The organism is Paenibacillus sp. MT124, assembly GCF_058792755.1.
Genome location: NZ_CM179500.1, coordinates 4,032,376 through 4,077,500 on the forward strand (window position 1 = coordinate 4,032,376; position 45,125 = coordinate 4,077,500).

Here is a 45,125-nt window from a genome sequence, read left to right on the forward strand (position 1 = left end):
ACAGCTCGCTTTTGGCTTCGGAACACACTTCTGCCTGGGTGCACCTCTGGCTAGGCTGGAAGCCAAAATTGTTCTGACGACATTTTTGAGAACCTTCTCAAGTATTGAACCCGTCAGCGGGTTCATTCTGGAAGACCACCTGATCCCGTCTGCAGCAGGACAATCTCTGACAAGCCTTCCCTTGAGGTTATATAAGTAGTACGCTATAGAGGAATATCAGAAAAAGAGCAGGAAATCTGCTCTTTTTTGCTGCTTCCCTGCTATTTATAGCATGCGCGAGCGCAATATCGTTCAAGAAATTGCCTTCTTTTCAGTTTATACTGACAAGAACTTACGAGAAAGAAGGTGCAGCATGAATCGCGAAGTACGAACCGTTGTATTTGATACCGATCTGCAGCTTGAAGCTTATCAATTCCAGGGCATCATGCAGAAATTCCCCAATCACTTTCATGACTATTACGTCATTGGTTTTATTGAGCAGGGCAAGCGACATCTGGTCTGCAATAATCAGGAGTATGTGCTGAATACCGACGACATGATTATATTTAACCCTCATGACCCCCACGCCTGTGAAGGGATTGATGGAAGAACACTCGATTATCGCTGTATTAATATCCAACCAGAGGTCATGAGAGAATACACCCGCGAAATTACCGGACAAGACTATCTGCCGAACTTCACAGCACCCGTACTCTATCAACACGAATTGGTCGGCTCTTTGCATGACCTGCATTTGATGATTTTGGAGGAGCAATCCGATTTTGGCAAAGAAGAGCTGCTGCTCCTGCTGCTGGAACAGCTGCTTCGGGATTATGCAGAAGCTGAATCCTCCGTCTCTTCTCAAGATGTCACGATCGAAGTCAAGTGTATCTGCGAATACATAGAGTCTCATTACATGGAAAGTATATCGCTGGGTGAGTTAGCTGAACGAAGTGGAATGAGCAAGTATCATCTGGTACGTCTATTTACTCGCCAAAAAGGCATCTCACCATATCGGTATCTGGAAACGATTCGTATTAATCAGGCCAAACGCTTATTGGAACAAGGAACGCTGCCGCTTGAGGTATCCGCCCAGACGGGATTCAGCGATCAGAGCCATTTTACGAACTTTTTCAAAAAACTAATCGGCTTGACGCCCAAACAATATTACCGAATCTTTAACCATGAAGACGAGTCCCAACGACTGCAGGACCGTGTTTCGCGATGAGTGAAAATAAACATACGGCTGGTCACCTGCTCGCCTTGCTTACAATTTTGATCTGGGGGACCACCTTTATCTCCACTAAAATTCTGCTCATCGACTTCACACCTGTGGAAATCCTGTTGTTTCGTTTTCTGATTGGATATGTGGTGTTGTTTCTGATCTACCCTCGTGTGATGCGGATATCAACGGTCCGGGATGAGATGCTTTTTATGGCGGCCGGACTGTGTGGAGTCACATTGTATTTTTTGATCGAAAATATCGCGCTTGTATTCACACTGGCTTCAAACGCAGGTGTCATTGTGTCCATTGCGCCCTTCTTCACCGCTGTGCTTGCGCATTTCTTCCTGAAGGATGAGCCGTTATCTCGGCATTTTGTCGCCGGTTTTGCTATTGCTTTGACAGGCATTGTGATCATTGCGTTCAATGGGCGTTACAGCCTGCAGCTGAATCCGCTGGGCGATCTGCTTGCTTTTGTGGCTCCTGCTGTCTGGGCAATCTATTCCGTCCTTATGCGTAAAATAGGCGATCTTCACTATCACACCATTGGTGCAACACGCAAAGTGTTCTTTTACGGGCTTTTGTTCATGCTCCCTGCCTTATTCCTGTTCGAATTCCATTTTGACATGGAGCGGTTTGCCGATCTGACCAACCTTTCCAATCTTCTTTTTCTCGGGGTAGGCGCTTCTGCGTTGTGTTTTGCAACCTGGAATAGGGCGGTAAGCCTTTTGGGAGCAGTGAAAACCAGCGTTTACATTTATTTGGTGCCTGTAATTACATTGTTAGCTTCTGCACTGCTGCTGCATGAACCCATTACTTGGATTACCATGCTGGGTGCGGTGTTAACACTCCTGGGTTCAATCATCTCAGAACGAAAAGTGCGGAAGCACGCCTCCGGATCGAAGTTGTCCGAGATCCATTAGGCTCTGGTCGTTTGGAACGCAAAGAAGGCACCATCCATCCTTTCAGGATTAGTGCCTTCTTTGTGTTTGCGTGGGATGACTCACCTTTTGTACAAATGTTCTTATCCAAGCTAGGAAAAGTTAGCTAGTTCAGCCTGGCAAGCAGCGTACTCAGCTCATGCTTCTCCAGATGCCTCCATTGTCCTCGTTCCAGCTGATCCAGTGTTATATTCATAATACGGATGCGCTCTAGTTTCAGGACTCTGTACCCCAGGGCTTTGCACATTCTGCGAATTTGCAGGTTAAGCCCCTGTGTCAGAATAATCCGAAAAACATTCTCGCTGTGGCGATATACTTTGCACGGCTTGGTTATTACGTCCAGAATTTCGACTCCTTGGGACATCATTCTTAGGAATTCATCTGTAATCGGTTTATCCACGGTCACCACGTATTCTTTCTCATGATTATGCTCTGAGCGCATCATTTTGTTAACAATCTCTCCATCATTCGTAAGCAAAATCAAACCTTCCGAGGCTTTATCCAGCCTGCCAACGGCAAAGATACGTGATGGATAATTTACATACTGTATAATATTCCCCTCGACTTGTTGTGCTGCCGTACAGACGATACCTATTGGTTTGTTGAGAGCCAGGTATACAGGCTCACGATCAACCTGCGGGATTTCCTTGCCGTCGATCAGGACGAGATCTTCTGTTTCAATCTCTGCCCCTTTTACACATACCTTACCATTGATCGTAATGCGCCCAGCTGCAATTAAGCGGTCTGTCTCTCGCCGTGAGCAGAATCCCGTTTCACTTATGTATTTATTAATTCGCATGCTTCACCGCTTCTCATCTGTAATATAGCCATCATCTCATTTATAATGAAAGGAAGCAATGAAGCCTATACGAAGTCTTAGGATAAGCAACTAACTTATGAGGAGATGCTCATGGACAAACAATGCATGAGAGTACTTAAGAAGCTGTATCATCATGCCAATGGCAAGTACGACAGCGAGCGACAGGTGATGGTGTATCAAACGGATACACTAACTGCTGACGAACAAGACATATTACATACGCACGGCTGGGTTCCTAATGATCTGGAGCTAATTTCGCATGACGAGATTATTCAACAATTAATTGATTTGCAGCAAAATGAGCATCTATCCTGGACCACGATCACCAATGCCTTTGTGGCCGGTGTTGGTGGAAGTTATCCCCGAGGCATAACTACACTTGGAAGCTATCATATGATGGTTCACATGCAGCACCATGCTTATGAAGAAGCGGAACAATTCCATTGTTGTAAATGCTGCGGTTTAAGCCGTAACAGCAATGACGCATGGGATAATTTGTCCTTTATTCGCTATGCCGTTCACTTGGGACATGATTACAGCTCGAATAGTTTAGGGACATATGCTGATTTGACAGAGTTAGTTTCCCTGCTTGAACATGAATCCATTACACCGAGTGAAGAGGACATTCACACCTTCAATCAACTGCTTCATAGTTTGGATCAGGCAGAGAGCGATGAATCTCCGGGAAAATATGAGAAACGGCTCACAGCCGAGAAATTGATCAAAGGACAGGCTGGCATCCGCCGAGGCATATTAAAATCATTATCCCGAGTAGGGGTTCTGCCAAACCAGATTCTCCCCCTTCGTCCCGATCATTGGACCAATATCGAAGAGCTGCTGAATGCCGAATTACAGCTCAGCAATACGAAAGGCCGCTCCGACATGGAGATGCCTTGGGCTGGATGGCAAGGTAAACTCGGTGTGGATTGGGACAAGGCCCGTCAGCTTTTTGGAAATATGATCCTCCATCATTCTTAATCGAAAAAACAACCCAAACAGCTTCAATTCGATGAATTGAAACCGTTTGGGTTCGCTTGCTGCAATTGTTTTTGAACATGCATTTCTTAGAAAACGTCTAAACTGAAATATCCAGACTGCTTCCTAGATTCGGATGTGGGGCTGGAACAGATTTTAACATTTCCGTAAGCTGTAGACCTTGTTGTTCTGCCATGTTTTTCGACATTGACATCACCTGCAAACTCGCCGACTGCGCCAGCGACGTTTGACTCAAGGCCATTGATAATGCTGCAATATCCATGTTCTGCACTCCTTTATGTTTCTAGTAAATGAGCGTACCTAATATATATCGGATACTGTACAGGAATTATGTAATCTAACACACGCCATGATCTTACTCTATGTTACAACTCAAGCGGGAGGGATCTGATGAAAGGGAAAAAATTTGTATTTCTTTTTACGCTCCTATGCGGACTGTGCGTGGGAGGTTTCGGCGCTCTCCTCTTATGGATCCTGACCCTTGTCTCTGAGTCTTAACATTGCAAACAGACATCTCCATTACAGGAGCTGCCTGATCGCCCTACTATTTTAATTGGCAAGAACACTAGGACTGGATCAAGCCATACTTCACAAAACTGTGATACAACCCGTCTTCCTCAATGGTTCCGGTAATGTCATCGGCGAGGGCTTTCAGACCGGGCTTCGCATTGCCCATGGCAATGCCTATATTGCAAAATTCCAGCATCTCCGCATCATTCATGCCGTCTCCGATGGCCAGTGTGTCTTCCTGAGACATGCCAAGGTGTTCAAGCAGATCCGCAATCGCAATTGCTTTGTGAATGCCAGGAATCATGAGCTCCCCGCTTCCCTCTCCAAAGATAGGTACGGTGCACTGGATAACCTCGAATTTGCCCTGAAACACCTGTTTGATCCGTTCGAACGGAACCACAGCACTTTCCAGAAAACAAACCTTATTGACATCATCCTTATATAAGTCGGCTTCACCGTAGGTTAGACCCGTAATAAAGGGATGTGGCTTCTGTTCCTTTTTCGCTCTGGCTGCTGGATCATTCTCCACATCACCGTATATGCGACGTTCGAGATGGGTTTGAAGATTGCTACTTGCATAGAGGGCCGAATTGGATTCCAGATAGAAATCAATCTGATGTTCATTGAAAAAATCGACCATATGCCGAACGTCTTCAGCCGTTACCTTTTTATGATAGAGAACTTCATCACCAAACTCCACGTATCCGCCACCTGCACCAATCAGACCGTCGAATCCAACTTCCCAGATGGAATCATAAATTTCCGCCTTCGAACGCCCTGTGCACAAATAAAGCAAATGTCCATTCGCGCGTGCCTGCCTGCAAGCCTTCTGAGCTGAAACAGGTATGTTCCCATCATTATCCACAAGTGTTCCGTCAATATCGATAAAGACTATTTTCTGTGTCCGTGTGTTCATCTGCATCTGCCCCCATTATGTCTCAGCCATGTTGTAACCAACCATTCATTCATTCATTCATTCATTCATGCAAAACATGTATACATTACATATCACTTCTCAGCAGGCTTCTCCATATGCACAATTTGCCACTCATTATGCTCTTCGGTCACAATTGTAAATCCTTGACGCTGCCAGAAACCCACAGCCCCAGGCAAAAAACGGTGGGTATGTAGGTATAAGGTGGTGTATGGCATTTCTTTTACCACCCGCTCCAGCTCTTTCACCAAAAGTGAACCAATACCGTATCTGCGATAGGCAGGATCGACATAACATTTTACAATTTCAGCCGCAGTATGTTCCGGATAGCGACCTTCGATCACCTGAATCCGTCCATCATATGGCACAATGCCGATGGAGCCTACAATGCCCGCTTCCTCCGTTACAGCTACTAGAAAAACAGCACCTGCTGTCTCCATATAATGTTCCCTGAATTGCATCAGATCCGCAGGTATGTGTTCATGATTCATCATTGGAAATACTTCTCTGCGGACACGCATGGCAAAATCAACAGCTTGCTCAATCTGATGGAGCTGAACCTTCATTACCTTGGGTACTGTCTGAAGCTGTTTCACCATATTTTCATTCCTATCCTGTAGATTAGAGCCTGGCTTATAGCAGTTATCCCGAACCCGTATTCTTAGTGAGTTCGCTCTCTTCCATCATCTTACCTAATTAAATTTCTTCTATCAATCTAGCTGTACTCCTATCCAAAATGATAGATAGCCCGCGCGATTTGAGAGACTCTGCATACGATAAGACGTGTTATCAAATCAAACTCACAAGGGGGGAAAAGCGATGTGGCTATGGCTTGGTATCTCTGCTGCATTTCTGCTCATGCTGGGATTTGTATATCGTTACGTAGAAGACATCCTTGAAACGCGAAAGTTTCATCCACATGCTCCCAAGCAGCTCTTGATCAAATTTAAGGAAGGCACCACGGCAGATCAAATGCACACTCTGCATAAAAAAGGAAGATGCAAAGTTGCCGAAACGTATGAGGATCTCGGCTGGTATCGGGTAGAATCAAACAGAATCATGCATCGCATGCTAAAGTATTATAAGGATCATGAACTCATTGAACATGTAGAACCCAATTACCTCGCTCAGGCATCCTATACCCCGAATGACCCCTACTTCCCTTATCAGAATAACCTGCAAAAGATTAACGCACCTGCGGCTTGGGATATTAGCCAGAGCAACAGCTCCATCAAAATTGCCATTATTGATACCGGAGTACAGCTAAACCACCCCGAGCTTGCCAGCAAGCTCCTTCCAGGTTATGACTATGTCAGCTATGACACCATCCCCGAGGACGGGAATGGACACGGCACACATGTGGCCGGAATTGCGGCTTCCGTCACGAATAATGGAGCTGGCATCGCTGGCATTGCTCCGCTGGCGTCCATCGTACCCATTCGTGTGCTGGATGATAGCGGGATGGGAACCATGGGCAATGTCGGCAACGGGCTGGTCTATGCTGCCAATAACGGTATACAAGTGGTTAATTTGAGCTTGGGAGGACCTGTAGGTGATGCCTTCTTGCAAGCTGCGGTACAGTATGCCTGGGACCGCGGGGCAGTCATTATTGCTGCTGCCGGCAATGACAATACTTCTTATCCAATCGTGCCCGCTTCCTACCCCAATGTGATTGCCGTCGCTTCCACCAATCCTTCCGATCTGAAATCCAATTTCTCCAACTATGGTGCATGGGTTGATATGGCTGCTCCGGGTGACAGCATACTGTCGACATATCTCGGCAGCTCGTACGCTTATATGAGCGGTACATCGATGGCTGCACCGCAGGTTGCAGGTGCGGCTGCCTTGCTTGCCGCCCAAGGCAAAACCAACGCCCAGATCCGCGATGCGTTGTGCTTTGCCTCTGATCCTGTATCCGGGTCCGGTGTCTATTGGCAGTATGGCAGGCTAAACGCTCATCGGAGTCTGCAAGTCCCATAATTGGTTCTTCTCTAAGATGACCATATTAAAAGTAAATTTTCCAACGTTCTGTTTAATTGAAGAAAAGAGGAGCAGATCCGTCTGTAACACAGGATTGCTCCTCCCTTTTTAAAATTTCACTTAATGGACAGCACTTAGAAGTATTGTGCCCCATGAGTAGCAATGATGTCTTTGTACCAGTGGAAGCTTTTCTTTTTCACTCTTCTAAGCGAACCCGTACCGTCATTGTTTCGATCTACATAGATGTAACCATAACGTTTCTTCATTTCTCCTGTACCTGCACTGACCAAATCAATCGGGCCCCAGCTCGTATATCCAATGATCTCGACTCCGTCCTGAATGGCTTCTGCCATCTCGGCAAAATGACGATTCAGATAATCAATGCGGTAATCATCCTCCACTGTATCATTATCCAGCAATACATCCGTAGCACCAAGACCATTTTCCACTATGAATAATGGCTTGCCGTAGCGGTCGTGCAGCTGATTGCAGGTAATTCGCAGACCTTTCGGATCAATGGTCCATCCCCATTCCGATGCTTCAAGATAAGGGTTTTTCACGGACCCAAATACATTGCCCGCCGTTGAATCCTTCAAAATCTCCGGATCTGTGCTTGTGCAGCGGCTGGCATAATAGCTGAAGCCGATATAGTCCACCGTATTCTGCTTAAGAAGTTCGGTATCTTCTGGCTGCATCTCAATATGAATTCCGTTTTCTCTGAAGAAACGCTTTGTGTAGCCCGGGTATGCCCCCTTGGACTGAACATCAATGAAGAAAAAAGACTCGCGATCCTGCTCCATTGCCTTCCATACGTCCTCCGGATTGGAAGTGTAGGGATACACCGTACCTGCAGCCAGCATACATCCGATCTGTGCACCGGGAATCATCTCGTGACACGCCTTGACGGCAAGTGAACTGGCTACCAGTTCATGATGCGCCGCCTGATACAGGACCTGCTGCTTGTCCTCCCCCTCTTGCAGGACGATACCTGCACCAATATACGGAAGATGCAGAAGCATGTTGATTTCGTTGAACGTCATCCAGTATTTCACTTTGTCCTTATATCGATGGAATAACGTCTTCGCATAGGTTTCAAAAAATCCAATCATCTTGCGGTTCTTCCAGCCGCCATATGTTTGCACGAGATGTACAGGTACATCAAAATGACAAATGGTAACGACTGGTTCGATATTGTATTTCAACAATTCATCGAAGACATCATCATAGAATTGCAGGCCTGCCTCATTTGGCTCGGCGTCATCCCCGTTCGGGAAGATTCGGGACCAGGCGATCGAAAGTCTGAAACATTTGAACCCCATTTCGGCAAATAAAGCAATGTCTTCCTTGTACCGATGATAGAAATCAATGGCTTCATGAGAAGGGTAGAACTCGCCTTCCTTGGGTTCGAACGAGTCCAGGTTACCCATCGCAATGGGGAAACGCCTAGACCCGGTAGGGATCAGATCGACCGTAGTCAATCCTTTTCCCCCTTCCAGATAGGCACCCTCCAGCTGATTCGCTGCTGTTGCTCCTCCCCAGAGAAAATTCTCCGGGAAGGAAGTTGGCTTGTCAAACATAAAGCACTCCTCCTCTTCATCGTAACTTGATTTAACCAAGCACCGTCAGCAATTTGTCTTTTTCGTTCACCGATGCATTCTCTGTGCCCACAACATCCAGGTAATTTGAAGTATTCGTAATAATAATGGGTGTAACCGTCTCATAACCGGCATCCTTAATGGCCTGCAGATCAAACTCCATAATCAAATCTCCAACGTTGACCCGGTCACCATCTTTCACATGAGCGTTGAAATGTTGACCTTTCAGTTGTACCGTATCTTGTCCAATGTGGATCAGCATCTCTACACCATCATCTGTCACAAGTCCAATGGCATGCTTTGTGCGGTAAACCGTTTGTACAACACCTGTGATTGGAGATACCACTCGTCCACTTGTTGGTCGAATCGCAATGCCTTTACCCATATGCTCACCAGCAAACGTAATGTCGTTAATTTCCTTCAATTGAATAACTTCGCCAGCCATCGGGCTGAAGATTTCGTATTTACTGTTCGGATTGGGATCGAGTGCAGGTGCTGGTGCAGCTGAAGGAGCTGTTACAGGTGCAGCAGCTTCCTTGAAACCAACGACATACGTGAGAACGAAACCAAGTATGAACGCAACGGCTGTTGCAACAAGTGCCATGTAGAATGTTGAATCAACACCTGTTGCCGGGTTAATGAAGGTCGGATAACCGAATACGCCAAGTCCGCCAAACATGTACAATTTCGAGCCGAAGAATCCCAATATGGCGCCGCCAATACCACCTGCAATACAGCTCATGATAAACGGTTTTTTCAGTGGAAGGGTCACACCATAGATTGCCGGCTCGGTAACACCGAAGATGCCTGAGATGAAGGCGGGAATACTCAAAGATTTCAGTTTGGCATTTTTAGTTCTCAACATTACGGCAAGTACCGCACCAATCTGGGCAAAGGAGGCAGCGAACGACATGGCGACCACCGGATCCGCTCCGGACGTACTGAGGTTCAGAAGCATGACTGGAACCAGACCCCAGTGAAGACCGAACAGTACAAACACCTGCCACAGACCGCCAACGATAAGTCCTGTAAGAAGTGGGCTCAGATCATAGATCCCGGTTGCTCCTGCACCGATTAACTGTCCAGCCCAAGTGGATACTGGACCGATCACAAGGAACGTTGCGGGAACGATAACAAGCAGCGTAAAGAATGGAACAAGGAATGTGCTAACCACTTTAGGAATAACATTTTTGAAGAATCTTTCGATTTTCACGGCAAAGAATGTAGCAACAATAATTGGTATAACCGAAGATGAATAGTTCATCAGAATAACAGGAATACCCAGGAAAGTAATATGGATCGGTGATTCAAACAACGTACCCGCGAACAACGTGTACAATGGATCGCCTGCAGTCAAACCGGACAGCGTAGGATAAACCAGTGTAGCCCCGATGGCCATACCGAGGAACGGTGAGCCGCCAAACTTCTTGATCGCCGTATAACCAAGGAATACCGGGAAGAAGTAGAACAGACAGTCACCCGTTGCATTCAGCAAATGGTACGTTCCGGATGTGTCCGTCAACCAGCCGAAGGATAGAAACATGGCTGTAAACCCTTTGATCATCCCTGTTGCAGCAAGCAAGCCGAGAAGTGGAGTGAAGACTCCCGAGATCATATCGATAAATCGGCTGAACAGTCCTACCTTTTTCCCCGAATCTTCCTTCGACTCTTCAACCTGACCTTCTGTCGGCAAGTTGCCCACCTTCACAATCGCTTTATATACATCCGGCACTTCATTGCCGATGACTACCTGATATTGGCCACCACTCTGCATAACCGTAATAACGCCAGGCAGATTTTTAATCTCTTCTGTTTTAGCAACGTTTTCATTTTTTAGTTTAAAACGTAATCTGGTTACACAATGGAAAACGCTGTTCACGTTTCCAGAACCACCTACACGGGATAAGATGTCTTTGGCCAGTTGATCGTAATTCATAGTTATTCTCCCTCTCTAAGTAGACTCCCCATGCTTGAGAAACAAAGAAAACCTGAACTACTGAACATACACAACGTGCCGGATGATCCGGAAACAAGTCGTGTTATTCAGCAATTCAGGTTTTGCCCTTAATGGTTGCAACCCTGTAAGGCTGTACACAGCGATATTCGGTTGTTACTTCAACAACTTCATCTTAAAGTAAGTTGCAACCAGTCTTTACTGACCTGGAGTGATCGGCATTGCCTGATTGAACAGTTACAATCCAATTTTGTATGCGCTTACTTCATGGATTCATAATAGTATAACTTCTGATCTTTTGCAAGCGTTTTTTTAAGAGAATATTTCGGTTCAAGTGAACTACTCTGAAGTAGCGTGCACCACGCGTTCAATATGAATCGACAGATACATCATTTCCTCGTTAGTAAGTTGATACGTGTAGTTATTTTCAATGAATTTTTTAATTTTTTCGGAGCACTTGTGCGCTTCGGGATATTTCTTCTGGATCAGTTCAAACAATTCATCATCATTGTTATTTTTATAGTGCTTTCCTTTGACCAGACGCTGGGCGAAAAATTTCAGATGTGTCACAAATCGGTAATAGTTCAGCGAGTTCTCGTCAAAATCCATTTTGAAATGGTACTTGATGATCGTCAGCACCTCTTGCATCACCTGCGTCATGCTCCGAATATTCGGCATTTCTTCGTTAAGTGCTGCATTTACAAAATGCAATGCCATAAATCCGGCTTCATCTTCTGGTAACAGAACACCAAATTGATCACAAATCATGTTGAGGGCCTCAAGTCCCACTTCGTACTCATCCTTGTACAGCTGTTTCGTTTCCCACAGTAATCCATTTCGTATAGGCAGGTTGTTGCGATATCGCTCAATGGCGAAATGGATATGATCTGTAAGATGGAGATAGATGCTGTCATTCAATTTTTTGCCCAATTTCAGTTTGGCATACGCGATGATCTCTTCGGAAACTTTCATGTATTCCAGCGGTATGCTGGCGATTAATGTTTTGAAGTTTTCCTGGATATCTTCGTTCTGCAAAGTAAAGATCTTGTCAATATGCTCCTCGGAGACCCGATCACCTGCCCGCTTCTGAAAAGCTATTCCTCGGCCAATGACGATGACTTCGCGCCCATCCTGAATGGCAACTACAGCATTATTGTTCAGCACCTTCTCTATTTTCACTTTATCCACCCCAATATACAGAAAAAGACAAGCCATACCTTCAACGAGGTCATAGGTCCTGCCCTTTTCAACTTCAATATCTACGATATGTGCGTTCATGGTATTACAATTATCTACAATGTGCAACAATAAATTTAATTTGGTTCCATCTGTTTTATTTTATTCAGTCTCTCCCGTAAGTGCTTGAAGGATTTGCATTAATTCCTCTTAAAATGATAAAAGACTTCCAAAAATGAAAATCACAACTCATCTAATTGTCGGTCTATTACAGCCAATATTTCATGAAATTCATGGTTAATTAGGGAACGTTAAATGTATTATTTTCCCGCCCGAGGAGATTCATCTACTCTTTGCATTATATAGCAGGGCGAAACGGACGCGCACGCCTATTTTTTCTTATTTCTATTTTCCTTCTCCAGTTCAGCTTCAATCCTCTTGTTAATCACACTCATCTCATCGGAACTAAGTTGATCCACTTGCTTAATCTCTTTATTGAATTCGTACTCTGTTGATTCCTTATTGTTCATTAGCCCCAAATGATTTTTAATCGCACGAACATCTTCCCGAATATATAAGGTATTCCGATAATTATCCACCACAAGACCGAGAATAACACCAATGACGATGACAGTGCCATAAGGAAACATAAGACTAACAATGGCTCCTGCAATCATCAAGATGAATACAAACAAAATGATTCAACTCCTTAGACTTTGCAAATATTAATACAATCGCTTCTCATACGATTCTTGCATAGAACGGACGACATCGTCCTCCGTAACACCTAATTTGCTAGCATGCGCAGCGATAATACGTGATGGTTTGGGTAATTCCTCCTTGGCGAGCCAGTTCTCAGGTTCCCATGTGTGCGAACGTTTAAAAGCTTTGCCACAATGCATATAGCACTCTTCAACCGTTACAGCGATACCTAGTTTGGGCGTTTTGCCCTGCGCCTGCATTTGCATCATCATGTCCATATCCCGAATAATCATCGCTCTGCCATTGATACGCAGTGTCTCTTCAAGTCCAGGAATAACAAAAATCAATCCAATGTGCGGATTGGACAAAATGTTTAACAGAGAGTCAAAACGTCGGTTGCCCGGCCGTTCCGGAATGACCAAATGATGCTGATCCACGACATGTACGAATCCTTCTCCGTCACCACGGGGAGATACATCACAAGAGCCTGATCGATCACTGGTTGACATAAAGAACAGGCCAGAACGGGCAATGAATTGCTGACAATGCTCATCCAGATAGGCAATTGATTTATTCTTCACCAATTCTCCCGGTGTACCGCAGATTTCTCGAAGAACGTCCTCCGATGTTACGATGTCTTTAAATATGTTGTTGGTCAATATGACCACGTCCTTTCTATACTTCTAAATATCTGGTTGACTAGCTGCTTATAGATCAAATCTTTTCTTAATGGCTTCTGCCACCTCTTCAGGACTTTTATGTGTGTTATTGATTCGAATATAGTGCTCATGTGTAAATTCTCCAGGGACTGAATTCAGTTGGTGCTTGTTCATGCTATCCAGCAAATCCTGTTCGGACCATTCTACGTTTCGCTTCGTTGCCTTATGCAGCAGCCGGTGAGGACTCCGGTTACGCTTCAAACGCTCCGGCATATCCGCCTCCAATTCGACATAACACACCTGTCCGCCATGAGCAGTGAACAGCTCACTGATTTTACGTATATATTCTGCATCTTCTTTAGAATCAAACGCCCACACGTATGTAAAGATCAAGCCGGGAAGATTGCTCTTCGCCACTTCCTCAAAAATTTCCTGACGAAACAGACTCACCAGTCGTTTACCTTGAGGTGTACCATAACTGAAATAAGGAGATACCAGTTCAATGGTCATGTGATTATGAAACAACTTCAGATCCGTGATCTTCTCCAGTTCCTGGCCGACGGTCATCTTCCCGACTGCTTGTGGACCAAAAATGATGACAAACTTCATCCCACCACTCCTCATTTGGATATAAATGATTTGAATTTTCTGGACATTCATCCATAATACCTCTTTAAAAGCAAATAAAAAAGAGATTCAAGTTCCCCCTTTTTCATCAGGAGCCTTAGAATCTCTAATTCATATTCTTAAATATAATAATCAAATTTAGCGCCCAATCAGTGCCCAGCCCCATTTCATTCGCCGTAATCCAATCGCGACCACCCATGAGAGCAGCAGGGCCACGACGTATGAAAGTAGTATGCCAAGACTAAAATGCCGAGCCAGTTCCACCGAGAACTCCCGTCTCCAGAATAACAATACTAATGGATGCATTAAGAATACGCCGAAGGCCACTGTACCCAGTGAGTCGAAGAGACGATGAATCCGATGTGCTTGATCCCGCTTTTTTGCCGCTATTCGTTCACATCCCATCAGCAATAACAAACATGCAGAAAGTGTAAACAAATTCCTAAACAAAAACAGCAGAGTATACTGCATGATTGGAATTGCGGTTAAGGATGTTTTTATGTAGACACTGCCATATATAACAATAAAAGCTCCGCTTAAAAAGGCCAAAATTAAGACATAGCGGTATGAACGCAGTTTCTCTAGAGAAACGTTAAAGTTCAGGCCAATCCATGCGCCAAACCCAATAACGATCAGGTAACTCGGCAGTAGACTTCCCATTCGTTCGAAGTGAAACTGAAGATGCAGCACATAAAAGACAGCCTGAGCTGCAATGAAGAATAAGGGCAGATAACGCTTAAATAAACGAAACCGGGTTAGTGATAATAGTAACGGAAATACCGCATAAAACTGAAGAATAATAAGAAAAAAGTATAAGTGCGTATGGGCTGTTCCTGTGAGCAATTGTTTAAGAAAAAACGTAAAATGAGACATTGGATCATGACGTGCCAGCAGCTGTTTGATCCCAAAATAAATGAATGACCACATCACATAAGGCACAAACACATAGAGCAGACGCTTTTTATAAAATCCGAACATCCACCCTGTTTCCTTCACTCTTGCACTATAATTGTAGAACAAGACAAGGGAGGACAAAAACAGAAACGCAGGCACCGCAAATTGCAGTATATTGTTCCAGAAAAAATAAAAATCACGGCCCTGCGAATGAGTGGGATAATGTGTAACTGCTGTGGATGTTGCATGGATGCCAACCACCGCCATGATGGCAATAGCCCGAAACAGATCCAGATATTCAATTCGCCGGGGCCGATTAACCGGTTGATTCATTGATAAAACCTCACTTATGACTGATATGGGATGATAGTTTCCGGCCGCAATCCAGATTCTACACTTCATTGTAATCAGCCTGAGAGGGTTATACAATCGATATCCATATTATTTTCGTCAATTCACACCCATATTCAACATCATTCGACATTATCAATCCAGATCATCATATAAAATGAAGAAGGACCTGCGTTCATGCAGCTCCTTTTTTCACAATTCTCATATTCCTCTATCTATATTACTTTATGATTACGGGCTCCGATTCCTCTACACACTTGTATGTGAACTGGTAACTTCCCGATCCCAAATCAATCTTTACATGAGATTCTCTCGTTTGAACATCCTGAAGATGCGGCACCTTGTGCAAAGGAAGACCACCCTCCATAACTGTCTGAAGGCTTGCACCCGGCAAAACAACGGTACCAGTTACATTTGCGGGAATGGTTACGTGCACTTCCATCTCATTGTGTTCCCGGCGATACCAGTTTGAACCCACACGTCCATACATCGTATTAAGACTTGCTTCCACCCAATCCAGACCCGGACCAGGCTGCGGCTCAATATGCACAACATGGAAACCCGGAGATTGCTCATCGGAACGAATGCCTGCAACATAACGGTATAGCCACTCTCCAATGGCACCGTACGCATAATGGTTGAATGAATTCATATCTGCACTCCATAGGCTTCCATCTTCTTTTATTCCGTCCCAATGTTCCCAGACGGTCGTTGCCCCTTTCGTTACCTGATACAGCCAGGACGGATAGTCTTCCTGAAAGAGCAGCGTGTAAGCCAGATCATGATGACCCGTTTCGCTGAGTACCGGATTCAGGTATGGCGTTCCAACAAAGCCGGTTGTCAGATGATTCCCTGCATCTGTAACCAGTTTTCCCAGTTGGTCGATAGCCCGCTGTCTTGCCTTGGAATCCAGTAATTCAAAATGCAGGGCAAGAACATGGGCTGTTTGTGTAGGAACCGCCAATTTCCCCGCAGGCGTAACAAATTCCTCACGGAAGGCCGTTACAATATGTTCATGCAACTTTGCATAGTATGCTTCATCTTCGCCCTTCCCAAGAACTGCGGCCGCCTTTCTCACGAGTGAGACCGAATAGGCATAAAACGCAGTTGCCACAAAATCCTTGTCCGTGGCACCAATGTAGCTGTCCGGCTTGGAATCAAGTCCAAGCCAGTCCCCAAAGTGAAATCCCGTGTTCCACAAGTATGGATCGTTACCTTGCTCATAAATATAATGAACCCAACGTTTCATGCTATCATATTGCTCGGCAAGCAGTCTGACATCCCCATACATCTCGTAAATGGTCCAGGGACAGATGACCGCTGCATCGCCCCAAGCAGCAGAGGAATGACTGGAATCTCCCCAGCCCTCGGAAGTTGAACTCCTTAGATCCGGAACGAAAAAGGGAATACCACCGTCCTCGCCCTGATCTGCCTGAAGATCCCGCAGCCATTTCGTGAAGAAGGGGCCCGTGTTCATTAGATATGAAGCTGTCCGAATAAACATCTGGGCGTCGCCGGTCCAACCAAGACGTTCATCCCGCTGAGGACAGTCTGTCGGTACGTCAAGAAAATTCCCCTTTTGTCCCCATAGTATGTTGTGATGAAGCTGATTTACAAGCGGGCTGGAGCATTGGAAATCACTTGTTCGCTCCATATCGGAGTGCAGTACCACTCCCCTAAAGTCATCTAGATTTATGGATTCCGCGAAGCCGATGAGTTTAACATAACGGAATCCCTGAAATGTGAAATGGGGTTCATATGATTCAACCCCCTCACCTTTTAAGGTATATCGGATAGACTGCGCTGCCCCGCGCAGATTCTCGGTATAAAAATTACCCTCATGATCCAAAATTTCAGCATGTCTTAACTCAACGGTATGCCCTTGTTTACCCTCTATGTTGAATTTCACCCATCCCACCATATTTTGCCCCATGTCCAGCACGCGGTCTCCCTGTGGGGTTGTGATCAAGGCGATAGGTTTAAGCTCCTGTACCTGGGTAACAGGTACATTCTCCTGAGCAACGATAATATTCTTGGTATATTCCAGAACGTCAACAGGTGACCAACGGGTTGAAGTGTCATCTGTCCAATCTGTCTCCAAGCGTGCATCATATGTCTCCCCCATGTAGATATCCGACATACGTATGGCACTACTCGCCTTCTTCCAATCCCCATTAGACAGAATGCTTTCTACCGTTCCATCCGCGTAGTGAATATGGAGTTCCAGCAGTAAAGCTGCTTGATCTCCGAATATCCTCTTTTCTTTATTCCATCCCAAATAACCTTTATACCAACCGTCACCAAGGTATGCACCCAGAATATTCCCACCTGCTTGCAGAAGATCAGTGACATCATACACCTGGTATTGCAACCGCTTCCCATAACTGGTCCATCCAGGCGTAAAATAATCCTGACCCACTCTCTTGTTATTCAGGTGCAGTTCATAGAGTCCAAGAGCTGTTACATATATTCTTGCACGAGTTACCTCTTGTTTCAGTTCGAAAGTCGTACGTAGGCGAGGACAGGCCGTATCATGCTCATCTTCGGGTCTTGACGTAATCCAATCAGCCTGCCAAGCATTCTTGCTGTCCATCAGTCCCATCTCGAAGAACGCTGCTGCTGACCAGGCAGATTGCTCTTCAGCAGTGTCCCAGACACGAATGCGATAATAATACCGGGTTCGTGCCTGAGGCTCCCAACCAACCAGTTCCACATGAATGGACTGATCGGAGATTACTTTCCCGGAATCCCATACGGTCTCTTCATGGCCATCCGTTAGTGACAATTGAATTTGATAGGCGGATTGAACACAGTTTCGCTGGTCCGACTGCAACTGCCAGCTTAATCTGGGCGACTTCACATCCAGTCCAATCGGATTCACCTTATACTCGCAACGAAGATGATTGATGGTCAACATAGGATCAACATTCCTTTCCATCGTGGTTTCCAACACAGGCTTACGCTATAATTATACTGATCCCGCTCAAGGAAATACCCGGTAATAAGGACTGTTTAACCCGGTAATTCGGCCATGACATTAAGGAGGTGAAGACATGAACTCATCTGTGCACCTGTTAAAAAGTGAACTCTTCTTCAACTCCGAGCTGCAGCTCTTTGTTAATAGATGTACCGAGGACTTCAACCTCCCTTTCCATGCCCATGATTTCTTGGAATACAGTTATGTTGCGGAAGGCGCAGGTTTCCATCACATTGATCAGGACATTGTCCCGGTTCAAAAAGGCATGCTCTTTGTCATCCCGGTCGGTGTTCCCCATGTATTTCGTCCATCATCCTCCAATGTCTCAGAGCATCCGCTTATCATATATAACTGTCTGTTCCATACGGAGCTGATACATAAACTGTCCCTCACCATTCAGGAAGAGGACATTCGAAGCCACCTGATCGATTTGGCCAACAATGAGGTCTCTTATATATCCATTGGTGATCAGAATCGTCAGATTGAAGAGTTGATGGTGAAGCTCTACCGCGAAACCTCCCTTGCGGGAATCGGTTCGTCCAGTATGTTATTCACACTCGTTTGCCAGCTTATCGTAACGACCTACAGACAGCTGCATCAGAAAAGACACGGTGAACAAGGGCCCTCTTCCGATTTTGAATACATTCTTCAATATCTGGATCAGCATCTTAGCATGCGCATTCGCATGAGTGATCTATCTCACCAATCAGGTTGGAGCGAAAAGCAAATTGGCCGCATGTTCTTGAGCTATACAGGCCAGACGTTCAGCTCGTACCTCCAGCACCTGCGCATACAAAAAAGCCGTGAACTCCTAAAGAATTCACAGCATAAAGTTAGCCTCATCGCCGAGCTTGTCGGCTACCGGGATGTAGATACATTCTACGCCGTTTTCAAACGAATTACAGGGGAAACTCCGCTGACATACCGCAAAAAGTCCAAAACCTGAAGTCTGGACCTTCCTTTTGGTACTTTGACTAGCCCCTTGCAGTTTCAAACAAGTCATCTATGTACGCCTTGGCACCTTTCCAACTGGACATCAAGGGAAATGGATATTGTTCACGCTCACTCCCATTCCATGGATGAGGGATACAAATGACTTTCTTTCCCGCTTTCCAAGCCGGAATCAAATTATGTGCTCCGTCATCAATTAACAAGTCAAAGTTAATCAAATTTTTCCGTTTGCATGTGATAAACTGCTCCGGCGTGATAAAGGGCATATGGCGCTGAAGCCAGTTCCACTTTTCCACCACGGTCTTCGGGTCTGCTGCCGTTACAATAATAACATCATAAGCTTCATTCAGCTTCTGCATTTCATCCACAACGTACTCGTCATACAGCTCCAATTCCTCGAATAGTCCCGGCCGACCATAAAAAACATCATGAGTACTCTCCGGATGACGCAAGTGAGACGTATCCCAATGAGTCATATCCTCATAACGCAGCGGATGGGTCGGGAAGTTGATGTTGTTGTGGTAAATGGCTCGCCGGACCAGATGACAGATCGTATCATCCATGTCTACAGCAATAATTGGTTTCTTCATGTTATCCCTCCCCAGTACGAACACAGTATATCACCCCGGGTGTCATGAAGCTATTCTTTTTACCATCTCCTCTATGGGTAAAAAAAAGCGCCCCATGCGCCGCTCATCCGCTGCGCATGGGGCTGCCATTATGAATTAAGCCAAATCTTCTCCGTTGGAAGCAATGACTTTTTGATACCAACCAAAGCTTTTTTTCTTATAACGGTTCAATGTACCTTGTCCGTTATCGTCCTGATCGACATAGATTACGCCATAACGCTTGGACATCTCGGAGGTGGATGCACTGATGATGTCGATCGCTCCCCAGTTTGTGTAACCCATGAGGTCCACACCATCCATAACGGCTTCCTTCATTTGCGTAATATGTTTTCTCAGGTAGTCAATCCGGTAATCATCGTTAATGGAACCGTCAGCCTCAACCGTATCCTTGGCACCTAATCCGTTCTCCACAACGAATAACGGTAATTGATAGCGGTCATACAGCTCCTTGAGCACTACGCGAAGACCGATTGGGTCAAGCTGCCAGCCCCATTCTGTACGTTCCAGATTTGGGTTCTTGATCGTGCTGTACAGATTGCCACCGGTCACTCCATATTCCTCAGGATTTACGGCAGATACAAGAGAAGTGTAATAACTGAATGAGATGAAATCGACTGTGTGCTTTTTCAACAGCTCTTCATCGCCTGGTTCCATGACAATGGAGATTCCATGCTCAGCCCAGTAACGTGCCATGAAGGTTGGGTAACTTCCGCGAACCTGCACATCGGTATGCAGCAGATTCAGTTGGTTATCAATCTGTGCCTGTAACACATCTTCCGGTTTCGAAGTGGCCGGATAGTGAATCATGCGAGCAAGCATGCAGCCAATCCGGAACTCCGGATTAATCTGACGAGCTTTTTCCGTAACCAGACTGCTGGCCACGAATTGGTGATGAAGCGCTTGATACGAAGCCTGCATCACGTTGTCCACACGATCTTCGATAATGCCTCCACCTGTGAACGGCTCGATGATGGTTGTGTTGATTTCATTAAACGTGAGCCAGTATTTCACTTTGTCCTTGTAACGGGTCATTACCGTTTCGGCATATCTGAGAAAATGACCAATGACTTCCCAGCCAGCCCAGCCGTTATATTTCAGTACCAGTGCCATTGGCATTTCATAATGAGAAAGTGTTACGAGTGGTTCAATGTTGTGCTTGCGCAGTTCATCGAATACTTCGTCATAGAAGCGTAGTCCTTCTTCATTAGGTTCCGCATCATAACCGTTCGGGAAAATACGCGGCCAGTTGATTGATAGACGAAATGTCTTGAAGCCAAGCTCAGCGAATAGCGCAATATCCTCTTTGAAGCGGTGATAAAAATCAATGCCGTAGCGTTTCGGATAACCCTCCGCACTATGGTGGGACATCGCTTTCTCAACGGTTGCAGTCGTCACATGCATGAGCTCTCTTAGATTGGTGTAGTCTTTTTTCTCAAAATAAGGAACCATGTCCGCCGTGGACCAGCCTTTGCCACCTGCATCGAATCCACCTTCAGCCTGATTGGCGGCAATGGCGCCGCCCCACAGAAAGCCTTCCGGAAATCCTTGTCGATTAATCATACGTATCTCTCCTCTTCTCGTTGATTAAGATTAAATTTGGGCTTTCAATACTTCTTGCCCCATCGCAATTTCACCCAAGTTCATTGGCTGAATGTCTTTGTAGTCAGCCGTGTTCGTAACAACCATGGCCGTTGTAATGTCATATTCTTTTGCAATTTGATCAAGTTCGAAGGAAAGCAGCTTGTCCCCGGCCTGGACGCGAGTTCCGGCAGCAACATGGGATTCGAAGTATTGTCCGCGCAGTTTGACCGTATTGATCCCTACATGGATCAGAAGTTCCATGCCGTTATCACTGCGAACAACGATCGCATGTTTTGTTTTGAACACATTCATAACCGTTCCTGTAACTGGAGATACAAGCTCACCCACGCTTGGAACAAACGCAACACCTTTACCCATTAATTCATCGCCAAACGTTGGATCATTGACCTCTTTCAGCGGAATTGCTTTTCCTGTCATCGGGGCTACAGCTCTCGCATCACTTGTTGGTGTTGGTGCACCCATATCATCCACGTTCACTGCTGCCTCATTGGAAGGCGCTGCTGCTGGCGTAGAAGAAGCACCAGGGGAGAATTGAGCGAGCGCTTCTGCGTCTCCTTCTTCTTCCTTAATTCCAAATACCGTGGACATAATCGCACCTACCACGAAAGCAAGAATCATACCAATCAGGGAATACCAGAACGTTTGTCCAATCAGGGAAGGCAGTCCAGGAAGTCCGCCGTTACCCGCAAGTACATAAGCTTTGGCTCCAAAGGCCAGTGCGAATCCGCCACCTACAGCACTACCGATCATGGCTGCAGCAAATGGCTTTTTGTATTTCATGTTTACCCCGTACATTGCCGGTTCAGTTACACCCATGAGGGCTGTAAAGCTGGTCGATAATGCAACGGTTTTGAGCTTTTTGTCTTTTGCCCGGAAAAATACGCCGAGAGTTGCACCGGCTTGACCCATATTGGAGATATACGTCAGCGGCAAGAATTTATCAAAGCCCAGTGTAGCAATGTTACTCAGGATAATCGGAACAAGTGCATAGTGCATTCCTGTCATAATAATCAGCGCCATTGCACCGCCAAGTACGATACCTGCAACCAATCCGCCTTCATTCAGCAGCCAGTTAATACCGCCGGACAATCCATTACCTACGAATGTACCCAATGGACCGATCGCGATCAGCGTAACCGGAACCATAACAAGCAAAGTAATCAAAGGAACAAGCAGCAGCTTCAAAGCGGCCGGAATTACGCGGTCAACCCACTTCTCAACATAGGACATGAGCCATACGGCCAACAAGATTGGGATAACCGATGATGCATAGCTTACTGCCGTTACCGGGATGCCGATAAAAGCAACGGATTCGCCGCTGGAGAGCAGTGTGCTCATATCCGGATACATTAACGCCGTACCTAATGCAATCGCAACAAACGGATTACTGCCGAACTTGCGGGCAGCACTGACTGCAATCAGCAGTGGCAGGTAATGGAAGACGCCATCACCGATGGCTGAGAGAATGCGATAGGTGTCCGTACCTGCCGACATCCAGCCGAGAGATACAAACAGGGCAAGCAAACCTTTGAGCATACCTGCAGCGGTGATCGCTGGCAGCATGGGTGCAAATACGCCTGCAATCGTTTCAAATATTTTAAGAATTACATTTTTTTTGTTATCCGACTTGGTCTCTTTCTTTTCCGTGCTCTGCTGCAGTGCTGGATGCTCTTTGACCATCGCATCAAACACTTTTGGTACATCATTACCAATGATAACCTGGAACTGGTCGCCGGAAATGTTGGTCCCCATGACCTTGTCCAGCTTCTTGAGTGTACCGTTATCCACTTTGTCATTGTCTTTCAATTCAAAGCGAAGACGGGTAATACAGTGGTACACCGAGTTGATATTATTGGTGCCCCCAACGGCTTTGATAATTTCCTGTGCCGTTTCCTGATGGTTCATGATGTTTTCCTCCTCATATTTTCCAATAAAAAATACCCGAACGAATACGACACGTCATGTGCGCGTCATTTCATTCGGGTATTGCCTGATTGAACAGTAACAAGCCCATGGGTTATTCAGTTAACATCTAATTTTCTCGCTTGGTTTTCATTAACCGCTCCAGATGGAGCGTGAGATATAACTGTTCCGAGTGTGTCATGTCGTATTGATAATTCTTATGGATAAACGTTTCGATCTTGCCGATACACTTGAAGGTTTCCGGATAGTTTTTCCGAACCACCTCGTATAAATACTCCTCTGCATCATCATGAGTTGAATGCGTGATGACTCTCTGGCAGAAGTACTTCAAATGTGTGATGAAACGGAAATAGTTAACGCTATCTTCATCCAACTCGACATTGAAGTGATATTTGATAATGTTCATGATTTCCTGAAGCAGCTGCATGAGATGAGTCACATCATTCATGGAATCATTGACTTCCGCATTAATGAAATGCAGTGCAATATTACAAATCTCATCTTTGGGAAAATCAATATCCAGTCTTTCCTTGAGCAGCGTGAGCGCTTCTCGGGCGACATCGTACTCCGCCTTGTAAAAGTGCTGCACTTCCCAGGAAAGCGGATTCCTTGTAATCATGCCCTTTTCCATTCGCTGGACAGCAAAATGAATGTGATCCGACAACGAGACATAGATCCCGTCACTGATGGTTTTATTCAGTTGCGTACGTGCCAGCGTTACGATATCATCCGTTGCCTGCAGAATTTCAATCGGCACTTCTGTGACGATGGACTTGAATTTCTCATAGATAGATGCATCCTGAAGTCGGAATACTTTCTCTATCCGTTCCTCATCAATCTCATCACCGACTTTGAACTTAAACCCGATACCCCGGCCGAGGATCAGCAGTTCCTGATTTTTGTCATCCACGGTACTGACAATATTGTTATTAAATATCTGTTTAATAATCATTTTGGACCACCCGTTTTTTTTGAGGATTAAAAAAGGGCAAAACCAAAATAGAAATAATAAAATCATTTCCATAGTGGTTTTGCCCGCATTACCGGTAACAAGCCTCGGATATAATTTATCACAACCTGAAAACGGTGTCAACCAAAAATGCTACCACTGTCTTATTTACATCGGCTAATTACATAGAAAAATCCTTTTTATTAGGGCTTTAATCTTAGCAATTTACTTTCTATCAGCTATTTACCTGTTTACCCCTATAGAGTATTGCCATCGTACAGTGGTGTGAAACCTTAGATGAGAACGAATCGATTTCGTTTTCGGGAATGCCTTTTTGTGTTCAATTGATCATCTCTTTCTTAGAAGTATGTATGTTAATATCCTAGTTTCCGAAATATATAAGCTCTAATTATATAAACACAGGTTAGATGCTTTTGGTTTGCTCAAAGCAGAGACACTTCAATAAAAAAAGACCCTTCCTAGGAAGGGCCTTTTACTATTATTGTTGGAATGTCACATGAATCTGAACAATTTCAGAGCGACTGCTTGTGCGGATTGGCGGTCCCCAGAAGCCATAACCCGAGGTCACAATGGAATGCATCGCACCTTTTTGCAAGTAACCCCAATCGTTCTCGTAGATCGCCTGCGTGATGAATTGAGCTGGTGCAATCTGGCCACGGTGGGTGTGACCGGACACAACCAGATCTACATGATTCTGCTCCGCAATATCCAGATCATACGGCTGATGATCCATCATCAGCACCGGCTTGCTGAGATCGGTATCCTGCATCAACGTTGCCACTTCTGCACGATCGTCTTCCGTTCTGTCTTTCCGTCCAATCAAAGTGATTTTGTCGTCCAATATGATCTTATCATCGTAGAGAACCTGCATATTGCTCTTCTCCAGCGCAGCAATCAGATCTTCAATCGGACCGTCGAACTTGTCATGATTGCCCAATGAAGCGTAGACTCCGTAAGGCGCCTGGATACCACTGATAATATCTGCGATGCCACTACCCAGGTACATGTCCAGATTGTCATCGATAATATCACCGGGATAGAGGACCAAATCAGGCTTCAAAGCGTTAATTTCCTCCACCATGCGCTTGGCATGTGCCGGTCCTGATAGAAGTCCAAAATGCATGTCGGCAGCCATAACAATGTTGAGACTGTCGATTCCTTCCACCTTTTTATCAATCTGAATGCTGTACTCTCTCACGACCGGACTATACGCATTGTAAATCCCGTATGCCATCGTAGAGAGAAGTAACACCAAAGTAACTACACCAGCCCACTTCTGCGTGTGATGTCTGGGAATCCGCGTTAATCGGAGCAACCACAATGTTAAATGAATAACGGGCAAGATCAGCAGCAGCAACGAAAAAATCGCAAGCCAGTAAGAACCAATTACACTTAAGAAGGATATACTTCCAAACAGCCGGGCCAGAATGAATGAAACTGCAAGAAATACAAGGGCCACAATATAGAACCATCGAAATCTGGCTGACACGACAGGCTTCATCCAGCTCCAGCCGCTCCAGCCTATGTAAAACACCAATAAACCGTATACCACCAAAAACAAAATGCCTGCCAATACGAACATGCTCCGGTTAACCTCCACGTCAGTAAGTTGATTGCTGAATTTACATCAAACATACGATAACTAGTAGTCTGTCTGAACCAGTATAACGCAGTTTGCAGGGTCGAGGCATCACCTTCACCAGCATAGATACGTACATTTTATTACAATTTGGGAATGCTTAAATTCCAACCACTCGCAATCGATACTATTGAGTAGTATGGTACCTAGTTAAAATAAAAAAACATGCCTGCATTCGTCTAGAATATAACACTTCTAAACGATGCAAGCATGCTTGCTTGTTCTGTTCAGTACATTGAATCAACAGATTTACTCGTTTGTATCCATCCATTGGAAGTGGAATGATCCTTCTTTGTCCACACGTTTGAAGGTGTGAGCACCGAAGTAGTCACGCTGCGCTTGCAGCAGGTTTGCAGGCAAACGCTCTGTACGGTAGCTGTCGTAGTAGGAAAGCGCGCTGGAGAAGCCAGGTACCGGAATACCTTGTTTTACAGCAGCTGCTACAACTTCACGCCACGCATCCTGGTAGGATTCAACGATATTTTGGAAGTATGGATCCAGAAGCAGGTTTTTGAGTTCTGCATCTTTGTCATAAGCTTCTTTGATGTTTTGCAGGAACTGTGAACGGATAATGCAGCCGCCGCGGAAGATCATGGCGATGTTACCGTATTTCAGATCCCAGCCATACTCGTCGGAAGCCGCACGCATTTGGGCAAAGCCTTGTGCATAGGACACGATTTTACTTGCGAACAATGCTTTGCGTACACTTTCAATGAACGCTTTTTTATCGCCAGAGAACGCTTCGGCTTTCGGTCCATTCAGGATTTTGCTCGCAGCTACACGCTCGTCCTTCATCGCGGACAGGAAACGGGAGAATACGGATTCTGTAATCATGGACAACGGTACGCCGAGATCCAGCGCGCTTTGGCTTGTCCATTTGCCTGTACCTTTTTGTCCGGCCGCATCCAGAATAACGTCAACCATCGGTTTGCCGGTTTCCGGATCGTATTTGGAGAAGATATCCGCCGTAATCTCGATCAGATAGCTGTCCAGTTCGCCTTGATTCCACTCTGTGAAGATTTCGTGCAGCTCCTCAACGGAAACATTCAGAACCGATTTGAGCAGGTGGTAGGCTTCACCAATCAGCTGCATATCTCCGTATTCAATACCGTTGTGCACCATTTTGACGTAGTGTCCGGCACCATCTGGTCCGATGTATGTGCTGCAGGCATCATCGCCAACCTTGGCAGAGATCGCTGTCAGAATCGGTTCAACCAGTTCGTATGCACTTTCTTGACCACCTGGCATGATTGCCGGGCCTTTCAGTGCGCCTTCTTCGCCGCCGGATACACCAGCGCCAATGAAACGGAATCCTTTCTCTTCCAGCTCTTTGCTGCGACGTTGCGTGTCAGGGAAGTAGGCGTTACCTCCATCAATAATGATATCGCCCTCATCCAGATGAGGCAGCAATTGTTCAATCGTCGCGTCAGTCGCTTTACCGGCTTGAACCATGATCAGAATTTTGCGCGGGGATTCCAGGGATGCCACGAACTCTTCAATGGAGAACGCACCAGTCAGGTTTTTTCCCTCAGCTTCTTTCAGAAGATCATTCGTTTTCTCCGGCGAACGGTTGAACACCGATACGGAAAATCCCTTACTTTCGATATTCAGGGCCAAGTTTTTGCCCATTACTGCAAGTCCAATAACACCAATCTGTTGTTTACTCATTATGTCCTCCCCATGCTCTTTGTTTTATAGGAAACGTTAAGTCTGATTGAATTCGCTAATCAGAAGTTACCCTTATTGAACTGTTTTTTTCCAGTCCGCTGCGAATTTATCCATGCCTTGATCCGTCAGTGGGTGTTTGGAAATTTGTTCAATGACAGAGAATGGAACCGTAGCAATATGTGCTCCAGCCATAGCTACACGTGTAACGTGGTCTGGATGTCTTACGGAAGCTGCAATAATTTGCGCATCCAGGTTATGTGTACGGAACAATTCAGCTACTTTGGCAACCAATTGAACACCATCTTCCGAAATATCATCCAGACGTCCGAGGAATGGAGATACATAAGTAGCGCCTGCGCGTGCTGCAAGGAGTGCCTGATTCACAGTGAAGATCAGCGTTACGTTCGTTTTCACACCTTTTTTGGTGAGGTAACGGCAAGCTTCAAGTCCTGCAAGTGTCATTGGCAGCTTAATTGTAATGTTTTTGTCGTTATTGTTGATTTTGATCAGTTCGTTCGCTTGAGCGATCATTTCTTCAGCTGTAAGGGCATCCGGTGTTACTTCTGCAGATACGGATTCAACTTCAGGTACTTCACGCAAGATTTCCTCAATGCGATCTTCAAATTTAATGCCTTCTTTGGCTACCAATGATGGGTTAGTTGTTACACCGGACAGGACGCCGATTTTGTATGCTTTTTTGATGTCTTCCAAGTTTGCTGTATCGATGAAAAATTTCATGTTAAAACCCTCCAGTTAATTTGTTTTTTGAATTACAAGTTTGAATTTACAGCGAGTGGTGCAGCCAGTGCATCTTCAGCGAATTGTTCTGACGGCTCATCGAACCACCAATGATGACCTTCGGCAGCAAGCATCTCGTCTGATTCCACAGGACCATAGCTGCCTGCAGGGTAGAGATGAAGCGGCAGCAGATTTTCCTCAAATGCCTCCAAGATTGGTTGAACCCAAGCCCAGGACAATTCAACTTCATCCCAATGAGCGAAGAACGTTGGATCCCCTTGGAGGGCGTCACGAATCAGGTTCTCATATGCTTCGGCCAGATCTTCCCGATCAGGTGCCAAATCAATGTGAACCGGCTTGAATTCCCCTTTGTTCTGAGGGTCGCTCGCATTGAGCTGAAGTGTCATGCTTTGGTCAGGACTCATTTCAATGACAAGCAGGTTTGGCTTAGAGCCATTACTCTTCGCTGCATTGGATTGACCAGACGGTTCCTTGAATTCGATGACGATACGTGTTGATTTCTCCTTCATTCGTTTACCTGTGCGGATGTAGAATGGAACCCCGCGCCAGAAGAAATCATCAATCTGCAATTTCGCAGCAATAAAGGTATCGTTCATTGTATTTTCGGCAACGCCCGGCTCGGCAGCATACGCGCTTACCGCTTTGCCTTGGATGGATCCTTCAGCATATTGTCCACGAATCACGCTTGCACCCACATTTTGTTTCTGCAGCGGCTCGATCGATTCCATAATATGCTTTTTCTTCTGCCCAACCTTTTCGGTCGTGCTGTTGTATGGAAGCTGGATGGCCATCATCATGAGCAATTGCAGCATGTGATTCTGGAACATATCCCGCACGGCTCCTACATGATCATAATAAGAAGCACGTTCCTCCACGCCAACAGTCTCGTTAGCCGTGATTTGCACGTTGGAGATGTAACGGTTGTTCCACAATGCTTTCATGATCGGATTGCTCTGATGCAAGGTTTCCAAACGCTGTACCATCGGTTTGCCGAGATAATGGTCAATCCGATAGATCTCTTCTTCCGTGAACGCCTCACTCAGTTTGCGATTAAGATCACGGGCCGATTGCAGATCATGACCGAACGGTTTCTCAATTACGAGTCTCTTCCAGCCTTCAGTGGATCCAAGTCCGCTGCTTTGGATATTTTCGGCGATCGGTTCGAAGAATTCTGGGCCGACAGACAGATAGAACAGGCGATTGGACGGAATGCCCAGCTCTGCTTCTCTCTGTTCAACCAATTTTAACAGCTGTATATAATCTTCCTTATGGCTAATATTCAATACATTGTATCGAAAAGCCTGCACGAATGACTTCACACGTTCTGGATCCGGTTTGCGTCTAGAGAATTCATTCAGTGACTTTTCAACTTGTGCCTGAAAAAATTCATCAGACCATTCTCTGCGGCCCAGGCCAATCAGTGAGAAGGTTTCAGGAAGTTTCTGCTCAATATATAAATTGTATAAGGCAGGATATATTTTTCTTTTGGCTAAATCGCCAGTAGCACCAAATAAAATAATGCTCGTTGGTTCCATTTCACCGTTCTCCTTCCAAGTAACTCTGGTTTCTTTTCTGTAGTTACACTATAATACGTTTTATAGCCATACAAGTAATTAATATATTTCACAGGAGCTATAGACAATATCTATGACAACAAATTATGAGTTATATAAAGTCTTTTATTGGGCTGCCAAAACCGGAAGTTTGACTCAAGCTGCCAAGGCACTCTATATCACTCAACCCAGTGTCAGCCATGCCATCAAGCAGTTGGAGGAAAGTTTCGGCCTTACGTTGTTTTATCGGAATTCCAAAGGGGTGGCATTGACGCAGGAAGGCGTTAGCCTATATTCCTATATTGAACAATCCCAGATTCTGATTTCTCTAGCAGAAGAGAAAATGGCTGCATTGAAAAGTCTGGACAGTGGAGAGCTTCGAATCGGCGGCAGTGACTCCTTGTTCAAACATTACATGCTTGCTTACCTGGAAGAATTCCATACACTCTATCCCAACATTAAGCTGCATCTAAGTCATGGAACAACGCCGGAAGTCATTACGTTTCTGAAAGAGGGCAAAATTGATCTCGGTGTTGTACGGATGCCCATTGTTGATCCACAGCTGGAGGTCCGTGAAAGCATACAGCTCAAGGATTGCTTCGTCGCGGGCGAACGTTATGCCCAGTTGAAGGACAAAGTGATGACACTGGATATGCTGCTTGAACATCAGCTTATTCTCTTCTCGCGGAACAGCCGGGTTCGTATGGCCATTACGGAATTGTTTAATAGCTACGGTTACACACTGAAGCCTGAAATTGAGGTCGGAAGTGTGGATCTGCTCATTGAATTTGCACGGCGGGGATTGGGTATTTCCTATGTAACCCGTGAATTTATTTCCAAAGAGCTGGAAGAAGGTTCACTGTTTGAAATTCAGCTCGATGTCCCTCTTCCCCCTTCCCATGTGGGGATTATGACCAAACGGAATATGCCTATTTCCCTGGCGGCCAACCGATTTATGGATCTCATTTTTAAAAGTTAAATAACTCCTTAACACAAACAAGTGCTTCTACTCCTGATTAGGAAAAGAAGCACTTATTATTGATCTTGATCGCGATTATTGCTTTAGTTATTTTTTTTGTTATACTCTTGTAAAACTTTGCGCTGCAGAAAGCTCATAATGTTCCATACATTTGCTCCAGCTCCAGCAGACGGCTCCTGATTCGCTGTGGAATTATCTCAAATAACTCGTCCCATAGGATGAACTTCTCCGGTCCAAGTATGTACTCCTCAAACTGCATTGTCGGCACAAAGGCTTTGGTCTGGAGATATTTCCTTACCCTTGCATCAATGACTTCATTGGTCTCATAATCATTTTGGAACAAGTCGTTTACCAATAGGCCGTCACATCCGGCTTGGATACCTGCAGCTGAATACAAATCGGGAAGCAGCTCAAACACGACAGGAAGCGGGGAGAACGCGTGCTTACCTGGCTGTGAATAGAGACAGACGTGACGATCAACCATATTCACCCGATCCTTCAGCATTCCGCGCAGTACTTTTCCATGAAAACTGGCTTCACAATCCACTACCTCTCCATCATGACCCACATAGATCCATACATGTTCCATTTCATACAGGTGCCCAATCTCATAATCCCACCATATCGCATACTCAATCACAAATTGCACCGCCTCAACCGGGAAAAGGATCTCCCGCCTAAACGAAGGTGAAGGACCCGGTTTCTCGAGCAGTGAAATACCAACCAGATCCGGATAAAACGGTTCGTTCTGATCAAACATCAAAATAGGCGCATAACTCATCGCTTTTTCCAGCAATACCGTATCCATTGTCGTCATCCATGTTCCCCTCCTTTAACCCTATGTATGGTTATAAGCTAATTCTATATTAACCAAGAATCTTGCATGTGTATATTTGTGCAAAACAAAAGCCCGCAACCAGACACGTATACTGGTCGCAGGCTTTGCCATAATCTGCAATGTGACTAAATTCATCCTTTGGTTTTGGATGCTGGGCTCACTTGGTCCGAAATGGTCTCCCCACAACCAATTGGCGGCCCCAGGATCGCATCATTTTGTATGGATGCAACCGATTGGGCATAGGCTTCTTCGTCAATGCAGTAGGCTCTATGCGCCACTTCAGGAGGTGTTGCAGCCAGGAAGTCCGCTCCCAGCACAATATCAGGCGTCGGCTGATCAAAGATGGTCAGCAAGTGAACATCGTCTGTATCTGCCACAAACCAGTGAAACCATCCTTTGGGGAAGATGGAGACTTGGCCGGGTTTCAAATGATAATTAATTCGCCTGCGGGCAAAAGGATCAAACACGGATGTTGTAATCTCTCCACTAATCAGAACAATCATTTCCGTCGTATTGGTATGCCAGTGAGGCTGAACAATAATCCCCTTGCTCATGTGCACATTGAAAAAGCCATTCTGAATGGTTGGCAGTTGTTCCCCGAATAACTGCGTAACATAATTTCGCGGATCTCGCTGATAGTTCAGTACAGCAGTGGAATCACCCGCGAGCTGAATATTCGGGATTTGCAAAATCGGATTGATCATGCTAATTTTTTCCTCCTTATGGGCGAACATCTCATTGTTGTAATGTATGCCCGGAGTACTGAGATCATGCTGTTAAAGGGGGGGCTGTGCATATCTTTCTTCCTTGGTCTGTTTGTATTTTCTTGTGAGTCACGGCGTATATGCGGGTAAGAACATATAAGGACGGAAAGGTGGGATTATCATTTGAAGTGGAATACAATCACATATCTCGCACTCGGGATTATCGTCACTTTAGCTCTGGCAGCCTATAGTTCAGCTCCTGATGAGCGTTCGGAGATTCAAACTACAGATAATATGCAGAAGCAACAGGAAATTCAGATGGACAGCAATCCAGTGGCGGAAATTGAAGCATTATCACAAGGAGTCCGAACTAACAAGAAGTCCAGTGAACCACAGGAGGGTCAACCACTGTCCGTTACTGAAGCATCCACAAGCATTATTAAAGCTCTTCAAGAAAAAGACATGGAGACTGTAGCTTCATGGGTTTCAGAGGATGGAGTCCGATTCTCCCCTTTTGCCAACATAGACCCAGTTAATGATCTGGTGTTCTCACCAGATGAGATTAGCAACCTACTGAGAGATCCGACCAGATATGTATGGCGAACCGTACCTGATCATGATGATGATAAAATCAAAATGACCTATGCCGATTATCATCTTAAATATGTGTATAATAAGGACTTTATTCATGATGGCGAAAACGCCGTGAATGTCCTTCTTGGCCAAGATGCTCATCCTGGCAATTTACACGAGATATATCCTGTGGCCAATCATGATTTTGTTGAATTCCATGTTAAAGGCACAGACGCCGAGGGAAGAGATTGGCATACACTGCGTCTGGTATTTGAAAAGATCGGGCAGGACCATATCCTTGTCGGAATTGTCCATGATCAAGGAAGAACATGATCTCTCCCAGCATTGATTGGCTATGATGGCATTCCGGTCTTCACCCCAGAAGCTTGATATACAAACTGGTCAAATGGCTGAATAATAAAAAAAGCCTGTTTCTACTAAGAGAATCAGGCTCTTCCAATTACATATTATTTAAAAATTCAGATATTTTCTTCCCAGAATCAACAACTATATCAGAAAGGGGAGCTATATTCCCATATTCCTGATGTTCTATATCAACGAAACCAATAAGCTTTTTACTGGGATTCCAGACCAGATGAATATGGGAGTATTGATCTACATCCGCGGATAAACGAAGTAGTTTCTGTCTGCCCAACTTCATCTCTACAGTATCTAACAGACTAAAGAAATCTACATATGTAATCCCTGATTCGTTGTCCGGCAATTCCACTCTCCGCGGCCCTTCGTTAAGAAAACGAACAAGTTCCTTCGGCAGCTTGTAAGGCTTTAACGCATGCAACTTGTTACTTAAGTCATGGAAATCCTTCGGTTCGTGAGCCTTTAAGTAATCGGCCATCTCGTCATTTTTTTGACTAACCGCAATCGTGTATGCCCGTTCCCCGTCCTTTTCCTGAATGGTCACATCTGCCCCCTGTTCCACGAGAAATTGCACCATCTTCATATTGTTGTTGCGAGCAGGGACAGTAAGCGGGGTTGCCCTATAAGGGTACACCATATCCGGTTCATTATAGTTAATGTCTACCCCTTCATCCAGCAAGTACTGTATCGTTCTCATATCATGGCCAGACACTGCTGTGCGCAATGTTTTCCCACCATATTTCCGAATATCCAGTCCAAGCTCGTTCAGTACAGCTATATTCTTTTTGTTGCCGTAATAGGCTTCATCGTACGCACTCGATTTCACCTTGTTTAAACCGGTCAACTTCGCACCCTTCTGATGCAGATACCGGATGACCTCCTCTCCGCCATATCGGGCTGCGGTAAGAATAGCCGGCTTACCTTTCATATTAAGGTTGACGCCGTTCTCTACGAATAGCTCTACGATCTTCTTTTGATTGGTGATCAGAGCAAGCTCTAGCGGTGGCAAAGCTATGTATTTGCTGAGGGCAATAGGTTCTTCCAAGTCCATACCCCCTCTAATCCTTTCTTCTACGGCAGGATTGTCTCCCTTATAGATCGCCATGGCAAAATCAGGCAGCGTTTCAAACGTTCCTTGACTTCCAATTTTGAACAAAGGTGTACCCTCCCAGTGGTTATTATTGATATGAGAACTACTTTAATCATCTACTCTATTATACCTTTGGTCTATATTTTTGCCTAAATGGATCTCATCTCCTTTAGCACATTTGAGCTCTGCACTTTCCTATGCTAATATTATGAACACCTATTTTATAAACAACCTCAGAAAGGAACATTATGAATCCTTCATCCGTACAATCTATTTTTCAACAACAGATTCCATCATTGGATCTGCGAAGCTGTCTCGTAAGCATGCAAGGGGAGAACATATACAAGCACTATCGTAATCAGGAAGCAGCAAGCCAGATCGCCAAAGTCAATTCTTGCACCAAAAGTGTGCTGTCTGCACTTATCTGTATCGCTATGGATCACGGTTGGCTGCCAGATGCATCAACCCCACTGTCCGCCTTTTTTCCGGCGCTGGTTTCAGATCCTGACCCTCGCAAATCGCAAATCACCCTGGAACAGCTGCTCACCATGACAGCCGGCTTCAACTGGGATGAGTTTGGCGGACAGAATTCGTTTCCACGTATGACACGCACAGAGCATTGGGTGAACTTTGCATTGGAACAACGTCTCAGTCATACACCCGGAACCCATATGGAATACAATTCGGGGGTCTCCCAAATTCTTGCGGCCATCCTTATGCAACATACTGGAATGAGTGTAGCTGGATTCGCAGAACGTTATTTATTTGGTCCATTAGGGATTACGGAGTATCATTGGGAGTGTGATCCTCAGGGTGTGCATACAGGAGGCTTCGGGTTAAAGATGCTGCCCGATGATTTGCTGAAATTCGGTCAGCTCTTCTTGCAGGAAGGCATGTGGCATGGTGAGCGTTTGATTTCAAGTGAACTGGTTAACCATTCTACAGAAGCTTTCATTACCGTGACACCACCGAATCATGGGAGCTACGGCTGGCACTGGTGGGTCGATACTTGCAAGAGGGATGAACGATCTGAATTTTGTGAAGAACGTACACCATCGCATTTGTCAGAGTCTACATCCATTAACAGCGCTGACCGAAACATAACTGTACTTGACTATTATTACGCCCGTGGATTCGGCGGTCAGTTTGTATACATTGTTCCTGAGCTGGAGCTTGTTACGGTCCTGACGAACGACAAACGAAAAAAGGAAAAGCCTCCGCTGGATGTTTTCCCTAGATTGATCGCTCCACAGCTACTTAGCCTATTGTAAACCGCATCTATCCGTTTATATGTAACCCCGTATAAACCCCAACCATGACCGGATATTTTCCGATCGGTTGGGGTTGCTCGCGTACATTTTTACTTCGTTACACCTCAAAAAGTGTCTCTTCAATTGCACGTGTTATCGGATATGGACCTGACTCCTTATTGGAGAGAACGACCAGTTGCGCAGCATGTTCAGGATATACCGAAGACATGAACGACACGCCAGGATCAAATCCCATGACATGTATTTTGAATATCCCTTCATTTTTTTGATCAACCCAAACACCACGTCCATAGTAAGTCTCGCCTTCTTCATGTACATGAGGTGTAATCAAATGTTGTGTTGTCGATTCACTCAATAACTGATAAGTTAACAGTCCATCCCAGAAACGAATCATATCAGGTGCTGTTGTATACGCCCCACCATCGGCCCCGCCCTTGATTGGGATTGAGAATATGTTGGTGTTCCAGGTTCCATCCTCGTTGTCGATATATCCAATTGCTGTGTTTCGTGGAAGCTGATCGGTCAAAAAATAACCGGAATTCGTCATTTCGCAACGTTTAAAAATGTGTTCCTGTACATATTCCGTGAAAGGTTGTCCCGATTGTTCTTCCACAATTAAGCCTAACACGATAAATGCCGCATTATTATAGTGGAAACGTTCACCCGGAGCTGCCTTCATCGGCAGATGCTGGAACATCGGTAAAAAGTCGCTCCCATTCCGCATGGAAGAGACGGGCCGCTCTTCCCACAATTCAGCGAAATCCTCCATGACCTCTTCGTCAAAGTAATCCGGTATGCCTGAGGTGTGCGTTAATAGGTGATGAACGGTAATCTCCTTGTTCCACAGAGGAAAATCAATAGTAGTTAATGCATCCACAAGCTTTGTGTTATATGACAGCCTGCCTTGTTCAATCAGTTGACATATGCTCACTGCCGTGAAGATTTTGCACCCTGATGCAATTCCAAACCGGGTATCGATCTGGTTGAAAAGCTCATCGCTGCGATTCGCGTATCCCCGGCTCAGATTCAAGAGTGTCTGTCCGTTTTGTTTTAACAAAACTACACCTGAAAAATCCTTAGAATTCATGAGTTCTTCCACTTTACGTGCTGCATCCATTATATCGGTCATTTATTATTCACCTACTGTATTAATTTTTTCAAAGAAATATACCGTCTTAATCAGCCTTGTTATAAATTTCATATCGGTTATCAGTTACAAATTCAGCACCCTTTTCAGAGCAAGCGCCATACTTTTCGTAATTACTCCTGCCTTCTGACAAGGTCATATGGTTGGGTCCACTATACCTGCTGGGGTCATTGTTACCATCGTCCTCCCAGAAGCAAACTGGACAAATATCATATTCCCCTCGTTGTTCCAAGGTTTTGTAATGACAACAGGGACAGGGTAATAATTTCTCTACGTAGCCTTCAACTTCAATATGGCTTCCTACGATTTCTGAGACGAGTTTAGATAAATATTCGTTAGGGATTCCGTAGAAACTGCCTTCTGTAACCTTCAATAACAATTCATTGTAACGGTTATCCATTACATCATGTGTTGGTACATCTGAACTTAAGAGTTCCTCCTGCAACTCCTTTGAAAAATGATGAAACTCAGGGTCATGTTCATCGATTCCCCAAGAATTCCATAACATGGCCTCACGTTCATCCCTAGTAAGTTTCGTAATATCATTTTCTATGATTATCTTTATAGCCTCTTCCCTTAACACCATATCACCCTCAATATGTAGCTATTCACTATCCTATTATGATTCCGCTATAAGCCCCTTTACTTTTGATTCAAATACATCCCACTTTAAATCAAACCCCTTTTCAAAGCTCCACCCGTTTGAACGGAGTTTCTCGCCTAAATAAATGAAATTAGCACGCTGCTCATCATTTAAGCTCACATCAAAAAGTTCTTCACTACACTTGAACTTATCCAAGTACTCGAGCAATTCCCAGAACGTATCATCTTTATTATTGTCTTCCTCCATTCCGTGATTTAAGAGAATAGAATCAAGGGCATCATCAAGTTTCTCTGTAACAAGGGTTTCATTTTGCCAATTATGATCGATTTGGTACTGTATCGTCTCTTCAAGTTGAGCTAGATCTCTGTAAATGGAAGAATTCAATAATTCATTTTTAATTTCTTGTTTCCTGCCTGCACGTTCATGATTTTGAAAAAACGCCAAATTCCCGAGCAGTGAGAATATTAAAATTACTTTAAACCAGTCTGATTTTTTCATATTTTCCTCTTTTCATCACCACTTAGATATTCCCGATTCTATCTTTCTATGACCTTCCTTTCGAAGACGTAAAATAATAAAAAACCGAATATAAGCCCACATATGGTATGAGGTGTTGTTCCAGAAGTGATCAATAGATAACCCAAGGTTAAATCATAATAAGAAATAGGTAGACTAGACCAATACAACAGCGGAACTAAAGAGACATAGAGTGTAGGTATGCCGAATATACAGAGTTTAATCCAATTTATTTTCCATTCTCCAGGCTTTCGCATTAAATCTAATAATCTTATCAAACCGAGTAATACGCCAATGAACATTGGAAACAGGACAGAAAAAACAATACTAGCTTGAAGTTGATACGTCTTCCGAGCTTCTAACTGTAAATATTGTTGATATTTTAACCCGAATATAAAGACTAAGATCATTATTAGTAAAAATCCCAAATAAACAAACAAGTTATTTAACAATAATTTTTTCATATATTCACCTCATTTAGTTTAATCACCCATACTATACAAGTATAGCTTTATTAAGAAACAATATCATTTAATAAACGCTATTTCTTATGGATTTGTTTGTTTTTTTATCACTAAAATATCCTGCTCTCTGGGTGAATGTTTCCGATAAAATAAAAAAGCCGCTAAATTAGCGACATTAATGAGAGTATATTCTTTTCTCATGACATCTGTAGAAGGCTCCGGCAGTTAATTATCACTTTTTATATGTAGAATTTGCATTAATGAGATAATACAGCGTCACGTAGATAGCGAGAATAAATACGCCAAAAAACAGGCAAAACGCAAGCGATGGACGACTGATACTTTCTATCATTAAGTTAAACAGTGTATCACGGTTAGTTAGTACATCCCAGCTATTAAGTCGGTAGACCCTGCCGAGCAAGACACCGTAACTTCCCAATGCACAACCTGCCAATACAAAGACCCATGATGCCACATTTCCCATTTTTCGATGTATGACCTCTTGGAGCTGATACATGGACAAAAAACCAAGCAGCAGCCCTGTCCAGACAAACATCAGTAAAACAATCAGATCGTACCAGTACTTGTAATCCAGACCGTTGCCAGCATAATAACGGGAGCTTCGCGCCGTCAGATGAACAAGATCCGTTACGATATAAGACGCATTCGGGAAAAACAATAACCATAAGAGTCCACTTGCCACCGCAAGCCATGGAGCAGCTCTCCACTTCGATGCACTGAAGCCATATGATATGAAAGAGAAAACAAAAGGAATCCAAGCCAAAAACAGATTCCAGATGAGAAACCGGTAATATCGTTGGTTCAGCCAGTCTGCAGCTGCAAAGTACAGTCCTACTGTCACTACAGTAACTACGCTTAGGAAAATAAAAACTTTAAAATAATTCAGCTGTCTCAATAGAGCTTCCCCCACTTATTTTCGGAAATTCCGAATAATTGCTTCCATATTGGTCCTAGAAATGACATCAAACACACATTAGAATCATACCACGCTCATAACGAGAATCAAATTCACACCCATTCGGGTTTCACTCCGAAGCACGTTTAAGGCATTATACCTGTTTTGAATCTGATCTTGTATAACAGAAAAAGCGGCTGTTCCTTTTGTAGGAGCATGCCGCTTTATTCATTATCATTATTACTGAATTTCTGCATTCTGGTTCAATGACTTCTTGCTGCAATTGTCCTGAGTTTATCTGGGTTAACGACCAAATAGACCCCGTCAATGCGTTGTCCCGATAAGTCGGACTGAAGGCATATGACCTCGCTTACCTTGCCATTGTTCAAAAGCGCAACCTGAACCTCTCCATTGATGATGGTTGGCACCCACTCCCGCTCCCTTAATCGGGTAAGCACACGCCGAGAAGTCAGAAGAGCTAGGACACCCTTGTGAACCTTCATCGTTCTCATCACCGTATGTACTCGCCCACCACCGTCAGCAGTAAATACAGGTTGTTCAGAGAGCAGATCGAGCATGGCCGTCACATCATAAGCAAGAAAGGCAGTCGTGAAACGTGCGAGCAATTCTTCTTTGGTAGCATCATCTGTGGTGGTCTGGACCTTATCGGGAAGTTGATCCGGCAGGTTACGTCTGGCCCGACTAAAAATTTGTCGGCAATTGCTCTCCGTTTTGCCAAGCCAATCAGCAATCTCCCGGTACTCATACTGAAAGGCTTCTCGAAGTACAAATACAGCCCTCTCCACGGGCGTCAGACGTTCCAGCAGTACCAGATAGGCATAGGAGATCATCTCTTTCTGCTCATAGGTTTGCTCAGGCAGATCCACTGCCTCGCCTATCGGCTCCGGAAGCCACTCACCAACATAGTGTTCTCTTTGATTGCGCGCGGAATTCAGCAGATTCAGGCTCCGATTTACTACAAGTTTGGCAATGTAAGATTTTGGATTACGGATAACCTCGTCAGATTTGCTTTGCAGCCCTGCAAAGCAGTCCTGTACGACATCCTCGGCCTCTACAGCACTCCCAAGCATTCGATAAGCAATGGAGAACGCATACGCTTTATAACGGAGATACAGTTCACCAACTTCCAGAGAAGACTCTTCCGGTTCAGTGGTGAGTTTATCAGGATTCATATGAAGGCCTCCTCTGGCAGCGGTTATTGGAAAGGTTTAATTAAAACAGCCGGGATACATGCCTGTCGTGATTGCTATTCGATTCCAGTTGTTAATGGTATTGATTGCCATAACCAGATCTACCAGTTCCGCTTCACTAAAGTGTTCCCGAACCTTGTTGTATAATTCCAGAGGAATCCCCTGTTCAGCAATTCGGGTCACGGCTTCAGCCAGTTCAAGCATAACACGTTCTTTTTCTGTAAACAAAGGAGCTTCGCGCCAAACGCTAAGCAGCAGGATATGATCTGAGTAATCACCAAGCTTCATCAGATCTTTGGCATGCATATCAAGACAGAAGGCACAGCCATTAATTTGTGAAACTCTGATTTTTAACAGTTCATATAATACTTTATCTTCAAATTGACCCGATACAAACTGCTCCATGGCCATTAATGCCTTGAAAGCCCCCGTATTCGCTACTCTGTAATTCATTCTCAAACTCATCTCATTCGCCTCCGTATTATAGTGTACATACTGAAGACAAATGAACAGATGAATCTGTGACATTCATTTCAAAAAATTATGGGGGATAATTAGTATCTCCAACCGTTACCAATAATAGGACGCTGTACAGTGTACGGCATATAATCTGACTCTGATGGTACATAAGCAGCATTTGGATTTTGCCCATACGTTGGATTCATTGGATCAGGGTAAATATATTCCGGACTTGGCGCGTATTGCATCTGTACATAAGGCTGAATGTTTGGTTGGACATTTGGTTGGACGTTCGGCTGGCTGTTTGGTTTAGGCATGTTATCGGCAGCTGGTGACACTTGAGTTGCACAATCTGCAGGCGGTCCAATGAATACCGTCTTTTGAATAGGAGCTAAAGTCTCTTTAACCTTGTTCTCATCCAGACAATACGTATGGGCCAGCACACTTGCAGGCGTCAAACGCAGAATGTCTGAACCAAATATCGCTTCTGGGACCGGAGCATCGAAAATGGCCAGCAGGTGAGTCTGATCAACTGTCGCAACTTCATAATGCCACCAGCCTTGGGGAACATTCGCTACCTGGCCAGGGTTAATAGGAAAGTTTAACAATTCGTTGGTAAAGGGATTGATCAGGGAAACGACAGCAGAACCACTGATACAATAGACCAGCTCTGTTGCATTTTGATGTATGTGAGGTTCAACGACATTGCCAGTACTTAAATAAATATCCAGCAGAGATGCATTCCCCAATGTGTTTAACTGTTTAATGGATAGGGAATTGATGTAGTTATTTTCATCCTTTTTGAACAATTGATTCTGGTTTACATCATACGTGAACTGTGTGGTTGGTAACGTATAATCCATATAAGAAGTCGCCAAAAGTTAACGCCTGCCCTTCGCTCATGGTTTAGGTATAAACCTATACGCCAGCTTATGCCCTGGGCATTTATGCGTGAGCCCATTTCTACATGAACTGATTTTCGGGGCGATTAAAAACATGAAAAAACCCTTGAACCATATCAAGGGTTTCTAAATATAGACAGACAGGATCTAGAGTAAAGCAAGGTACTTACCTTACATACTCTTGATCCTGTCTGACAATTCAGAGATGCGCGTGGAGGGACTTGAACCCCCACGTCAAAGACGCTAGATCCTAAGTCTAGTGCGTCTGCCAATTCCGCCACACGCGCATATCGTATTATGGTGCCGGCGAGAGGACTTGAACCCCCAACCTACTGATTACAAGTCAGTTGCTCTACCAGTTGAGCTACACCGGCGTTTTATGGTAGCGGCAGAGGGGATCGAACCCCCGACCTCACGGGTATGAACCGTACGCTCTAGCCAGCTGAGCTACGCCGCCACATTATGTAGTTTAAAAACACCCAAAAGGGTTTCGCTTGGCAGCGTCCTACTCTCCCAGGACCCTTCGGTCCAAGTACCATCGGCGCTAGAGGGCTTAACGGTCGTGTTCGGGATGGGTACGTGTGGAACCCCTCCGCCATCGCCACCAAACGAGCATTTGTGTAACAAATGCATTCGCGTCCCATTCGGTCCTACAAATCAGTGTGGATGAATGGTTAAGCGTCTGTGGAACTGAAAATCATACACACATTGGAGTGTTGTACCGATTTTCATTTCAGAGATCATTCTCTGAAAACTAGATCCGAAACGAAACTTGCGACTAAAACCTGCTATTTGGATAAGCCCTCGACCGATTAGTACTGGTCAGCTCCATGCATTACTGCACTTCCACCCCCAGCCTATCTACCTCGTCGTCTTCAAGGGGTCTTACATACTGGGAAATCTCATCTTGAGGGGGGCTTCACGCTTAGATGCTTTCAGCGCTTATCCCGTCCGTACATAGCTACCCAGCGGTGCTCCTGGCGGAACAACTGGTACACCAGCGGTACGTCCATCCCGGTCCTCTCGTACTAAGGACAGCTCCTCTCAAATTTCCTACGCCCACGACAGATAGGGACCGAACTGTCTCACGACGTTCTGAACCCAGCTCGCGTACCGCTTTAATGGGCGAACAGCCCAACCCTTGGGACCTACTTCAGCCCCAGGATGCGATGAGCCGACATCGAGGTGCCAAACCTCCCCGTCGATGTGGACTCTTGGGGGAGATAAGCCTGTTATCCCCAGGGTAGCTTTTATCCGTTGAGCGATGGCCCTTCCATGCGGTACCACCGGATCACTAAGCCCGACTTTCGTCCCTGCTCGACTTGTAGGTCTCGCAGTCAAGCTCCCTTATGCCTTTGCACTCTTCGAATGATTTCCAACCATTCTGAGGGAACCTTTGGGCGCCTCCGTTACTCTTTAGGAGGCGACCGCCCCAGTCAAACTGCCCACCTGACACTGTCCCCGTACCCGCTAAGGGCACCAGGTTAGAACCTAGATACGATCAGGGTGGTATCCCAACGGTGCCTCCACACAAGCTGGCGCTCATGCTTCAAAGGCTCCCACCTATCCTGTACAGATCGTACCCAAATTCAATATCAAGCTGCAGTAAAGCTCCATGGGGTCTTTCCGTCTTGTCGCGGGTAACCTGCATCTTCACAGGTATTAAAATTTCACCGGATCTCTCGTTGAGACAGCGCCCAAGTCGTTACGCCATTCGTGCGGGTCAGAATTTACCTGACAAGGAATTTCGCTACCTTAGGACCGTTATAGTTACGGCCGCCGTTTACTGGGGCTTCGGTTCACAGCTTCGGGATTACTCCCTAACCGCTCCCCTTAACCTTCCAGCACCGGGCAGGCGTCAGCCCGTATACTTCGCCTTACGGCTTCGCACAGACCTGTGTTTTTGCTAAACAGTCGCTTGGGCCTTTTCACTGCGGCCCCCTCGTGCTATTCACACTACCGGGGCACCCCTTCTCCCGAAGTTACGGGGTCATTTTGCCGAGTTCCTTAACGAGAGTTCTTCCGCGCGCCTTAGAATTCTCTTCTCGCCTACCTGTGTCGGTTTGCGGTACGGGCACCTTCATCTGGCTAGAGGCTTTTCTTGGCAGTGTGAGATCATGACCTTCGCTACTGTAATTTTCACTCCCCATCACAGCTCAGCCTTACGATGTGCGGATTTGCCTACACATCAGCCTTACTGCTTGGACAGGCATCCATCAGCCTGCGTCACTACCCTACTGCGTCCCCCCATCGCTCGTAACGATTTACGGTGGTACAGGAATTTCGACCTGTTGTCCTTCGACTACGCCTTTCGGCCTCGCCTTAGGTCCCGACTTACCCTGAGCGGACGAGCCTTCCTCAGGAACCCTTAGGCTTTCGGCGGATCAGATTCTCACTGATCTTTTCGTTACTCATACCGGCATTCTCACTTGTATAATGTCCAGCGCTCCTTACGGTACACCTTCAACCCTTATACAACGCTCCCCTACCCCTGATGCAAGCATCAAGCCATAGCTTCGGTGGTGTGTTTAGCCCCGTTACATTTTCGGCGCAGAGTCACTCGACCAGTGAGCTATTACGCACTCTTTCAATGGTGGCTGCTTCTAAGCCAACATCCTGGTTGTCTGTGCAACTCCACATCCTTTCCCACTTAACACACACTTGGGGACCTTAGCTGATGGTCTGGGCTGTTTCCCTTTTGACAATGGATCTTAGCACTCACTGTCTGACTCCCGGAAGTAAGTCTATGGCATTCGGAGTTTGACTGAGCTTGGTAACCCTTGCGGGCCCCGCACCCAATCAGTGCTCTACCTCCACGACTCTGTTTTCCGAGGCTAGCCCTAAAGCTATTTCGGGGAGAACCAGCTATCTCCGAGTTCGATTGGAATTTCTCCGCTACCCCCACCTCATCCCCGCACTTTTCAACGTGCGTGGGTTCGGGCCTCCAGTGCGTGTTACCGCACCTTCACCCTGGACAGGGGTAGATCACCCGGTTTCGGGTCTACGTCCACGTACTAACTCGCCCTATTCAGACTCGCTTTCGCTGCGGCTCCGGCTCTTCA

39 protein-coding genes, 3 tRNA genes and 2 rRNA genes (2 of these 44 only partly in view) are annotated in these 45,125 nt (G+C 45.3%); 9 read left to right on the top strand and 35 right to left on the bottom strand.

Going from position 1 to position 45,125, the window contains the following annotated elements:
• The 3 genes from AC3RCI_RS18110 to AC3RCI_RS18120 form a co-directional block, all read left to right on the top strand.
• On the top strand, window positions 1-199 hold the end of the coding sequence (locus tag AC3RCI_RS18110) for a cytochrome P450 (RefSeq protein ID WP_492525845.1). The gene continues 1,055 nt to the left of window position 1, outside the view; 199 of the gene's 1,254 nt are visible here — the last part of the coding sequence; its start codon lies beyond the left edge, outside the window; it ends in the stop codon at window positions 197-199.
• A 153-nt stretch (window positions 200-352) separates the two neighbouring features.
• The gene (locus AC3RCI_RS18115; protein ID WP_492525847.1) at window positions 353-1,207 is read left to right on the top strand and encodes an AraC family ligand binding domain-containing protein; all 855 of its coding nucleotides are present in this window, start codon (window positions 353-355) and stop codon (window positions 1,205-1,207) included.
• A complete protein-coding gene (locus AC3RCI_RS18120) occupies window positions 1,204-2,124 on the top strand; it encodes a DMT family transporter (RefSeq protein WP_492525849.1) in 921 nt (306 codons plus the stop codon). The genes AC3RCI_RS18115 and AC3RCI_RS18120 overlap by 4 nt, the downstream gene beginning before the upstream one ends.
• Before the next feature lie 124 nt (window positions 2,125-2,248).
• Here AC3RCI_RS18120 and AC3RCI_RS18125 read toward each other — a convergent pair whose 3' ends face one another.
• Window positions 2,249-2,941 carry a pseudouridine synthase gene (locus AC3RCI_RS18125; protein WP_492525851.1) on the bottom strand — a complete coding sequence of 231 codons (693 nt, stop codon included), beginning with the start codon at window positions 2,939-2,941 and terminating at the stop codon, window positions 2,249-2,251.
• 111 nt (window positions 2,942-3,052) lie between these two features.
• Between AC3RCI_RS18125 and AC3RCI_RS18130 the strand changes: the two genes are divergently transcribed.
• The gene (locus AC3RCI_RS18130) at window positions 3,053-3,940 is read left to right on the top strand and encodes a hypothetical protein (protein WP_492525853.1); all 888 of its coding nucleotides are present in this window, start codon (window positions 3,053-3,055) and stop codon (window positions 3,938-3,940) included.
• A gap of 97 nt (window positions 3,941-4,037) precedes the next feature.
• On the opposite strand, the gene AC3RCI_RS18135 is transcribed toward AC3RCI_RS18130, so the two are convergent.
• From AC3RCI_RS18135 to AC3RCI_RS18145, 3 genes are all read right to left on the bottom strand, one after another.
• Window positions 4,038-4,220: a YjfB family protein gene (locus AC3RCI_RS18135; RefSeq protein ID WP_492525855.1), complete on the bottom strand. Its 183-nt coding sequence runs from the start codon at window positions 4,218-4,220 to the stop codon at window positions 4,038-4,040.
• Between the two features lie 303 nt (window positions 4,221-4,523).
• Window positions 4,524-5,384 carry a Cof-type HAD-IIB family hydrolase gene (locus AC3RCI_RS18140; RefSeq protein ID WP_492525857.1) on the bottom strand — a complete coding sequence of 287 codons (861 nt, stop codon included), beginning with the start codon at window positions 5,382-5,384 and terminating at the stop codon, window positions 4,524-4,526.
• A 92-nt stretch (window positions 5,385-5,476) separates the two neighbouring features.
• Window positions 5,477-6,001: a GNAT family N-acetyltransferase gene (locus tag AC3RCI_RS18145; RefSeq protein ID WP_336782023.1), complete on the bottom strand. Its 525-nt coding sequence runs from the start codon at window positions 5,999-6,001 to the stop codon at window positions 5,477-5,479.
• Between the two features lie 220 nt (window positions 6,002-6,221).
• Here AC3RCI_RS18145 and AC3RCI_RS18150 point away from each other — a divergent pair, with 220 nt between their 5' ends.
• A complete protein-coding gene (locus AC3RCI_RS18150; RefSeq protein WP_492525859.1) occupies window positions 6,222-7,382 on the top strand; it encodes a S8 family peptidase in 1,161 nt (386 codons plus the stop codon).
• A gap of 134 nt (window positions 7,383-7,516) precedes the next feature.
• Here AC3RCI_RS18150 and AC3RCI_RS18155 read toward each other — a convergent pair whose 3' ends face one another.
• The 8 genes from AC3RCI_RS18155 to AC3RCI_RS18190 form a co-directional block, all read right to left on the bottom strand.
• Window positions 7,517-8,959: a 6-phospho-beta-glucosidase gene (locus AC3RCI_RS18155; protein ID WP_492525861.1), complete on the bottom strand. Its 1,443-nt coding sequence runs from the start codon at window positions 8,957-8,959 to the stop codon at window positions 7,517-7,519.
• Between the two features lie 31 nt (window positions 8,960-8,990).
• Entirely contained in the window at window positions 8,991-10,913 is a 1,923-nt protein-coding gene (locus AC3RCI_RS18160; protein ID WP_492525863.1) for a beta-glucoside-specific PTS transporter subunit IIABC, read from the bottom strand.
• 357 nt (window positions 10,914-11,270) lie between these two features.
• Window positions 11,271-12,110, bottom strand: coding sequence for a BglG family transcription antiterminator LicT (gene licT, locus AC3RCI_RS18165; protein WP_127537188.1), 840 nt, complete (start codon window positions 12,108-12,110; stop codon window positions 11,271-11,273).
• Window positions 12,111-12,496: 386 nt separating this feature from the next.
• Entirely contained in the window at window positions 12,497-12,802 is a 306-nt protein-coding gene (locus tag AC3RCI_RS18170; RefSeq protein WP_336782027.1) for a hypothetical protein, read from the bottom strand.
• 30 nt (window positions 12,803-12,832) lie between these two features.
• Window positions 12,833-13,468 (bottom strand): MSMEG_1061 family FMN-dependent PPOX-type flavoprotein, encoded by a 636-nt coding sequence (locus AC3RCI_RS18175; RefSeq protein ID WP_492525865.1) that lies wholly within the window; start codon window positions 13,466-13,468, stop codon window positions 12,833-12,835.
• 48 nt (window positions 13,469-13,516) lie between these two features.
• A complete protein-coding gene (locus AC3RCI_RS18180; RefSeq protein ID WP_492525867.1) occupies window positions 13,517-14,077 on the bottom strand; it encodes a DEAD/DEAH box helicase family protein in 561 nt (186 codons plus the stop codon).
• A gap of 156 nt (window positions 14,078-14,233) precedes the next feature.
• Window positions 14,234-15,322 carry an acyltransferase gene (locus tag AC3RCI_RS18185; RefSeq protein ID WP_492525869.1) on the bottom strand — a complete coding sequence of 363 codons (1,089 nt, stop codon included), beginning with the start codon at window positions 15,320-15,322 and terminating at the stop codon, window positions 14,234-14,236.
• Between the two features lie 238 nt (window positions 15,323-15,560).
• Window positions 15,561-18,257, bottom strand: a complete 2,697-nt coding sequence (locus AC3RCI_RS18190; RefSeq protein ID WP_492525870.1) for a family 78 glycoside hydrolase catalytic domain — start codon at window positions 18,255-18,257, stop codon at window positions 15,561-15,563.
• Window positions 18,258-18,393: 136 nt separating this feature from the next.
• Between AC3RCI_RS18190 and AC3RCI_RS18195 the strand changes: the two genes are divergently transcribed.
• A complete protein-coding gene (locus AC3RCI_RS18195) occupies window positions 18,394-19,263 on the top strand; it encodes a helix-turn-helix transcriptional regulator (protein ID WP_492525872.1) in 870 nt (289 codons plus the stop codon).
• A gap of 28 nt (window positions 19,264-19,291) precedes the next feature.
• Here AC3RCI_RS18195 and AC3RCI_RS18200 read toward each other — a convergent pair whose 3' ends face one another.
• From AC3RCI_RS18200 to zwf, 8 genes are all read right to left on the bottom strand, one after another.
• Complete coding sequence (locus tag AC3RCI_RS18200) at window positions 19,292-19,858, bottom strand: 5' nucleotidase, NT5C type (RefSeq protein ID WP_492525874.1); 567 nt, start codon at window positions 19,856-19,858, stop codon at window positions 19,292-19,294.
• A 135-nt stretch (window positions 19,859-19,993) separates the two neighbouring features.
• The gene (locus tag AC3RCI_RS18205) at window positions 19,994-21,457 is read right to left on the bottom strand and encodes a glycoside hydrolase family 1 protein (RefSeq protein WP_492525876.1); all 1,464 of its coding nucleotides are present in this window, start codon (window positions 21,455-21,457) and stop codon (window positions 19,994-19,996) included.
• 30 nt (window positions 21,458-21,487) lie between these two features.
• Window positions 21,488-23,404, bottom strand: coding sequence for a beta-glucoside-specific PTS transporter subunit IIABC (locus tag AC3RCI_RS18210; RefSeq protein WP_492525878.1), 1,917 nt, complete (start codon window positions 23,402-23,404; stop codon window positions 21,488-21,490).
• Between the two features lie 127 nt (window positions 23,405-23,531).
• Window positions 23,532-24,374 (bottom strand): BglG family transcription antiterminator LicT, encoded by an 843-nt coding sequence (gene licT / locus AC3RCI_RS18215; protein WP_127536652.1) that lies wholly within the window; start codon window positions 24,372-24,374, stop codon window positions 23,532-23,534.
• A 496-nt stretch (window positions 24,375-24,870) separates the two neighbouring features.
• Complete coding sequence (locus tag AC3RCI_RS18220) at window positions 24,871-25,974, bottom strand: metallophosphoesterase (protein WP_492525880.1); 1,104 nt, start codon at window positions 25,972-25,974, stop codon at window positions 24,871-24,873.
• 306 nt (window positions 25,975-26,280) lie between these two features.
• A complete protein-coding gene (gene gnd, locus AC3RCI_RS18225) occupies window positions 26,281-27,699 on the bottom strand; it encodes an NADP-dependent phosphogluconate dehydrogenase (protein WP_153979094.1) in 1,419 nt (472 codons plus the stop codon).
• 72 nt (window positions 27,700-27,771) lie between these two features.
• Entirely contained in the window at window positions 27,772-28,437 is a 666-nt protein-coding gene (gene fsa / locus AC3RCI_RS18230) for a fructose-6-phosphate aldolase (RefSeq protein WP_095357317.1), read from the bottom strand.
• Window positions 28,438-28,469: 32 nt separating this feature from the next.
• On the bottom strand, window positions 28,470-29,993 hold the full coding sequence (gene zwf, locus AC3RCI_RS18235) for a glucose-6-phosphate dehydrogenase (protein ID WP_154893757.1): 1,524 nt from the start codon (window positions 29,991-29,993) through the stop codon (window positions 28,470-28,472).
• 112 nt (window positions 29,994-30,105) lie between these two features.
• Here zwf and AC3RCI_RS18240 point away from each other — a divergent pair, with 112 nt between their 5' ends.
• The gene (locus tag AC3RCI_RS18240) at window positions 30,106-30,990 is read left to right on the top strand and encodes a LysR family transcriptional regulator (protein ID WP_095286386.1); all 885 of its coding nucleotides are present in this window, start codon (window positions 30,106-30,108) and stop codon (window positions 30,988-30,990) included.
• 133 nt (window positions 30,991-31,123) lie between these two features.
• Here the strand turns inward: AC3RCI_RS18240 and AC3RCI_RS18245 are convergent, their stop codons facing one another.
• Both AC3RCI_RS18245 and AC3RCI_RS18250 read right to left on the bottom strand, forming a co-directional pair.
• On the bottom strand, window positions 31,124-31,807 hold the full coding sequence (locus AC3RCI_RS18245; RefSeq protein ID WP_492525882.1) for a hypothetical protein: 684 nt from the start codon (window positions 31,805-31,807) through the stop codon (window positions 31,124-31,126).
• Between the two features lie 152 nt (window positions 31,808-31,959).
• Window positions 31,960-32,532 (bottom strand): cupin domain-containing protein, encoded by a 573-nt coding sequence (locus AC3RCI_RS18250; protein ID WP_492525884.1) that lies wholly within the window; start codon window positions 32,530-32,532, stop codon window positions 31,960-31,962.
• Window positions 32,533-32,715: 183 nt separating this feature from the next.
• Here AC3RCI_RS18250 and AC3RCI_RS18255 point away from each other — a divergent pair, with 183 nt between their 5' ends.
• Window positions 32,716-33,438 carry a hypothetical protein gene (locus AC3RCI_RS18255; protein ID WP_492525886.1) on the top strand — a complete coding sequence of 241 codons (723 nt, stop codon included), beginning with the start codon at window positions 32,716-32,718 and terminating at the stop codon, window positions 33,436-33,438.
• A 127-nt stretch (window positions 33,439-33,565) separates the two neighbouring features.
• On the opposite strand, the gene AC3RCI_RS18260 is transcribed toward AC3RCI_RS18255, so the two are convergent.
• Window positions 33,566-34,639 carry an ankyrin repeat domain-containing protein gene (locus AC3RCI_RS18260; RefSeq protein WP_492525888.1) on the bottom strand — a complete coding sequence of 358 codons (1,074 nt, stop codon included), beginning with the start codon at window positions 34,637-34,639 and terminating at the stop codon, window positions 33,566-33,568.
• Between the two features lie 182 nt (window positions 34,640-34,821).
• Between AC3RCI_RS18260 and AC3RCI_RS18265 the strand changes: the two genes are divergently transcribed.
• The gene (locus AC3RCI_RS18265) at window positions 34,822-35,844 is read left to right on the top strand and encodes a serine hydrolase domain-containing protein (RefSeq protein ID WP_492525889.1); all 1,023 of its coding nucleotides are present in this window, start codon (window positions 34,822-34,824) and stop codon (window positions 35,842-35,844) included.
• Between the two features lie 97 nt (window positions 35,845-35,941).
• On the opposite strand, the gene AC3RCI_RS18270 is transcribed toward AC3RCI_RS18265, so the two are convergent.
• The 12 genes from AC3RCI_RS18270 to AC3RCI_RS18325 form a co-directional block, all read right to left on the bottom strand.
• The gene (locus AC3RCI_RS18270; RefSeq protein ID WP_492525890.1) at window positions 35,942-36,973 is read right to left on the bottom strand and encodes a serine hydrolase domain-containing protein; all 1,032 of its coding nucleotides are present in this window, start codon (window positions 36,971-36,973) and stop codon (window positions 35,942-35,944) included.
• Window positions 36,974-37,019: 46 nt separating this feature from the next.
• Complete coding sequence (locus AC3RCI_RS18275; protein ID WP_492525891.1) at window positions 37,020-37,499, bottom strand: CPCC family cysteine-rich protein; 480 nt, start codon at window positions 37,497-37,499, stop codon at window positions 37,020-37,022.
• A gap of 111 nt (window positions 37,500-37,610) precedes the next feature.
• A complete protein-coding gene (locus AC3RCI_RS18280; RefSeq protein WP_492525892.1) occupies window positions 37,611-38,093 on the bottom strand; it encodes a hypothetical protein in 483 nt (160 codons plus the stop codon).
• A gap of 714 nt (window positions 38,094-38,807) precedes the next feature.
• Window positions 38,808-39,491: a DUF1361 domain-containing protein gene (locus AC3RCI_RS18285; RefSeq protein ID WP_336782052.1), complete on the bottom strand. Its 684-nt coding sequence runs from the start codon at window positions 39,489-39,491 to the stop codon at window positions 38,808-38,810.
• 263 nt (window positions 39,492-39,754) lie between these two features.
• Window positions 39,755-40,684: a sigma-70 family RNA polymerase sigma factor gene (locus AC3RCI_RS18290; RefSeq protein ID WP_492525894.1), complete on the bottom strand. Its 930-nt coding sequence runs from the start codon at window positions 40,682-40,684 to the stop codon at window positions 39,755-39,757.
• Window positions 40,685-40,720: 36 nt separating this feature from the next.
• The gene (locus tag AC3RCI_RS18295; protein ID WP_492525896.1) at window positions 40,721-41,167 is read right to left on the bottom strand and encodes a carboxymuconolactone decarboxylase family protein; all 447 of its coding nucleotides are present in this window, start codon (window positions 41,165-41,167) and stop codon (window positions 40,721-40,723) included.
• 89 nt (window positions 41,168-41,256) lie between these two features.
• A complete protein-coding gene (locus tag AC3RCI_RS18300; RefSeq protein WP_336782055.1) occupies window positions 41,257-42,039 on the bottom strand; it encodes a cupin domain-containing protein in 783 nt (260 codons plus the stop codon).
• Window positions 42,040-42,269: 230 nt separating this feature from the next.
• Window positions 42,270-42,350: transfer RNA gene (locus AC3RCI_RS18305), tRNA-Leu, on the bottom strand.
• A gap of 11 nt (window positions 42,351-42,361) precedes the next feature.
• Window positions 42,362-42,437 (bottom strand) — tRNA-Thr (locus tag AC3RCI_RS18310).
• A gap of 6 nt (window positions 42,438-42,443) precedes the next feature.
• Window positions 42,444-42,520 (bottom strand) — tRNA-Met (locus AC3RCI_RS18315).
• A 35-nt stretch (window positions 42,521-42,555) separates the two neighbouring features.
• Window positions 42,556-42,672 (bottom strand): 5S ribosomal RNA (gene rrf, locus AC3RCI_RS18320).
• Between the two features lie 183 nt (window positions 42,673-42,855).
• A 23S ribosomal RNA gene (locus AC3RCI_RS18325) occupies window positions 42,856-45,125 on the bottom strand; it runs 657 nt beyond the window's last position.

What these genes read in the sequence shown, in the direction of transcription:
- zwf (WP_154893757.1), bottom strand. Translation starts at nt 29,993, where the DNA reads ATGGAACCAACGAGCATTATTTTATTTGGTGCTACTGGCGATTTAGCC.
- AC3RCI_RS18195 (WP_492525872.1), top strand. Translation starts at nt 18,394, where the DNA reads ATGAACTCATCTGTGCACCTGTTAAAAAGTGAACTCTTCTTCAACTCC.
- AC3RCI_RS18295 (WP_492525896.1), bottom strand. Translation starts at nt 41,167, where the DNA reads ATGAGTTTGAGAATGAATTACAGAGTAGCGAATACGGGGGCTTTCAAG.
- AC3RCI_RS18280 (WP_492525892.1), bottom strand. Translation starts at nt 38,093, where the DNA reads ATGAAAAAATCAGACTGGTTTAAAGTAATTTTAATATTCTCACTGCTC.
- AC3RCI_RS18115 (WP_492525847.1), top strand. Translation starts at nt 353, where the DNA reads ATGAATCGCGAAGTACGAACCGTTGTATTTGATACCGATCTGCAGCTT.
- AC3RCI_RS18135 (WP_492525855.1), bottom strand. Translation starts at nt 4,220, where the DNA reads ATGGATATTGCAGCATTATCAATGGCCTTGAGTCAAACGTCGCTGGCG.
- fsa (WP_095357317.1), bottom strand. Translation starts at nt 28,437, where the DNA reads ATGAAATTTTTCATCGATACAGCAAACTTGGAAGACATCAAAAAAGCA.
- AC3RCI_RS18250 (WP_492525884.1), bottom strand. Translation starts at nt 32,532, where the DNA reads ATGATCAATCCGATTTTGCAAATCCCGAATATTCAGCTCGCGGGTGAT.
- AC3RCI_RS18160 (WP_492525863.1), bottom strand. Translation starts at nt 10,913, where the DNA reads ATGAATTACGATCAACTGGCCAAAGACATCTTATCCCGTGTAGGTGGT.
- AC3RCI_RS18155 (WP_492525861.1), bottom strand. Translation starts at nt 8,959, where the DNA reads ATGTTTGACAAGCCAACTTCCTTCCCGGAGAATTTTCTCTGGGGAGGA.
- AC3RCI_RS18120 (WP_492525849.1), top strand. Translation starts at nt 1,204, where the DNA reads ATGAGTGAAAATAAACATACGGCTGGTCACCTGCTCGCCTTGCTTACA.
- AC3RCI_RS18240 (WP_095286386.1), top strand. Translation starts at nt 30,106, where the DNA reads ATGACAACAAATTATGAGTTATATAAAGTCTTTTATTGGGCTGCCAAA.
- AC3RCI_RS18205 (WP_492525876.1), bottom strand. Translation starts at nt 21,457, where the DNA reads ATGATTAATCGACAAGGATTTCCGGAAGGCTTTCTGTGGGGCGGCGCC.
- AC3RCI_RS18185 (WP_492525869.1), bottom strand. Translation starts at nt 15,322, where the DNA reads ATGAATCAACCGGTTAATCGGCCCCGGCGAATTGAATATCTGGATCTG.
- AC3RCI_RS18270 (WP_492525890.1), bottom strand. Translation starts at nt 36,973, where the DNA reads ATGACCGATATAATGGATGCAGCACGTAAAGTGGAAGAACTCATGAAT.
- AC3RCI_RS18145 (WP_336782023.1), bottom strand. Translation starts at nt 6,001, where the DNA reads ATGGTGAAACAGCTTCAGACAGTACCCAAGGTAATGAAGGTTCAGCTC.
- AC3RCI_RS18290 (WP_492525894.1), bottom strand. Translation starts at nt 40,684, where the DNA reads ATGAATCCTGATAAACTCACCACTGAACCGGAAGAGTCTTCTCTGGAA.
- AC3RCI_RS18140 (WP_492525857.1), bottom strand. Translation starts at nt 5,384, where the DNA reads ATGAACACACGGACACAGAAAATAGTCTTTATCGATATTGACGGAACA.
- AC3RCI_RS18190 (WP_492525870.1), bottom strand. Translation starts at nt 18,257, where the DNA reads ATGTTGACCATCAATCATCTTCGTTGCGAGTATAAGGTGAATCCGATT.
- AC3RCI_RS18220 (WP_492525880.1), bottom strand. Translation starts at nt 25,974, where the DNA reads ATGTTCGTATTGGCAGGCATTTTGTTTTTGGTGGTATACGGTTTATTG.
- AC3RCI_RS18130 (WP_492525853.1), top strand. Translation starts at nt 3,053, where the DNA reads ATGGACAAACAATGCATGAGAGTACTTAAGAAGCTGTATCATCATGCC.
- AC3RCI_RS18245 (WP_492525882.1), bottom strand. Translation starts at nt 31,807, where the DNA reads ATGACGACAATGGATACGGTATTGCTGGAAAAAGCGATGAGTTATGCG.
- AC3RCI_RS18210 (WP_492525878.1), bottom strand. Translation starts at nt 23,404, where the DNA reads ATGAACCATCAGGAAACGGCACAGGAAATTATCAAAGCCGTTGGGGGC.
- licT (WP_127536652.1), bottom strand. Translation starts at nt 24,374, where the DNA reads ATGATTATTAAACAGATATTTAATAACAATATTGTCAGTACCGTGGAT.
- AC3RCI_RS18180 (WP_492525867.1), bottom strand. Translation starts at nt 14,077, where the DNA reads ATGAAGTTTGTCATCATTTTTGGTCCACAAGCAGTCGGGAAGATGACC.
- AC3RCI_RS18150 (WP_492525859.1), top strand. Translation starts at nt 6,222, where the DNA reads ATGTGGCTATGGCTTGGTATCTCTGCTGCATTTCTGCTCATGCTGGGA.
- AC3RCI_RS18275 (WP_492525891.1), bottom strand. Translation starts at nt 37,499, where the DNA reads ATGTTATGGAATTCTTGGGGAATCGATGAACATGACCCTGAGTTTCAT.
- AC3RCI_RS18265 (WP_492525889.1), top strand. Translation starts at nt 34,822, where the DNA reads ATGAATCCTTCATCCGTACAATCTATTTTTCAACAACAGATTCCATCA.
- gnd (WP_153979094.1), bottom strand. Translation starts at nt 27,699, where the DNA reads ATGAGTAAACAACAGATTGGTGTTATTGGACTTGCAGTAATGGGCAAA.
- AC3RCI_RS18200 (WP_492525874.1), bottom strand. Translation starts at nt 19,858, where the DNA reads ATGAAGAAACCAATTATTGCTGTAGACATGGATGATACGATCTGTCAT.
- AC3RCI_RS18125 (WP_492525851.1), bottom strand. Translation starts at nt 2,941, where the DNA reads ATGCGAATTAATAAATACATAAGTGAAACGGGATTCTGCTCACGGCGA.